Consider the following 56445-nt stretch of genomic DNA (forward strand, 5'->3'; position numbering starts at 1 on the left):
ATGAAAGTCCGCCGCAATGGCAGCAGCTGGATCTGCAGGCTGCGACCGAGCAGGCCATCGCGGACCGTCGTCCTGCAGCAGAAGCGCGCGGCGTGCTGTTGCCGCCGCTGGAGACCGACGGCGCGCCGGGATCCACCTATCTGATCGATGGCGACATGCTGCGCCTGGTGCCCCTGCTGCGCCATCTCCTCGTGCACTGCATCTGGCGTGCGCGGTCCGGCGGCTCGGTGGGGGTGCATCTGAGCAACGAGCCGGATCGCGTCAAGCTGCGCATTACCGAGAGCCCGCCGCTCGATCGCGAACGCAGCGCCACGCGGCAGACCACCTTGGCCGATTTCTTTGGGCGGCGTGTGCCGGGGCAGGGTTCGCAGACGTCACGGCCGAGCGCCGCGCTGCTGCTGACGCGCCGCATGTTGGAACTGCTTGGCGCGATCCCCAGCACCGAAAGCCTTGCCGGCGAGAGCGACAAAGTCTTCGTGTGCATCTCCGTGAAGTTTCCCCGCCACGCCGTACTGGCGTACGGCTCTCCTGCGTGAAAGAAAAGGGCCTTCGCCGGATTGCGGGGAGGGTGGATCGAAGAGCGCGACGAGCAGGAGCTGCGCCAGCTGATCAGGTTCTGTCGCCAGCTGGCGCGCTGCGTTCACAAACGGTCCTGCGCCGCTATATCCGGCCCAGTACCACGAGCAGTACCACGATCAGGACGATCAGCCCCAGGCCACCGCTCGGCCAGTAACCCCATCCTGTGCTGTACGGCCACGCCGGCAGCGCGCCGACCAGCAGCAGGATGAGAACGATCAGGAGTATTGTGCCGATTCCCATATTCGTGCTCCTTGGACGTTGGCGGAAAGCCGCGTTGCTTCCGGTTTGAAGCACAAGGCCTGCCACTCGCTTTTCAGCGTAGGCCACGGAGACTGGGAGTCCCTCCGGAAGGGGACTGATAGCGGTGTAGGAATGTGACGACGCATCGGTGTAGGAGTGGGCCGACGCAGGCGCGCCATGCGGCGCGTTTGCGGAGCGGTCAGACAGAACCAACTGCCGAATAGCGGAGGGCAGCCGGAAGACGGACGATGGAAGCGGGGGCGGTCGCTTGCTCCGGCCGCTCCAGGTGCGCAGGCGCCCTCCCTAGCTCTCGCGTAGGTCTATTCCTACAACGGAAGCAGCAAGTTCCGAGAACACATTGCGGCTCCGCCCACTCATGACATGGTCCTTCCCGCACTACGCTGGAATCATGGCGGTTGAAGTGGAGTACAGCCTTGTATCAATTGTATGAACTGCATAGAGCTGCATGCGCGCCGTTCCTTCCCTGGCTGCAGGCAAGTGCCAGCTTCCTGGGAGCCTTCGAGAACGCGCCGTCAGCCATCCCTGCCCGCCATCTCGCTGCCGGGTGTCAACTGCTGGTGCGGCTATGGAAGCGCTATCCCAAACCAGAATTCGGCCTGGCCGAAACGCTGGTCAATGGCCACCGCGTTGCAGTCTCCGAAACGGTGGTGTTGGACAAGGCGTTTTGCCGCTTGCTCCACTTTGAGCGCGCGACGCGTCATAGCCAGCCGGTCGTCCTGCTCGTCGCGCCGCTCTCTGGCCACCACGCCACACTGCTGCGCGACACGGTGCGGGCCATGCTGCCAGACTTCGACGTCTATCTCACCGACTGGCGCGATGGCCGCCAAGTCCCACTCGCCGCGGGCGCCTTTCATCTCGACGACTATGTCGCCTACGTGCGCGAGTTCATCGGCTACCTGGGACCGGACCTCCATATCGTCTCGATATGCCAATCGACCGTGCCGGTGCTCGCCGCGGTTTCCCTGATGGCGAGCCGTGGCGAGCCAACACCGAAGAGCCTCACCCTGATCGGCGGCCCGGTCGACGCGCAGCGCGAGCCCACGACGGTCGACGAGCTAGCCGTCAACAAATCGCTCGACTGGTTCGAGCGGGAAATGATAGATACGGTGCCGGCGCACTACCCTGGCGCGGGCCGCAGGGTCTGTCCGGGCTTTCGCCAGCACATGGCCTTCATGGCGATGAAAGCGGATCACCACCTGAGATCGCACCTGAACTATTACTTCGACGTGGCCGCAGGCAACACAGAGGCGGCTCAGATGCATCGATGCTTCTATGACGAATACAATGCCGTGCTCGACATGGCTGCCGAATACTACCTGGACACGGTGCGAGTGGTCTTTCAGGAATGCCGGCTGGCACGCGGCACCTGGCGCGTGCGTGGCGAGCATGTGCGCCCGGGCGACATCCGGGCCAGTGCGCTGATCACGGTGGAAGGCGAGCACGACGACATCTGCGGCCCCGGCCAGACCCGAGCCGCGCACGATCTCTGTACCGGCATCGAAGCCTCCCGCAAGCATCACCTGACGGCCAGCGGCTGTGGCCACTACGGCATCTTCTCCGGTACCAGATGGCGCACCGAAGTCTATCCGCGCATTCGCTCTCTCATCTATGGGTACGCGCCTGTGCCAGCCGGCCACAAGGCTGTCCGGAATCGCGAAGACGGCTGATACTCCAGGTGGGCCAAAAACTGATCATCGCCCATTCGGCCGCCTTGGCGCTCACCGCGCCTGTCCAAAAAACTAAAATGGTAAGGCTGTACCTGACCGCTGCATTTACGCCATCGGATAAAGCTGTTGCCGATCCGGTTGTAAACGACTTGGGCGTTGGTCTTGGTGCAAGCCTGGAACGGCATTTGCTTCGGACTTTCCAAGGCCGCCTGCAGAAGCCTGCAGACGGGGCCCCTATATCAACGCCGCGGACAAGCAACGGCCGATTGCCGGATGAAGCGGACAGCCATAGGAGACGACCATGCCAAGGACATCAAGCATAGCGCACGCCAGGGCAGACAAGCGGGCGGGCAAGGCACCGACCACCCAGGCCGGCCATTTTGTTCGCGACGAGATCGAAGCCGTACGCAGCGGTAAGCATGGCGTGCGCTCGGCGAAGCAGGCCATAGCGATCGGTTTGTCAGAGGCGCGCCGCGCCGGCGTCGATTTGCCCCCGAAGAAGGGCGCTACAAAGACGGGGACAAAGTCCGCGGGCACCAAAGCAGGGGCCGCCAAGAGTGGCGACAGCATGCCGCCACCGCGACGCGCTAGTTCGGAAAGCAAGGCTACGCGCGCCCGCGCTGCACTCAACGCACTCAAGCGCGAGGGCACAGCCGGTGCTTCGCATCAGGCGCTATCCACCCAGGCAAAGCGCGCATCAAGCACACGAACTGCGGCCGATCGTTCAGCTTCCGCCAAGAAGGCCGCAAGCACCAAGGGCGCGACCGGCCGCTCCGAAGCGGCCCGAAAGGCGGCGCGTACGCGCGCAACGAGAAAGGAGGCAGGCCACTAGCACTGGTCAGAGTCGGCTGGCACAGGAATATGTGAGCTTGGATTTGATTCGGAGGCTTCGGTGTGCATCTCGACAGCAGCGGTGGGGAGACTGCGAACCTGGCTTCCTCATTCGGACGTCCGTCCGAGATCACTGGAGTCGTCGATGAAAACGGAAGACTTCAGGAGAGCCGTTCGAGAGAGGCTGCTTGTCGTTCCCTTTAGTGAGAGGCGCGGGTGGCTCCCTACGGATCTTTTAGAGTGGTGGGGCAGGGTAAGCGTTGAGACCCCATATCTGAGGCAAGACGGATACGGTGAGGACCATTGGCAACTGGTGCATACATATTGCTCCGATATGATCGGGCCGGGCGCTACCTCCTAACCTCTGTGGAAACCGCTCCGTCGGCACTTTTTAATCGGTAACCTGGACCGGGAACCTGCAAGGTTGCAAAGATATCCGTATCAGGTTTCTGGAGCCGCATCCCATTTTGGCCTCATTTCCTTGCCCCATTTCGTCGGATCTTCGTTGTGCATTTTTTCCATCATTTTTGCTACGTCCGGGTGCTTCTCCAAGACGTGCTTTGTCATGACCTTGACCATCTCGTCCCAAGAACTGGCCGATAACTTTTCGTCGCATTTCCCGCCGAGTTCCCTGCACGTCATCGTTTTCATAGGGTCCGCTCCAAAAGAAAAGAAAGGCAAAGATCCAGTTTGATAACCCACAGAAGTACACGAAAAGGTCCGAATTTCCATGGGAAATAATAGGACATTCGCGGGGCAGCGGCGTTTATGGTAACCCGGGTCGCACTGGTAGTGCGGCCGATTTTGGACCGAGCCGGCTTGCGAAAATCTGCGCAAGCGACACGGCGTCCACTTGGCCAACGGCCGGCGTAGATTCGCCAGCCCGCGCCACCCTTGCTGAATTGACAGGAAATTTATGCCGGCAATGTAGAAATGCCGCGCTGTGCCGAGGAACTTGCGAGTTCGCCCGAACCGCGGAGAACGGATTCCTGCCCGGGCGACCGGTGGACGGGCAATGGTATGGGTCTTGCGTCCGGCGCAAGTGTGGCGCCCGTGCTGTGCGCCTCATTGCGGAGGCCACAGATGGAGCCCTGCCTGATCGCGGTGCCTACCGCACCGACGAACGCAAGAAGTCCACAAGCTGTCGCGCTTCGGTTACACACCATCGTCTTTTTTCCGCACAATGTGCTAGCGACGAGGCCATACCATGGAACGTGAACTCAAGCTGGAACTGCAGGAAGGCCAGATCGACCGCCTGCGCGACTTACCTGCGCTGTCGTCACTGCGCATAGGCCCGCCGCACGATGAACTGCACGTCAACACCTACTTCGATACGGCTGATTTCGAGTTGCATCGCCACCAGTTGTCCTTGCGCGTCAGCAGGAACGGCGACCGCATCGTTCAAACGCTGAAGACGCAGGGGCGCAGGCGGGCAGGGCTCTTCGAACGCGAAGAATACGAAGCGGCGATTGCCGGCGAGACGCCCGAACTGGATGCGCTGCGCGGCATGGTGCCAAAGCAGTCCAAAGCTGCCAAGTGGATCGGCAACGACGGGCTAGCGGCACGTCTCAAGCCCATCTTTGCCACCCATGTGCGACGTACAGTTTCACGGTTACGGCTGCCGCATGGCGAGGAAGTGGAGCTTGCGCTGGACCGGGGAGAGCTCCTTGCCGGCAATATGAGGGCGCCGATCCACGAAGTCGAGCTGGAGATCAAGAACGGTGGGCCGGATCGGCTCTATGGGATCGCCATCGAAATGTTGGCAGCGGCACCGCTGCGGATCAGCCGCCTGAGCAAAGGCGAGCGTGGCTATGCGTTGATCGGGGGCGATGAGCCCGAAGCGGTGCATGCACAACCCTTGAAGCTTGATGAGCGCGATACCGTAGGAGAGGCGTTCCACTGCATTACGCAAAACTGCCTTGCTCAGGTTTACGGAAATGAACGCGGCGTCGTGGCGAACGGCACTAATGCGTCCGCGTGTGTGCACCAGATGCGCGTGGGTCTGCGCCGCCTGCGCTCAGCGCTGGATATGTTCGAGCCCCTGATCGTGTGCCCGGCCGCTCTGCAAGAAGAGATCAAATGGGTCGCCGGCGACTTGGGCGCTGCGCGCGACTGGGATGTGCTGGCGCACGCTACGTTGCCCGAAGCGCTGGCCGATGCGCCGGAGAATACCCATGCAGGCGTATTGCGGGAAACGGCGAGCGAAAGGGCTAGCGAGAATCGGCGCCGTGCGGCGCAAGCGGTGAATTCGGCGCGGTACACGCGGCTCGTCATCGAACTCAACCACTGGTTTGACAACGTTGGCAAGGGGGCCGGCCTCGAGCCTGAGATGCGCAGGGCGCTGGGAGCGTCCGCGCTAAAGTTCGCGCGCAAGACATTGCGGGCGCGGCATCGCAAACTGATAAAGCGCGGACGCCGGCTGCCCAAGCTCGATGCGCAACGGCGCCACCGGGCGCGGATCGCCGCCAAGAAGCTTCGCTATGCAACCGAGTTCTTCGCGTCCCTCTGTCCCCGGCAACGCTTGAAACGATATCGCGCTGTGCTTTCCAGGCTGCAGGACGATTTGGGCTGGCGCAATGACGTCGCGGTGGCGGACGGGCTGTTGGCCGCTCTGCAGGCGGAGCGCCCAAAAACCGCCATCGGCGCGGGTTTCGCGCGGGGTTACCTGGTTGCCCGCGTGGCAGCCGATCAGAACGCGCTGCGGCGGCTCTGGAAGAGTTTCAGGAGCGCCTGCCCACTTGCGTAAGCCGGCTCGTCCGGCGGAGGAGACAAGCCGGCTATTTCTCAGGTGGCAGAACAGCAGCGCGATCAATGGCTCGCCGGTCCCAACTTGTGGCGAGATCGCGGAAATCGAGCACATGGCCTCCGGTGAATGCGGCGGGCCGAAACGAGGGTCAGGCGCGCGCGCCGCATGGGGCAAGGCAGGGCGGCAGCGTGGAAAACCGCTATTGCATATAGTAGCCCCCGGCCTCAGCGCGCCGCCCCGGGCGCTCAGCGTTGCGCCATCAGTATGTAGTCCACCGTCAGATTGGACAGCGCGCGCACGCCGTTGATCAGCGCCGGCTCATCCACATAGAACTCCGGCGAGTGGTTGGAGGGCGCCTTGGTCACATCCTGCCCCTTGGGCGTCACGCCCAGGTAGAAGAACAGCCCCGGCACCTTCTCCTGGTAGAACGAGAAGTCCTCCGCTTCGCTCGCCTTGGGCGCGATCATCCAGTTGCCTTCGCCGGCCACCCGCTGCAGTGTGGGCGCCATCTTCTCGGTGAGCGCAGGCTGGTTGATGGTGGCGTTGTAAAGCTCCACTACGCGGAAGCTGGCCTCGGCGCCGGCGCTGGCGGCCATGGCCTCGGTGGTGCGCTTCATGCGGGCATGGATGTCGTTCTTCATACCTTCATCATAGGTGCGTATGGTGCCCATCATCTCGACCTTCTCGGGCACGATGTTCATGCGGTTGCCGCCATGGATCGTGCCCACGGAGATCACCGACGGCTCCAGCATCGCATTGACCTGCCGGCTCTGGATGGTCTGCAGGCCCATCACGATCTGCGACGCCACCACGATCGGGTCGATCCCGCCCCACGGGCGCCCACCGTGTGTCTGGCGGCCCTTGACGTCGATCCAGAACTGGTCGACCGCCGCCATCGACGCGCCGCTGCGCCAGCCGAGCTGGCCGGACTCGATTCTGCTGGTGACATGCAGGCCGAAGATCGCGTCGACCTTCGGGTTGTCCAGCACGCCTTCGGACACCATCTGCTTGGCGCCCCACATATTGGAGCCGTTGGGCTCGAAGTCTGCCGGGGTTTCCTCGGCCGGCTGGAAGATGAATTTGACCGTGCCCGGGAGCTGGTCCTTCATGCCGGCGAGCACCTCGGCTGTCGCCATCAATATCGCCACGTGGGTGTCATGGCCGCAGGCGTGCATCACGTCGACCTCCTTGCCCAGGTACTGGCCCTTGGCCTTCGACGCGAACGGCACGTCCACGCGCTCCTTCACCGGCAGGGCGTCCATGTCGGCGCGCAGTGCCACCACCGGGCCGGGCTTGCCGCCCCTGAGCACGCCGACCACGCCGGTCCTGGCCACGCCCGTCTTAACCTCCATGCCGAGCCGGCGCAGGTGGTCGGCCACCAGTTTCGCGGTGCGGATCTCGTAGTTGCCCAGTTCCGGGTGCTGGTGGATGTCGCGGCGCCAGGCGATCAGCTGGCTTTCTACCGCCTTGGCACGCGTTTCGATCTGGGCGTGCAGGGCGTCGGCGCTGGCGGGAGCCGGCGTGGTCTGCGCCTGCGCGGCGTTGCAGAGCAGGCCGGCGGCGAGTGCGACACTGGCGAGCGAAGTGCGGATGGCGGAACGGGATCCGGTGTGGCAGGCAGACATGCTGGATATCCTTCGTTTTTGTTGGTTTGATGCTGGCAGGGTTGCAGCATGCACGTGCATGCCGCCGCAAGAAAAGCCGGTGGCTTTTTCTCCTCTTTGCTGTGGTTTCATGCGACTTTCCTCCATATCGTTCTCCGAGCCTTTCCTGTCGTTTGCCATCCCTTGTCCTTCGCATCCTTGCGGGCGTATGCAAATGGAATTATGATCGTCATATCATAAGGCAAACGATCGCAGCGGCGGCCGCCCTTTTCCGACCTTCACTACTGGCGGTTTGCAAAAATCCATGTTTCCGCCGTCCACATCCCGGACAGGGAGCTCGAAGCGAATGCTAAAGCTATCGGTTGGCTTGCCACAAGAACCATAGGCCGTACCCATCAATGGGCTTACCGCATTGTCGACATCACCACAGCGAAGTTCTTTGCGCCGCCCAGAGCTTGCATACGCTTCCCATGAGAGCAACTCTTGGGCGGGTTCTGTTTGCCCATTCTTGGGTATAGCGTCAGCCTTTGGAATGATTAAAGGTCAATCTTCACTTAGCACTTTATGAAAGTAATCCGCGATCCTAAGTCAGGTGCTCCGATGGGCCAGTTGAGCGACATGGACTTGCGTCTGCTGAAGGTCTTCAAGACGGTCGTTGACTGTGGTGGCATGACGGCAGCTGAACGCGAGCTAAACATTGGTGGATCGACCGTAAGTCGGCATATCAAGGATCTGGAGACACGTCTTGGTCTGCTGCTATGTCGGCGTGGTCGATCTGGGTTCGCCCTGACTACGGAAGGTCAACGGGTCTACGATGAGGTGTTACGGCTGTTAGCGTCAGTCGATTCGTTTCGTAGCAGCATTGACGACATCCACCTCAGGATGGGCGGAAGCCTCGAGATCGCCATGTTTGACAAGATAGCGACCAATCCAAATGCTCACGTTGGCGCTGCAATTGCGCGTTTTTCGGAGCTTGCACCGGACGTGACGCTTAGTATTCATGTCGCCTCGACCAATCCAATCGAGCGAGGAATACTCGACGGAACCTTTCAAGTTGGCATCGTCCCGAGCTACCGTAGCTCCAAGGCCCTGAAATATGTAGAACTGTTTGGCGAGACAATGCTTCTGTACTGCGGTGCGAATCACCCACTCTATGGCGCGGATCACGGCGGGCTAACCTGGCGAAAGCTGCAGTCCTATGCGTTTTCTGCACTAGGCTTCGTGTCTCCCAATATGGAGATCAGTCACAGAGCCGGGCTATCGCGAAAGGCAACGGCCTTCGATCAGGAAGCTATCGCACTCCTGGTCTTGTCGGGGCGTTTTCTGGGCTTCCTGCCGGACCACTATGCGGGCGAGTTCGTAGCCAGCGGCGCAATGCAGCCCGTTGTCCCGAAGAGATTTCGCTATGCGTGTAGATACTCGAGTGTGCTACGCTTTTCGCCACAGCCATCCCGGGCCGCACTGCTTTTCCAGGAGTGCCTGGTATCGGCGCACGCCTCGAAACCCACCGACTCCTGACTTGAGGCGAAGAGGAAATGAAGCCTCGAACGCCCTTCCGCGGGCTTGATTGCATTCTTGGCGCTAAAGTTCCAGCTTCCTCAATGGCGTAAGCCACCTCTACTGCTGCATGAGGGTAACCGCGAAATTAAGCGCATCTGGCTTTTGCGGCCGAGAGTGGGCAGGCTTGCGTCCGCAACCACGATTTGCGGACGCAACCATGTTCGACAGCTACAACAACACACCGGTCGAGGTGCGCGCCGCATTCCTGGAACGCATTGCCGACGGACTCAATGCCATCGCGCCAGAACTTGGCACGGCGAGCAGCGCTGGAAACCGGCTTGCCGGCGGCTCAGCTCGAAGGCGAAACCGCCACGGACATTTTTTGCCATAATAACGACCGTTTCTGAGCAGTTCCGGCAAGCGGCCGGTCAATCGCCTGTCGGTCGTAAGGCACTTTTTGTGAATGGCTCATGGAAGAACAAATCACCGTCTACGCTTTCCCGGTATTCCTGCTATTGATGCTGGCGGAGCTGGGCTATGGCCTGATCGTCGGTCGCAATACCTATCGCCTGAACGATGCCCTCAGCAGCCTGAGTCAGGGCTTGCTAAGCCAGCTGGTGGCCAGTGTCAGCCAGCTCTTCCAGATCGGCCTGTATATCTTGACGTGGCGCCGGGTGGCACTGTTTCCCCACGCCGGCCTGTGGGGCAGTGTCTGGGGCTGGCTGCTGGCGATCGTGATGTTCGATTTCTGCGACTACTGGCTACATCGGGTCGGGCATGAAAGTGCGGTGTTCTGGGCCGCCCATGCCGTGCATCACCAGAGCCAGGATTTCAATCTGTCCACCGCGCTGCGGCAGGAGAGTACCGTGGCCTTCCTGGGATGGCCGTTTTACTTGCCGATGGCGCTGGCCGGGGTTGCCCCGCAGCAGTTTGCGCTGGCCGGCCTCATCGTGCTGCTATACCAGTTCTGGATCCACACCGAGCACATCGGCAAGCTGGGCTGGTTTGACCGGGTGTTTTCCTCGCCGTCCAACCATCGCGTGCATCATGCGGTCAACGACCAGTACCTGGACAAGAACTACGGCGGAATGCTGATCATCTGGGACCGGCTGTTCGGCACTTTTGCCGAGGAGGAGGAGAAGCCGGTGTATGGTACCCGCAGCCCGCTCAACAGCTGGAGTCCGCTATGGGCGGTGGCTTCCGGCTATGTGCCGCTGTGGCAGATGGCGCGCCGTGCGCCACGCTGGCAGGACAAGCTCAAGGTGTGGTTCAAGGCGCCGGGCTGGCTGCCGCCCGGCGTGAGCGATGATAGTGCGCCCTTTGACTTGCAGCGCGCACGCCAGCGCTTCGATCCACCGCTGGTGGCCGGTGCCGTGCCATTGGCCCTGCTGCAGTTCGCTCTGCTGATGGCGGCAGGTGCCGGCTATCTGTGGCAAAGCGAGGCGCTGGGGAGCGGCCTGCTGTGGGGGCTGGCACTGTTGCTGATCGCCGGTCTGGCTGGTCTGGGCGGCCTGCTGCAGGGAAGGATGCGACCACGCAGCCTGCTGGGGCTGGATGTGCTGCTGTTGCTGCTGGCCGGATTGCTGTTGCGCTGACTGGCACCCAGTCGCCAACTGGCAAAACGGCTGGGCAGGCCATGGTCGATATCCTGACCTCGATCCAATGCGCGCACGCCTCTCGTCGTTCTATTCCAGCTTCTGCGCAAGCTGCGCCAGCATCTCGTCGCCAACCGGAGAACGCCCGCGTGACCTGAGCGCTTCGGCAGCCCCTTGAATATCCCTTGCTTCCCTGTTCTGGCCGAGTTTGTACTTCCCCACAAGCCGCGTGATATCAATCTGCACGCCCACGATCGCCTTGAGCATGGTATCCATGTAATCCTTGGGCGCGTCTCCCATCTTCCATGGCTTCGGTTGCGATGCCTCGTGCGTGCGCGTCAGACGGCCGACCACACCACGCACGTAGCGCTCATCGTCGAGAATCGTGACGCGTCCGTGCGCGTGGATAACCATGTAATTCCAGGTCGGTACCCCCTTGTGAGACGCATGCTTGCTCGGATACCAGTTTGGCGAGATATAGGCGTCTCCCGCCTGGAAGACCACAAGCACCTCATCACCGTTCGCAACGGCCTGCCACACCGGATTGGTCCGCGCAACATGCGCATGCAGCACCCCCAACTCGCCTTCCCTTGCTGCAAGCTCGAACGGAATATGGTTGGCGTCGAGTCCGCTGTTGCCATGCGTGATCAGCGTGCCAAACGGATGCTGGGCGATGCCGGCGTGTAGCACTTCCTTGCGTGTCTCGGCGAAATGGGCGGGAACGTACATGTGGATTTCTCCAGAGTGGGAGGACAGAATGACTGGCTTCGGACTGCGAGCGTTCCCAGTTTGCTCGAAAAGTGGTTTATTCTTAAGATCCAGTTTGATAGATTTTTGATGAACCAGAATCATGGCAAGAACTGCACAGGTCGCGGAGATACCGTCGTTTGGCGTGCTCGACCGGACGGCGGGCAATCTGAGCCGCCAAGTGGCGGAGGCGTTACGAGAAGCGGTGCGCAAAGGCGATATCAGGGCGGGCGATGCGTTGCCTTCCACGCGCTTGCTCGCGGCGTCGCTTCAGGTTGCGCGGGGCACAGTGATCGAGGCCTACGAGCAGTTAATCGCCGAGGGCTTTCTCGAATCGAAAGCTGGCGCGGGGACGAGCGTCGCGCAGGGGGTGGCCGAGCCGCAACCTGCCCGCGAAGCAAGCGTGGTTCCCGGCCGCACGGTCGAACCGGATCTGCCTGCCCGCGTGCGAGCATTCGAGCAGATTGCGCAGGAGTTCCGGCCGCTTGCACCGGTTCCGTTCGCTATCTCGGTGCCGATCGGTTTGACCGCGCCCGCCGACATCTGGCGCCGCCTTGGGAACCGGGTGCGCGCCAAAGGCCCGGGTGCGCCCACCGGATATGCCGATCCTCTTGGTGCGCTACCACTACGCGAAGCGATCGCCGGCTACGTCCGCAAGTCACGCTCGGTGCGCTGCGAAGCGGACCAGGTCATCGTGACGAGCGGAACCCAGCAGGGACTTTTCCTCGCAAGCCAGGTCCTGCTGGGTCCGCGTGACCAGGCCTGGGTGGAGAACCCCGCATACCGAGGCGTCACTGCAATATTCGAGAGCATGGGCCGTCGTGAAGACATGGTCCGGGTGCCGCTTGACGCTGAAGGTCTCGATGTTGAAGCTGGCATGCGCATGGCGCCGGGCGCACGCGTGGCATTTGTCACGCCTTCGCATCAGTACCCGCTTGGTATGCCCCTGAGCATGGCCCGGCGCACCGCGTTGCTGGCGTGGGCAAGCTCCGCCAACGCCTGGGTGATTGAGGACGACTACGATAGCGAACTACGATATCAAGGTTATCCATTCCCGGCACTTCAGGGATTGGACCCAGACCGCGTGGTCTATCTCGGCACCTTCAGCAAGATTCTGTTTCCATCATTGCGGTTGGGCTACGCGATCGTCCCGCGCAGTCTGGTCGACGCCTTCTGCGGTGCGCGGGTGCTCATGGACCGTCACCCACCGACCGCGGATCAGCATGTGCTGGCCGCCTTCATGGCGGAGGGCCATCTGGAGCGTCACATTCGAAAGGTCCGCAACGTGTATTCAGCGTATCGACTCGGGTTAATGGAGACACTCGACACGCTACTCCCCCGTGATCTCGCGTGGATTGAACCCGGCGATCAAGGAATGCACCTGGTACTTTGGCTCGCGGAAGGCCTGGACGACCGCAAGGTAGCGCAACGGGCCGCTCAGGAGGGTGTCGCCGTCCGCGCGGTGTCGCCCATGTTCGCAGCGGGGACCGAGCGCCCAGGACTGATCCTTGGCTTTGGCGGTTTCAGTAGTTCGCAGATGAAAGCAGCCGCCCAATGCCTGGCTGCGGTGATTGCCGAAATGGCGAAATTGCGTTGTGAGGAGTCGAGAGTATGTCCGCACAACAATCACCGCGCATGAAGATTGCCAAAAAATACGGTCGCCAGGGTGTCTGCTTCGCGCCTTTAAGCGCGCATGGCTTCCAATCCTGGACCGGCTGAGTAATTCCTCCCGGCCTGGTCCGCCGGTCGGTTTTTTCCTCATCGACATAGGTCGGCAGGCGAAGGCGGCACGGCTTGGCTCAAATCAAAGTCGGCTTCCCGCAAACCGCCCGGCGTCAGTGAGACCCAGTGCAGTACCGACGGGGACCGCACCAGCCCGAGGCTGCCCTGATAGGTCCATGGGATCGGCGATGGCTGGCTGCCGCGCAATGCAATCGCATCGGCGGACAGTTTGAGGTGAAGCAGGCGGCCATCCTGTCCGGGCGTGTATGCCATGTCGCCGGCCACCGTGATGCCGGCCTCGCGCACGCTAGCCGGCATGCAAGGCAATGAGGCCGTGACTTTGCCCTCGGTATTCAGCAAATGCGCGAAACCCTTGCCCCCATCGCTGGTGCCGACCACCAGGAAGCTGTTCAGCGCCGGCACATAGGCCGCACCGTAGGTGTAGTACTTCAGGTTCTCGTTCAGCACCTGCGTGCCGATCAATGCCCCGTCGGCGGGCCGATAGATTGCCGTCTTCAGCCGGGCATGCTTCTCGCCGGGCATGAACGCCTGCCAGGCGAGCAAGGCCATTTCCTTCGAGCCGGCGATCAAGGGCCACCACTCCCGCCTATCCCGCGCTACATCGGTGCTGCGCAGCAACTGCCCGTTGACGTCATAAGTCTTGAGGTAGACGCCGTTTCCGGTGCCCAGGTTGTCCACGCCGCCCCCGTCGATCCAGTCGTCCGAGTAGAACACCACAAACGTATCCCCCACTGCCGCGACGTGGCCGGAGTGCCCGCCGGACCAGACATCGATTGGATTCGCCTGCTGCGGCCGCAGGTCCGCACCGTACACGCGATAGCGCTGGCTGACCGTGTTGGCCGTATTCCAGCCGTCCTCGAAGGTCAGCATGATGCGACCGCCGGCACTCTGCGCCACCGAGACCGGCTCCTGGGCTTCCTTCTCCGCGATCAGCAGCCGGGCCTTGCCGAGATTGGCCTGGCCCGGCTTCCATTCGGCAACGTAGATGTCATGCGACCAGTTGCGATTGCGGTCCGGTCCACGCGGCGGCAAGCCCGAACTGCTGAAGAAGACGTAGGTGATCCCCCCGGGGCCGGCCGCCGCGCCAATGCCGTGCATATAAGCGCGCTGATCGATGTCCGGGCGGGCCTTGGCGGGCGCCCCCCGGGCATCAGTGCGGCCATTGCTCCGGCCTTCGTTGCGCGCGCCTGCCGGCGCGCACAGCAGCACACCGGCAAGCAGCAGCATGGCACCACGCATCATGGCGAACGGTCGCATCGTTACTCCACCGTGACCGACTTGGCGAGATTGCGGGGCTTATCCACATCGGTACCGCGCGCGCACGCGGTGTGATAAGCCAGCAACTGCAGAGGCACCACATGCAGGATCGGCGACAGCATCCCGTAGTGCTCGGGCATGCGAATGACGTGCAGGCCAGGCGCACTGCTGATCTTGCTATCCGCATCGGAAAAGACGTAGAGTTCCCCGCCGCGTGCCCGCACTTCCTGCAAGTTGGACTTCAGCTTTTCCAGCAGTGCGTCGTTGGGCGCGACCACTACCACCGGCATTTGGTCCGTAACCAACGCCAGTGGCCCGTGCTTGAGCTCGCCCGCGGCATAGGCTTCGGCGTGGATATATGAGATCTCCTTCAGCTTCAGCGCCCCTTCGAGCGCGATCGGATAGTGAATGCCACGCCCGAGAAAAAGCGCGTTCTCCTTGCGCGACAGCGATTCCGCCCAGGCAATGATCTGCGGCTCCAGCGCCAGCACGCCGTTCAGCGCTGCCGGGAGATGGCGCAACTGCTCGAGCATCAGTGCCTCCTGCAGAGCAGGCAGCAGGCCGCGCTGCCGGGCCAGCGTCGCCGCCAGCACGAACAGCGCCACCAACTGGGTGGTGAAGGCCTTGGTGGAGGCAACCCCGATCTCGGCGCCGGCCCGGGTCAGGAAGTGCAGGTTCGCCTGGCGCATGATGGCGCTGCCAGGCACATTGCATATCGCCAGCGCATGGCGATGACCAAGCTCTTGCGCGTGCTTGAGGGCAGCCAGCGTGTCCGCCGTCTCGCCCGACTGCGAGATCACCAGCACCAGCGTGTCGGGATTCGGCACGCTGTCGCGATAGCGGTATTCGCTCGCGATCTCCACGCTGGTTGGCATCCGCGCGATCGATTCCAGCCAGTACTTGGCCGTCAGGCCCGAGTGGTAGCTGGTGCCGCAGGCGAGGATCAGCACCGAATCGATGCCGGCGAACACACTATCGGCGTGCGCGCCGAACAAGGCTGGCGCGAAACCTTCCAGATGCTCGGTGGAGTCGGCGATCGCGGCCGGCTGCTCGAAGATCTCCTTTTGCATGTAGTGCTGATACGGACCGAGGTCGACCGCGGCAGCGCTTGCGTCCAGCTCGCGTATCTCGCGGCGGGCCGGCTTGCCGTTACTGTCGATGATCGAGACCCCATCGCGTGCCAGCGATACCAGGTCCCCCTCTTCGAGGTAGATGAAACGCTGCGCGTGGCCGGCCAGTGCCATGGTGTCCGAGGCAAGGTAAGTGCCATCGCTTCCCAGGCCGACCACCAGCGGCGATCCGGAGCGCGCGCCAACCACGAGATCCGGCTGCTGCCGCGTGAACACAGCAATGGCATAGGCACCGTGCAACTGCTGCAGCGCTAGTTGCACGGCCTTGCACAGGTCCCCGCCGCCGTCGTGGTGATAGCAGTGGTGCACCAGATGCGCGATGACCTCGGTGTCGGTCTGCGATTCGAAATCGTAGCCACGTTCCCTCAGTTGCTCGCGCAGGGCTTCGTGATTCTCGATGATGCCGTTGTGCACCAGCGCGAGATCGCCGCTGGAGAAGATCGGATGCGCATTGTGCGTGAGCGGCGCGCCGTGCGTTGCCCAGCGCGTGTGTGCGATGCCGACGGTACCCTCCAGCTGCGTTTGTTCCACCTGTTCAGCAAGGTTCGCCACGCGCGCCACGCTGCGCGCCCGTCGCGGCTCGCCATCCTGCACCACGGCAATGCCGCAGGAATCGTAGCCGCGATATTCCAGACGCCGCAATCCTTCCAGCAGGACCGGTGTCACATTACGTTGAGCAACTGCGCCGACAATGCCACACATGATGATCTTCCGCAAAAAAACAAAGCTGTTTCATAAAAGCCTCACGCGACGGCCGGCAGGCCGCCGGCGCGAGGGATGCTCCGCTGCTGGTCAAGCCAGTTCGTGCTGCAGTGGTGCAACGTGCGAAATCAGGCCATCTTCGTCGTGATAGGCCACCAGGCGGCGTCCGGTGCCCACCGAGAGCACCACATCCCTGGCCAGGTCGAGCGTCGAGATCGGCGCTGTCCGGGAAGGTTGTTTCGCACCCGACGCACTCTTGCCGAGGCGGCGCACCAGCGTCCACACCGTGAGCGTCAGGGCCATGCCGAGTATGGCCAAGGCATCGGGCATGACCTCCTTGAGCGAGAACTCGGTACTTCCCGCCGTGGCTACGCACCAGTAGATGTAGAGCGCCGCCGTGGCCCAGATAGCCGCCACCAGCAGGGGCCGCGCCGCCCGGTACCAGATATAGCGGCGAACCGCCTTGCCTCGCGCGTGGTGCTGCAGATGCTGCTGCAACGTGGCGCTGGACGCATCAATGATTGGCTCTTTCATGTCTCACTCCTCCTCAAATACGCTCTTCAAGCTGACCGGCATAGGACGATACCGGCACGGGTGACCTTGGTGGCGTGGACACGGGAGCGTCCTCGCGGATGCCGCGGTCGGGGCTGACCCACCTTGCCCGGGTGCGGCGCTGGTGCAACAGCACGCTGGGCAGGGCGATCACCGAGGCGACCATGCTGATGGTCCAGAACGCGACCGGGTACCAGATCGTGTCAAGGAAGTAGCGCAGCAGCCTGGTGTCGTAGCAGCGATCGATGACGCAGCCGACCAGGATCTGCACGCAGCAGGTCAGAAAGAGAAAGACGCCTGCTCCGCGCGGCATGCCGGCGAAACGCCAGGCTTCGGGCAGGTCGAACAGCGCGGTCGCGGCCGTCATCACCAGGGTGAACAGCATGCAATAGGCCCAGATCACGCTAATCGAATACTCGAGAAAGATCGGCCACATCATCGGCTTGTTCTTGGTGACGATTGGCGCCGCATACTTCTGCAACACCTGGATGCCACCACGGGCCCAGCGCAGGCGCTGTTTGAACAGCCCCTTGAGCGTCTCCGGCATCAGGATCCAGCTGAGCGCGCGCGGCTCGAAATGCAGGCGCCATCCATTGACTTGCAGCTTCCAGCTGATATCGATGTCTTCGGTCAGCATGTCGGAGCTCCAGTAGCCCACGCTGCGCAGTGCACTTTTGCGGAACATGCAGATCACGCCGGAAACAGTGAGCAGGCGGCCGTACATCTCCTGGGTCCGCTTGATCAGGCCCACGATGGACGAGAACTCCCCGACCTGCATGCGGCCCAGCAGCGAGGTACGCGTGCGGATGCGGGGGTTGCCAGTGACGGCGCCAACCCCCGCGTCGCGCAGGAAGTGGCGCAGCATCCAGCCAATCACCTCATGGTCGAGTAGCGAGTCACCGTCAATGCACAGCAGGTACTCGGCATCGGTCAGCAAGGCCGCGGTGGTCAGGCCAATGGCCTTGCCCTCGTTGTTGTTCTGGTGGATCACCAGCAATTGCGGGTACTGATCGATCAGTTCGTTGAGGATGTCGCCGGTAGCATCGCGGCTGCCGTCATTGACGGCGATGATGTTGTAGTTCGGATAGCGCAGCTTGGCCAGGTTCGCGATCACCTCGCGCACATTGTCTTCCTCGTTGAAGCAGGGCACGATCACCGAGACCTTGGGGCAATCGAGCAGCACGTCGGCCCGCGATTTTTTGCGCTCCTTTCTCTCGATGAGGAAATAGTGAAGCAGGCCACCGGTCATCCATAAATAGGACATGAGCAGTGGATAGTAGAAGACGAAATTTGAGATCAGACCCGCCGTGTTTTTCATGATGCCCCCTCACCTGATTGCTATCGGTTCTTGACCTAGACCTTCATGCCGTTGCGCGGCCGCACCAGGTTCTGCATGGACATGATGTCCCGCAGCACCGCCAGGTCTGGCTGGTTCACCATGAACTGGTCGGGGCGGTAGCCGAGGTGTTTCACGCCAGCCATGCGCAGGCGCTGCATCTGCTCGCGCAACGCGGTACTGGCGATCGGCGCCTGGTTACGGCCGTCGAGTGTCTGCAGGGCGAAGATGGTCTTCGGCAGCGCTCCCGGATGCGCGCTCACGGCACGTGCCAGGCTCTCCAGCCATGCCGTGGAAGGCGGGCCGCCGTCGGCATCGGCATAGGCCATCAGGTTGACGAAGTCGTAGTGCGCGGAGAACGCCTCGATGTCCTGGGCTAGCCGCATGCTCGCGTCGGGACGCAACACCGCGTTGGCAGGCAGGCTGCGCACCGTCAGGACATTGCCTCCGCCCTGGTAGTCCTTGACCACGTCCCCGAGCTGGTGTGTGAAATCGATCAGGTACTGGAGCTTGGCGCCCGACCAGCGCTGCAGCAGATCGGGGTTGGCGCGGATCGTTGCGAGATCGCGCGGCAGGCCCCAGTCGGCATAGGCGGCAAGCGCTGCTTCGCTGGCATCCTCGACATCGCTCAGGCTCGCATCCGCGCCAAACACGATGCCGTTCAGACTGGTGTACCTGCCCAGGTCATAGTAGATATCGCGGATCACGCCACGAGCGAGCGGGTCGAAGGGGCTGAGCCGTTGCCGCTGGCGCGGATCGAAGGGGGTGGGCGGCGCGCCCGCCAGCGCCGCGACCAGCCGGGACGAAGCCGGATGGCCCGTGGGCAGCTTGTAGGCAAGCACAGGCAGCGCCGCGTAGACCTGTACGCCGGCGCGGGTGATCAGTTGCCACGCTGCGCGCGAGAACAGGTCGGCCCGGACCGGCATGTGGCGGTTGGGGAAGTACAGCGCCTGGGCGGTGCCGCTGCCGTCGGGATCGTAATAGGCTTGCAGATAGACCGATTTCGGCTCGAGATCCTTGATCCGGTCGATCAGCCGCGACAGCCTGGCTTCCTGGCGGTCTGGATTGGGATCGTACACGTCGTCGAGCGCGACATTGACTACGCGTTCGACCGGCTGGTTGTCCCCGCGATAGGCCGATTGCTGACGGAACTGGCTCATCATGACGCCCGCATCCCAATCGTAGGACACCAGCAGGCGCCTGATCTTGGTCAACGGCACCTCCGGGGTATTGGGGCCGTCGTCCAGCGTGAAGTGGACGTTCATGCCGAGCTTGTGCGATGCGCCGATCAGCGCCGCGTTGTACATGCCATAGGGCCAGACCATCGAGCGCACCTTGATGCCGGTGTTGGCCTGGATCATGCCGGAGCACGTCTTCAGGTCGCTACCGACCCGGTCTTCGTATTCCTGGTCGGTTTCGTAGCGCTTCAGGTCGGCAAAGTACAGGTGCGCGCTGGCCGCGGGTAGTTCATTGCCCTGAGGATTGGCTACCGCGCCGTGGTGCAGATCGTGAGTGTGCGAAGCGATTTCCACCAGCCCGGACTCGGCCATCTCGCGCAGGTTGGCCCAACTCATGAAGTAGCCTGGCGCCATCACCGACTTATGGCTGATGCGCACCGGATCGTCTTGCGGCGTATCGGTCCAGCGCGACACCACGGCCACCAGGGCGGGATAGTTGTACTGCTGCAGCAAGGGAAAGGCCTTGGTGTACTGGCTCTTGTAGGCATCGTCGAAGGTCAGCAACACGGCGCGCGGCGGCAGGCGCGCGCCGCCGTTGCGCGATGCGATGATCTGGTCGACGCTGACCGGGTGGAAGTCGTTGCCCTTGAGCCAGGCGAAGATATTGTTGAGCGTAGCGGTACTGATGGCGCAGGTGTCCGCCACTGTTCCCACATCGGCACGCAGGTCGTCGCGGATATCGTGGAACGCGAGGACGCGGAAAGTCAGGCCGTCGTCGCGGTCCTGCGGCGGCAGCAAGGACAGGCCGTAGCGGGCGTGCACGCTATGGGTCACCGACAGCGCGCCGGCGAGCCCGATGAATTTTCGGCGATTGAGCTTGTTCATGATGACCTATAGGGGAACGTTTAGATTGAGGTAGATCAGCTTGGTCGTTTCGCGATTCGAGTCGTAGCGCCTGCTGCCGACGCCGATTCCGTAGGTGAGCGAAGCCTTGCGGCCAAGTTGCCAGAACTGTTCGAGGCGAGCCTCCCACAACATGCTGTCGCCGATGCCGTCCTGCCGATAGCCGCCCGCGGTGACGTACACGCGCTGGCTGAACGACCTCTCCGCATAGCGCCAAGGCGTCCACTGGTACATCGAGCGCAGTTGCGCGGTGTAGTCGCGCCGCGGATTGAAGTAAGCGGTGCCATTCAGCGTGTTGCTGCTGGAGCCCACGTCGAGYCAGATCGAGACCTGGTGGCGCGGCTGGTTCAGCAGCCGCTCGTACCAGGTGCCCAGCCACTGCTGGTGAAAATTGGTATCGCTGTAGCGCGACGCGCCATAGGCCACATTGAAGTAGCGGGCATCGTCCTGTGAATAGCGCCCCGACGCCGTGGCGGTGCGGCCAGTGACGCCAGCCTGGTAGGCCTTCCAAGGCAGCGTGTTATCGTCGGAATCGACGCCGGCGCCGAAGCGCCAGTGATCGGTGGGCTGGAAGGCAAGCGTGCCGGAGCCGCCGGTCTTGGCCTGGCCACCGGTGGACTGATGCAGCTCGGCGGCGGCTTCCCATCCGTCGCGCCGGAAATCAGCGCCCAGGCCATTGCGTATGCGGCTGATGCTCTGGCCATCGCCGGTGTCGCCATGTCCCGAGTACTGGTGCGCAAAGACACGCCAGTAATCGGCCATCGGCGACGAGTAGAGGCGTGTGTCAACGCTCCAGGCATGATCCGCCAGGACCGCGTTGCCGCGCTCGCCAATGGCGTCGATGATCAGCTGCGGGCGCTCGTAGACGCGGTACTCGCGCTGGAAGTTCTTGACGCTGTTGTTGTCGGGAAAGTAGCCGTCAAATACTGCCGCGACCGCCTTGGCCTGGTCGTACTGATGCAGTTGCAGCGCGGTCTTGCCAATCCCCACCAGGCTTTCGATATCGCCGGGGTGGTCGGCCTGCGCCTGGCGGTAGATGCTCTGCGAGGCGTAGGGGCGCGCCAGCACCAGGGAGCCGTCCGCGCGGGCGGTCAGGAGGGAAGGATCGAAGGGGGCATCCTTGCGAAGGGCATCCAGCGCCTGGAGGCCCTCTTTTACTTGATTGGTGTAGAGCAGGTATTGGGCCTGCAGCTTCTTGACGCGGCCGTATTCCGGATTGGTCTTGTCGGCGTCTTCGGACAGCTCGTTATGCGCCGGCGTGTTGCGTGCCATCATTGCCACCAGCTCCCGCGCCGCTTCGTAGTGCCCCTGGTCCAGGTAGGCAAAGAACAGGCTCTCCTGCACATCCGGCAGCGAAAGTGCATAGGGCTCGGTGGTCTCTTTCAGGGGCTCGACCGCCGTCTGCAAGGACTGTTCGTAGGCGCGCGCGGCGAGGTCGGGCTTGTCGAGATAGGCGTAGGCATCGCCCGCGGCGACATAGGCAGAGGCAGGCAGCGCCTCCGGTGCCTGCGAAAGCTGCTCGTACAGCGCCGTTGCCTCCTTCATGCGGCCACGCACGGACAGCGCCGTGAGGCGGTCGGCCTGGGCCGCGCGCCTCACCCCGTTGTATTCGTCCTCGGCGGGAATCCGCGCCAGCAGCGCGTCAGCCGCAGCCAGGGCGCCGTCGGCCGGGACCAGCCGATCCGGGTCATTGGAAGCACTGGCTTGCTGTCGGGCCCAACGGATTTGCTGCGCAACGACAAGGTGCTCCAGCAGCAGCAGGTCGCGGGGCGCAAATACGTCCGGGCGCGTGGCGGCCTGTTCCAGCGCCAGCTTCGGAGAACCGCCTTCGGCCAGGGCGAAGATGCGCTCCCTGAGGCGGTCTTTCTCGTTTGCCGGCGCCGGCTGTTCCACCCTGGGCGCCGGTTGGGCTCGCCGCGCTGGCGGCCTGGCGGTTTCCGCGGCGCAATGTTCGCGAGCGAACAGAGCCAACAGGACTGCTGTGGTCTTGAGCGCGGTCCGCAATCGCTGGCGGCGCTTTTGAGATGCGTTCACGTGTGAATCTCCCCCGGATTACTGCTGCTGCGAGCGAAACATCCCCCTTGGGAGGCGGCATATCCTTGCCGGCATCCGTGCAATGAAACGAGAGGGATGGCCATCAACCGGCTTTCCGAATGGCTTCGTCGCAACGCAACGAAATCACCTAGTCCGCCGGAACATGTCCGTGCTGAAATCGACCAGATATCAAGGCGCCGCCGGATCGTCACCAGCTACACCTTGTGCTTCCCGTTCAAGGCCGTCGCGCCTGCAACCCGTGGCGCTGCGGCGGCGTGAACCGCTTTCATGCGTATATTTGTTCGTCTATGCGCTCTATCTCGCGACCGCCGCTCAGGCGACCGGTCCTTTCCCGTGCATGTCAGAGCTCGCTTCTTCACGCGTTCTTGCGTGCCGTGTCGTCGTCCTTGTGCAGTGCATTATTTGGCAATCAAGCACTAAGGCGACAGTCGCCAGAAGCACTAGGGCGCACCCGGCCAGAAGTGGGAGACGATCTAGTCCCATTGCCCCGCGCGCTGTCATGGAGAGGAAACAATTGCATGCCAAAGGGGTGTACGGCAGGGATGAGTACCCTTGAAGCGTGCGCTCAGGTGTGATGGCCTGGGCTGGGGCAAAGGTGGGGGTATTCGTACTTTTGGTGCCGCGAGAGCAGCCGAAGCGACAGGTCACTGGACGGATGCCGAACGAGAGTGGGCTGTTGCGTTCGCCCAGGTCGGGGGCGGAGTGCCGAAGGCGCCAGCCGATTTGAAATCGAGCGCGCGGAAGCGATCACCTGGACCCGCATCCAGATGGCCGAGCAAGGGCTGAGCCTGGGCGACTCGCAGGCGGCGGACGATCCAGGTGGAACATTTCCCGGTGCCCATCGCGAGGGTCACGGGGCGCGTGCGAAGGGGCGTTCCGATTTGAAATCAGACTGTTAGCGAATGATGCGGCGGTTTTTCACGATTAGGCACAGTTGCCGGTTTGCGCCTCAGTCGTTCGCGCCGTTGGCTGCGGCCTTCTGTGCCAGGCGATGCTCAAGATAGTGAATATTGGTGCCACCTTCAACAAAATTGGCGTCCAACATCAGCTCCCGGTGCAATGGCACATTGGTCTTGATACCGTCCACCACCATTTCCGACAATGCGATGCGCATGCGCGAGATGGCCTGCTCGCGTGTAGCGCCGTGAGTGATGACCTTGCAAATCATCGAATCATAGTTGGGCGGCACGAAATAGCCGGAGTAGGCGTGCGAGTCGATCCGCACGCCGGGGCCGCCTGGCATATGCCAGGAAGTAATGCGGCCCGGCGACGGTGTGAACTTGAACGGATCTTCGGCGTTGATGCGACACTCGATAGCATGACCATCCGACTGCACGTCCTTCTGTCGCCAGCGCAGTTTCTCGCCAGCGGCGATATGGATCTGTTCCTGGACGATATCGATTCCGGTAACCATCTCTGTGAGGGTGTGCTCCACTTGCACTCGGGTATTCATCTCCATGAAGTAAAACTCATTGTTCTCATAGAGGAACTCGAAGGTGCCCGCGTTGCGATAGCCGATCTTCCTGCAGGCTTCTGCACAGCGCTCACCGATACGCTCGATCAAGCGGCGCGGAATGTGTGGTGCTGGCGCCTCCTCGATCACTTTTTGATGGCGCCGTTGCATCGAACAGTCGCGCTCTCCCAGCCAGATGGCTTGCTTGTACTGATCGGCCAGGATCTGGATCTCGACGTGCCGGGGGTTCTCCAGGAATTTCTCCATGTAGACCTCCCGGTTGCTGAAGGCCCGACCGGCTTCCTCGCGCGTCATGGTGACGGCGTTGATCAGCGCGGCCTCGGTGTGCACCACGCGCATGCCGCGGCCGCCGCCACCGCCGGACGCCTTGATGATGACCGGGTAGCCTACCTGGCGCGCGATCGCGATGATTTCTTTGGGGTCGTCAGGTAGCGCGCCTTCCGAACCCGGCACGCAGGGCACGCCGGCCTTGATCATGGCTTGCTTGGCCGCCACCTTGTCGCCCATCATGCGGATGCATTCGGAGGTCGGGCCGATGAAGACAAAGCCGGATTGCTCCACGCGCTCGGCGAAGTCGGCATTCTCCGCGAGAAAGCCATAGCCGGGGTGGATGGCCTGCGAGTCGGTGACCTCGGCAGCCGAAATGATGGCCGGCATGTTCAGGTACGACTGAGGCGACGGCGCGGGACCGATGCAGACGGCTTCGTCGGCCAACTTGACGTATTTGGCGTCCCTGTCGGCTTCCGAATACACCACGACAGTTTTGATGCCGAGCGCACGGCAGGCGCGCTGAATGCGAAGGGCGATTTCACCGCGGTTCGCGATTAGGATTTTTTCAAACATAGTCACTCTTTGCGAGAAATCAGCCGATAAGGATAAGGGGTTGGCCAAATTCCACTACCTGTCCATTTTCGACCAGGATTTCTTTTACGACACCGGCTCTGTCGGATTCGATTTCGTTGAGCAGCTTCATCGCCTCGATGATGCAGATCGTTTGTCCTTCCTTGATTACGTCCCCCACATTGACGAACGGTGCCGCGCCCGGTGACGAGGCCCGGTAGAGCGTACCAACCATGGGTGAGGTTACCGCGTGGCCATCCGGCAAGCGCGGTGCAGCTGGCTCCACCGGGGCCACGCCGGCAACGGGGGCTGCAGGGGGCGCTGCCTGCGCAACGGCGACAGCCGGCTGCGATGGCAGACTCATCGGTGCGGCTATGATCTGAGGCGCTGCTTTGACGATACGCACAGTGCCGTCGCTCTCGCTGACTTCGAGCTCGGAGATGCCGGACTCGGCCACCAGGTCGATGAGCGTTTTCAACTTGCGCAGGTCCATCTTTTATCCTCCTGAATCGGGTTGTTCGGACGTCGCCGCAGTGACGGCCTCGTCCGGTAGAAAGCTTTGTAGCCGGCAGATATTCCCGCCTTCGGTGCACGCGCCTTGAGGGAAAATGGCGCACAGCGTGCGCCATATGCTGGTAACAATAGATGCTAGGCCGCGGATCCGCGGCAACAATTGCGTCTATCAGGAGCAAATCCAGCGACGATAGCCAACTATGACGCCGGATCCCACGGACTTCCCGAGAAGGCAATGTCAGTTCGGCAGGCGAACCTCAACCAGCTGCGGCGCAGACTGATGCTGCGAGAGCATTGCGTGTAATTCGCTGGTGTCGGCAAGGACATCACTCTGCGAATGCGCAGCAGAGTGCAAATCGGCTTCCACACCTTGGCAACAGAATAGGGCTACTACTGCCTAATCTGCGGAAATAGCCGGCGAGTATCGTGAAGGGCTGGCTTCTTGCTCGCGATCCAGAGCCTTCCCCAAGCTTGGCACTCTTCGATTGCAGGCGAAGAATTGTGACGAGTGCGTCGGTCGCATGGCGCGACCACCGCCCAACGAGCAGGCGGGGAAATTATCATAGATCAAACGTATTTGTCTAGAGAAAAAATAAGATGTGAAGCATTCCAGATTTTCCAGGGGTTGGATTCGACGCTTCGATATTAACAAGGTCGCAATGGAAACTTGCGCCGACGATGCGGCAAGCCTACAGAACAGCAGCTGATATGTGATTGATTCGACGATTTTAAAAAAGACGGGGTACCGCAACGGTACAAGTCTTTTGGCTGGACCGCAGTGAGTTTTTTCCTGCCACCCTTGCCAATCCAGCCAAAGCGAATCCCAAGCCGCGACGGTTTGGGATCTATCATAGACAGGTGGCCCGATGTGTTTGTCGGATATCCCGGCAACTCGGCATCCTGCAACAAACCTTGCGGTTTGACTTTGGTGCCAAACCGTGTTTTTGCCTGATAGGCCATGCTTGATCAATAGACTCCGAAATGATCCGAAAAAATCCGCGCGGCGATCTTCCTGTTATCCACGAGCGTGCGTTCGTCGACCCGACAGCCATCATTTGTGGCCGCGTCATCGTGCAAGAGAATGTTTTCATCGGTCCCTACGCCGTGATTCGTGCCGATGAGGTGGATGCCAACGGGGATATGGAGCCGATCATTATTGGCGCCAACTCCAATATTCAGGACGGCGTTGTCATTCATTCCAAATCCGGCGCCGCAGTGACCATTGGTGACCACACGTCGATTGCACACCGCGCAATCGTGCATGGACCGTGCAAGGTAGGTAGCCGAGTCTTTATCGGCTTCAACAGCGTGCTGTTCAACTGCACCGTCGGCGACGGTTGTGTCGTTCGGCACAACGCCGTGGTCGACGGCTGCGTGTTGCCTGGTGGCTTCTACGTCCCGTCAACCGAGCGCATCGGTCCAACAACAGACCTTGCCAAGATTCCCAAGGTCACGGTACAGGCATCCGAGTTCTCGGAAGATGTAGCGCGAACCAACAATGAGCTGGTCCAGGGCTACAAACGATTGCAAAATGAGTTTTGATTATCCGTTTCAGCGCAGAGGGGGCGGGATCGTTGGTGAGCGTCTTCGCCAAAAAAGTACGGTCCTCGTTCCGGAATTGCGGATTGGCCGTATCTCCATTAGCGCATTGGAAGTGCTGCCAGTTGTCTCTTGGTTGGATCAATAAGAACGCGAATTATGGATTTCCGGAGTCCAGATCCAATGTCTATCCCAAGACGGCGGTCTGGAGATAGATGCGAAAGCAGGGCGTAGAACCAAAAGCCGATCCGATGTTGTTTCCGCGTTGATGCATCCTCTAAATTCCCCACTGAACCTCGCCATTCGATCTGACTGGGAGGCCCGCCTACGGCTGCGTTTTGCCGAGCGCGGAGAGCGTACTGCCCTGGTCGAACGGCGCCATTTCGGCCCACTGCTGGTACAGAAGCCGCTGTACCCGGAAGGAGGGATATGTCACGTCGCGATGTTGCATCCGCCATCCGGCATCGCCGGCGGTGACGTGTTGGCGATCGACGTTGAATTCGAGCCGGGTGCACATGCGGTGTTGACTACGCCGGGAGCAACCATTCGCATGATGTGCACCTGACTGGATCGTGTCCACGATCCCGCCGAAGTCCTCTGGTGGGCAAGGCCCGCAACCGGCCACGCAACGTGGCGGCCGGCGACGCTAGGCGAAGCGCTTGCGCTGAATCTCGTCGGCGGCGCGGTGATACCCGGCCTCCAGCGTGGCAATGATAGCCGCCACGCTCTCGCTCGCGTCGATGGACCCGCATCCGTGGCCGGCTCCGCGAATATCGCGCCATACCTTCACGTTGCCGTCCCCCGTGCTGCGGTATTTGCTGGTTTCCTCGCTGAACGGCGGCAGGTTGTCGGGGTCCAGGTTTGCCTTGAGCAGGCTTGCCCTGAGGTAGTTGCCGTACACCCCGGTAAAGGTGTTGCAGTACACGATGTCGGCGGCCGCGCTCTGGATGATCTCTTCCTTGTACACATCGCTCACGCACGATTCCTGCGCGGCGAGGAAACGTGTGCCCATGTACGCGAAATCCGCGCCCATGGCCTGCGCGGCCAGCACGTCGCCGCCGGTGGAGATGGCGCCGCCGAGCACGATGATGCCATCGAAGAAACGTCGCACTTCGTTGATCAGGGCGAACGGGCTGCGGTCCCCGCCCTGGCCGCCGGCGCCCGCGGCCACCAGGATCAGGCCATCCACGCCCATCGACGCGGCCTTCCTGGCATGCCGCACGTTGGTCACGTCATGCAGCACCAGTCCGCCGTAGGCATGGACTTCCTGGATGACTTCCATTGGCGGGGCCTTCAGGCTGGTGATGATGATGGGCACCTGGTGCTGCACGATGGTGACCAGGTCTTTTTCCCAGCGCGTGTTGAGCTTGCTCATGACCTGGTTCACGGCGAAGGGCGCGACCTTGCGCTCCGGGCCCGTCCGCTGCGCGGCGCAGAGGCGCTCGCGAATTTCGGCGATCCAGTCCGCAAGCTGCTCCTGCGGGCGCGCATTGAGCGCCGGGAAGGCCCCCACGATGCCGTTGATGCATTGCTGGACCACCAGTTCGATGCCCGAGCTGATAAACATCGGGGACCCGATGATTGGCAGGCGAAGCGCGTTGTTCAGCGCAGACGGAATGGTCATGGAATCTCCTTGGGGGGATAGAGAGGCAGAGAGAACGGGTCGAAAAACTATACGAGCGGTGCGCGGGCCGCGTCCAATGCGCGTTCACGCTTTAATGATGCGAACCTCGCATGAATGCGCCATGAGGCCTGCCCGCCCACAACCTCATCGTTCGCGCATTGATTCCACTCTCACATCAATAAAGCCGGAACCGTCATTGGACGCTCCCGGATCGATATGAAATAGTTTGCGCCGGGACATCTCGCCGCAAGCGGGGCGCCCACGGACCACAACAATAACGATGGCAGGAGGAGATTTCGAGTATGAAGCAATCGCTTTTGGCGTTGGCTGCTTTCAGCTTGTTTTCTGGTGCGGCGCAGGCCGATTCCAGTGTGACCTTGTACGGCGTGGTGGATACCAATATCGAGTACGTGACCAATTTTTCCAGCGTCACGCCGTCGGCGGCCAATGGTTTTGCCGCCGGCCCGGCCAGCAACGTGGCACGGATGACGGCTGGCGGGCTGTCCGGATCGCGCTGGGGCCTGCGCGGCGTGGAGGAACTCGGCGGCGGCGTGAAAGCCTTGTTCGCGCTGGAAAGCGGCTTTGGCTCCGACGACGGCAAGATGCAGCAGGGCAGCCGCCTGTTCGGGCGGCAGGCCTACGTGGGCCTGGAGAGCGCTGCCTTGGGCCGCGTCACGTTCGGGCGGCAGTACACCACGCTGTTCAGCATGCTCGCCGACTTTTCCCCGACGGGCTACGCGAGCCAGTACGAGCCATTCGTGGCGCTGCTCGGCCTGAACGTCAGGTCGGACAACACGATCAAGTACAACGGCGTGTTCGGGCCCGTAACCGCCATCGCGCACTGGAGCTTCGGCAATGGCGTTGCCGGTGGCGGGGAGGTGCCGGGGCAGTTCCACCGCGATACCGGCTTTGGTGCCGGCGTGTCCTACGCAGCTGGCCCGTTCGGCGCGAGCATCGCGTATGATCAGTTCAGCCCGACCCTGAACGCAGCCGGCGGCACCGGCTCGTTCAAGAAGGTGGCTGCGGCTGCCAGCTACACCGTGGGCGCCGCCAAGCTCATGGGCGGCTACCGCTGGGGCAAGAACACCGACGCGACCGGCGCCTCGATCCTGCGCGACGACTACTACTGGATCGGCGCAAACTACCAGGTCACGTCGGCGCTGGGCCTCACGCTGGCCTACTACTACGACGACGTAAAGAACCTGGGCGGCGCCAACGTCAAGAACCCGTGGCAAGTCACCTTCATGGCGGACTACAACCTGTCCAAGCGCACGGACGTCTACCTGACCACCGCGTATGCCAGGAACGCCGGCCTGGATTTCGATACCTCGGCGATCAGCTTCGCCAATGGCTATTTCCTGGGTGCGGGCAAGAACAGCATGCTGGGCGCCGCTGTCGGCATCCGGCACAAATTCTGATGCCGCGCGCATCTCAAGAGGAGGATATGAACATGATCTCGACCAGCCTGTCTCCGGCTTTGTCCTTGACACGCCGCGCGTGGCTTGCGGCATCGCCTGCCATCCTGCTGGCACTGGCGGCTCTGGCCCCCGATGTGTCGGCGCAGCAGTCGGATGCGTTCCCGTCGCGGCCCGTGCGCGTCATCACGCCGTTCCCCGCGGGTGGATCGACCGACAACTTTCTCCGCCCGCTGTCCATCCGCGTGGCCAGGATCCTGGGCCAGCCCGTCGTGATCGAGCCCCGGCCGGGCGGCAACACGATCATTGCGACCAGCGCGGTGGCAAAAAGCCCCGCCGACGGCTACACCTTGCTGATTGCCGTCAACACGCTGCTCACCAATTCCGCGCTCTACCACAAGCTGCCCTACAACACGGCAACCGATCTGGTTCCCGTCGCCTACCTGGGCGAAGACGGCTTCGCGGTGGCCGTCACCGGCACGCTGCCCGTGACCAGCCTCGCGGGCTTCATCGCCCTGGCCAGGACCAAACCCGGCGGCCTCACGTACGGGACCTCGACGGTGGGCGGCACGACGCACCTGGGCCCGGTGCTGCTCGAACAGATGGCGGGGATCAAGCTGACGCAGGTCTCCTATAAAGGCGGCCCGACCCTGCTGAACGACCTGGGTTCGGGCGTCATCGACATGACGTTCGATGGCTATACGGGGGTGGCGCCGCTGTTGCCAACCGGCAGGGTCAAGGTGCTCGCGCAGACGGGCCCGCGGCGCAGCGCCTCCATGCCGGACATAGCGCTGGCCTCGGAGACGCCGGGCATGGAGAAGTTTTCCGTGAAGTTCCACGTTGGCCTGTACGCGCCGGCGGGCACGCCGGTGCCAGTCCTGAAGAAGCTGAACCAGGCCTTCCGCGAAGCGGTCGACGAGGAGGTCAAGTCGAAATCGCTGGCTTACAACCTCCAGCCGCTCAATCTCAATGTGGATGAGTCCGCCCGGTACTTCCAGACGGAACTGAAATTCTGGGGTGACGCGGTTCGCCGTTCCGGCATCTCGATCGAAGAATAGACGGCTTACCAACTGAATCATGCATCCATCCATGTTTGGAAAGTCCTCGCCGGACGACGTGTGCGCCATTTTTGCGGACGACGGCTCTTCGCTGACGTATGGCGAGCTGGAACGGCGGGCGAATCGCGGCGCGCGGTTGCTGACAAGCCAGGGCCTTCGCCCGAGAGATACGCTGGTCTTCTGCCTGGAGAACGACGCGTCGTTCCTGGTGGTCTGCCTTGCCGCGCAACGTATCGGCGTCTACTTCACGCCGGTCTCGACACGGGCGACGGCGCAAGAGCTCGCCTATATCGTGTCGGATAGCGGCGCCAGCGTGCTTGCCATCGCGGCCAGCAAGGCGGCAGCCATGCCAGGCCTGCATGGCCTGCATGGCCTGCTCGATCCCGCCGTACGCCGGCTTGCGTGCGCGGGCGAGGTGGCCGGTTACCTGGACTGGGACAAGGCAGCGGCGGGATTCGACGATGGCGAGCTTGCCGAGCCGGCTTGCGGGGAGGTACTGCTGTATTCGTCCGGCACCACGGGCAAACCCAAAGGCATCAAGCGCCCGGCGATGAGCCGCCCGTATGACAGCGCGGACCCCCGGTTGGCCTCGCTCATGAAGACCTGCTCCCGCGATACCGTCTTCCTCTCCACGTCGCCCCTGTATCACAGCGCGCCGTTCCGGTACGCGTGCGCCGTGCTGGCCACGGGTGGCAAGCTGATCGTGATGAAGCGTTTCGAGCCGGAGCAGGCGCTGGCCTTGATCGAGCGTTTCCGGTGCACGGCCAGCTTGTGGGTGCCGACCATGTTCTCCCGCATGCTGCGCCTGCCGGACGAAGTGAAAGGGCGCTACCAGCTCGCGTCGATGGCCCTGGCGGTGCACGGCGCCGCACCTTGCCCCGTCTACGTGAAGGAAGCCATGATCGCGTGGTGGGGGCCGGTGCTCTACGAGGTGTACGCGGGCACCGAAGGCGTCGGCACCTGCGCCATCACGTCCGCGGAGTGGCTGCTGCACAAGGGATCGGTCGGGCGCTCCACGCAGGCACCCATCCGCATCCTGGACGAGGACTGGCAGGAGTTGCCGGCAGGGCAGGTCGGCATGATCTTCTTCGAGGGCACCGGCAATTTCGCCTACCACGGCGATGCCGCCAAGACCGAGCAGGTAACGAGCCCACAAGGCTGGCGCACCTACGGCGACCTGGGCTACGTCGATGCCGAAGGTTACCTGTATCTCACTGGCCGCAAGTCATTCACGATCATCACGGGTGGGGTCAACGTCTATCCGCAGGAAGTGGAGGATGTACTCGGCGCCCATCCTGCGGTTGCGGACTGCGCGGTGTTCGGCATTCCCGACGACGACCTCGGCGAGCAGGTCAAGGCCGTGGTGCAGACCGTCGCGCCGCACGACGCGGGCCCTGAGCTCGGCCAGGAACTGATTGCGTGGTGCCGCGGCAAGCTCTCGGCAATCAAATGCCCAAGGACGATCGACTTTGACCCCGCGCTGCCCCGCGAGCCCAACGGCAAGCTCTACAAGCTGCCGCTGCAACAGCGCTACATGCGCCGCTAGTTTTACCGGTTCAACCAATCGCAAGGAAACCCATGTCAGATCAGGTCGTGTTGTATGAAGAGCGGGATCGGGTCGCGATCATCACGCTGAACCGTCCGGGCAAGAACCTGTTCAGCGACGAGGTGGTGCAGAGGCTGCACGACGCGCTTTGCCGGCTCAACGAGGGCAGCGCGCTGGCGGGCGTCATTTGCGCCAACGGCGAAAACTTCACGATGGGCGCCGATCTCCGCGGCTTTCCCAAGGATATCGCCCGCAGCATCCCCGGCGCGGGCGCGCCGTCGGGCAAGCCGCTGGTCGCCGCCGTCAACGGCTGGTGCCTGGGCGCGGCCATGACCCTGGTCCAGATGTGCGACCTGTGCGTGGCCACGGAGACGACCCGCTTCATGTATCCGGAGGCCAGGCTGGGTGTGTCGATGGGCATGATCGCGGGACTGGCCGCGAGGATTCCGCACAAGGTGGCGATGGAAGTGATGTTGCTCGGCGGCGTGCTGCCGGCCCGGCGCGCCTACGAGGTCGGGCTGGTCAACCGGCTGGTGCCGGAAGGCGAACAGCTGGGCGCGGCGCTCGAGTACGCCAGGGCGTTGGCAGACAACTCGCCGCTGGTCATCGCGCGCCTGCGGCGGCTGGTCAATGCCGTGGTGCCGGACAGCCCCGCGGTGGAGGCCTATCGCATGCAGAAGGAGCTGTCCTTCATGCTGGAAAGCGATGACCTGAAGGAGGGCATGGGCAGCATCACCGGGAAACGCAAGGCGAATTTCGTCGGACGATAGTGCGCGTGAGCGTGCCGGCCGATCGCCGGCACGCTCACGCCTTTGCGGCAGGCCCCTCGCAGTACCGCGTCAACATGCTGACCATGCTGCGGACCAGCGGCGACGTGGTGGATTTGCGCCACACGAACATATTGTCCAGGCACAGCGCCAGGTCATCGATCTCGCGCAACGTCACGCCCCTGGGCAGCAGGTAGTTCTCGGCCAGCGGGTGGATGCCGAGGTGGCCGTTGTCGATGATGTCCCGCAGGACCAGGTCGATGAAATTGGACTCGTACGCGACCGCACCGAGCAATTCGCGCTGCGCCAGCAAGGCATCCAGGCTATCTCGCACCCGCGGCCAGGACTTGGCGCTCACCAGGCTCAGCGCCTCGCCCTTCAGGTCTGCCATGGACAGCGATGCGCACTGCGCCAGCGGATGCGCGTCAGGCAGGAGCGCACGGTAGCGGATCTGTTCGATCTGGATGATGCCCAGGCTGTCGTCCGCGATCGGGCCGCCGCAAAAGCCGACGTCCAGGTCGCCGTTGCGCACATAGAACACCACGTCTTGCGAAGGCATCGACTCGATGCGGCCATTCACGCTGGGAAAGGTTTGGAAGAACAGGTCGCTGAACTTCTGCCACTCGCCAAACCGGGAGGTGGCACTGACGCCGATCAACAGCGAGCCGGCCAGGTCGGCATCCGTCGCGCCAATCTCCGCAAGCCCCGCTTGATAGCTGGCCAGTGCCTCGCGCCAGTGGCGCGCCAGCACCATCGCGGCGCGGGTAGGGCGGACAAAGCGGGTGGTGCGCTCGAAGAGCCGTTGGTTGACCCGTTCCTCGATGGCGCTGATCTTGCGCGACAGGCCCGACTGGGTCAGGTGCAGTTTCTCCGCGGCGGCATTGAAGTTGCGCTGCTCCACCAGCTCGAGAAATGCGTAAATGTGATTTATATTTATCATGTTGAGCGGGCGGTATTGGTTGACTGGCCACCTGACAGGCCGAACGCGCACGTTCGCGGCCATTGTGCCATGCCGCACGCAATTGGCCTCTTGGGGAAAACCGTCAGGCGTCGGCCCTTGACGTTTCATTGTCCATTCGCGCACCGCTCTCCATTTTTGCTGCATCAAGGAGACCGAGGCGACAGCTGGCCTGACACGGCGGGGTCGAAAAAAACGGCCCGCCATCCTTGCGACTTTCTATAGTAGTGAGGCGTGCCTGGCCGAAGCTCGTTCTCGAATTCGCCAGTGTCCGTGCCCGCCCGTTAGCCGGTGTGGGGCGGTTGGTTGCTGCTGTCAACTTTCTCATCATGGAGAGCCTGGCATGACCTGCGCCGTCTCGGTCCGCTGGGATTCGAACAGGGAGACTGAGATGAAGCTCTATATCGTGTCGTTCGGAGCGGGGATCCTCGTCGGCATCATCTACGCCCTGCTGCAAGTGCGTTCGCCCGCGCCACCGGCAATTGCGCTGCTCGGCCTGCTTGGCATGCTGATCGGCGAACAGGTCGTGCCGACGGTCAAACGCATGATAGCGGGTGAGCCGGTCACCGTGGCCTGGTTCCGCAAGGAATGCGTGCCCAAGATTTCGGGCGCGCCGCCCGAAGTTGTCGCAAAAGCCGGAGGCGGCCGGAGCGATGGCACTGTCGAACGGGATGACGTCTCGCGTTGATGGAAAACCGTGGCGCAGGCGCGAGCAGAGACAAGCCGATGAAGGATGTCGGTAACCCATCATTGCCGGAGAACCACGGGCACATCAACAGCAGTGTGCATGGCTGCGTGCTGTCATTTGTTGCGGGCTTTGTGGACGTGGTCGGCTTCATTTCCCTCTTTGGGCTCTTCACCGCCCATGTGACCGGCAACTTCATCATGATCGGGGTGGAACTGACTGGAAGCTCCGAAGGGCTGGCGACCAAGCTCCTTGCGCTGCCAGCTTTTGTGGGCGCGGTTGCGACAACGCGCCTGCTGGAGTCGCGGCTCGCGCAGCGCCAGCTTCCGGCGGTGGCCTTGCTGCTTGCCGTCGAATGCGTATTCCTGCTGCTTTTTGTGGGCGCGGGATTGTGGGTGAGGGGCGGGGTGGGCCTCAGTGCCGGCTCCTGGTGGGCAACGCTGGCCGGCATGCTGGCCGTCGTGGCAATGGGCATTCAGAACGCATTGTCCCGTACCGCGCTGGCCGACCTGGGGCCCACCACGATCATGACCGGCAACACTACCCAGATCGTGATCGACCTGGTCGATTTGTCGTCCGCCGGGCCCGAGCAGGCAGGCGCGATCCACGTGCGCTTGCGCAAAATGTTGCCGGCTGTGGTGGGCTTTGCCGCCGGAGCCGTGCTGGGCGCCCTGGCGTTCGCTGCCATTAGCTTCTGGTGTGTCTTGCTGCCGGTACTCCTGCTGGCGGCGCTATGTCGCCAGCGGTGGCAGGCCAGGCCGGTGCTGGCCTGAAAACCTGCGCGGAGGGGACAGCCTGCTAGAACTTGTGACGGATGCCAAGCACCGCACCGAACTGATTATCCGAGCCGGCAACCGTGCCGAAGCCGCTGCCCTGGATGGAGCCGGCGCCGCCTGAGGTCAGGCCCAAATTCGAACCATCCTTGTTCCTGGTGTAACCGAGGTTCAAGTAAGCATCGGTACGCTTGGACAGGGCGTAGTCAGCCGATGCCACGAAGCTCCACGGATCCGCATTGGTGCCCCGGAAGTCCTGGAAGTAAGCAACGCCTGTCAGGGACAATGCCGGGATCAACTGATAGCGCAGACCCAGCCAGTACAGATTCGAGACGTTGTTAGGGCCGAGGTTGCCCGGGAGCGTGGCGCCACTGAGCGCCTTGGCCCAACGATATCCAGCGTACGCCTTGACGGGGCCGATGGCGTACGAACCGGCCAGGCCAGCGCGGCGGATTTCGGCATCCGTCAGGGCACCGGTCGTGGCCAGACCGGGGTTGGTTGCGTCGTAGATGGCGCCGACAGCGAACGGGCCGGCAGCGTAGGTCAGGCTGGCACTGTACTCGCGCCCAATCCTCGGGCTGCCAGGGACTTCACCAGAGGCGCCGGCGCCGGTGTTCGCGCCAAAGCTGTACAGGGCCCTGGCGGACAGGCCATGGAAGGTGCCGACGTACTTGACCGAGTTATCGGCACGGCTGCCGAAAGCGGCGTCCTGCCCCATGATCGAGTAGTTGGTGCTGACGGCCATCGGGTCGAAGTCAACGTTGAAATCATGGAACGGGGTCTGATGCCGGCCCAGGGTCAGGGCGTTCCAATTGTTCTGCAGGCCAACATAGGCCTGGCGACCAAACAGACGGCCTGAGAAGGATGACTTGCCGTCGTCCACCGTGAAACCGTTCTCCAGCACGAAGACACCCTTCAGGCCACCTCCCAGGTCTTCCACGCCGCGCAGGCCCCAACGGCTGCCTGCCAGGTTGCCGGAGGTTAGGCGCGTCACGTCATGGTTGCCGCCGGGTTGGTGGTTTTGGTATTCGATGCCAACGTCGATCAGGCCATACAGTGTCACGCTAGACTGGGCATACGCGTTACCCGTGGCCATGACGGCGACGGTGGCTGCAAAGTGTCTCATTTTCATGTCGCCGCTTTCCTTGTCCGCTTATTGGGAAACCTGACTTCAATACTTGTCCCGGCCAAAACAATGCGCGCAATGCCCCGGAATCATAACCCGTTCCCGGCCGAAGTTGTCGTCGGACGCCGATCCCGCAACGTCGGCGCCCTGGACGTCATCGTCACGGCGTCAGCCGTTGCAGCCGCCGGCGAGCGCACCACCATTCCATCAATGTCGGCACCGGGAACGAGGCGAGGTGGATTGTGCGGATATCGCGCGCGCCATGGGCTGGCACGCGCGGGAGGGCGCGGAGACTTGCGGCTGTAGATCCTCCAGCCGCGCTGTGCGCCGCATCTACTCATGGACGCCGATCTCAGCGGGCGAGTCAGGCTGCATCAGGTGCTCCCGCCCATTTTTTCGGCAGGCCCGGAGAGGCAGATCGGTGCGCCGGGCGCATCGCGCTGCCTCCGCAGCTGTCAGAACGCAGGACGTTCCCCAGTACCCGCCGCCGCGATGCGTTTCTCTTCACGCGCTATCTCGAGTGGACAGCCCGGGCACAACCAGTTGCGGCCCGGCCTGGAGTCCCGCGTTCGCGCTGATAAGGGCGAAGAAATTGATAGAACGACTTGCGGCCAAACCGAAGGCCAGTATCCCTGCGGCGTGCGATAGCTGGAGCGAGACGTGCGCGGCCTACCGTTTTTTACGCAATACGGATGTGGCTTGGGATGCCATACTGGAACCGCATTGGGCGAGCACGCAGGAGCGCATGCGCAGCCAGTCGGTCGTGCTGTGCATCCAGGACACGACCGAACTGTAACGCGGTGCACCGCGTTACAGTTCAAATGCGGTGTGAATTTTAATGCTTTAGTGAGCGCCAACCGCAGGCGTGAATCCTGAGCCTGGTCAGCAGGCTCAGGAATAGCGTCGGATGGACTTTGCTACTTACTCGGCCATGACATGCGCAACCTTGATGGCCTGCGCATAGCGAGCCGCCTCGTCGGCAATGACCTTCGCGTAGTCCGCGCTGGATCCTCCAACGGGTTCGATACCGGCAACGTGGAACTGCGAGACCACCTCGGGCATTTGGACTGCCTCGGAAACCGCGTTGGCCATTTTCTTAACCACGGCGTCCGGCGTTCCCTTTGCGGCAAGCAACCCGACCGTCACAGCGAAGTCGTATCCTGGCACCACCTCGGAGATCGCCGGAATCTTCGGCGCAAGAGCGGAGCGCTGCAGGGAGTTGGTACCGAGAATCTTGACTTGGCCCGATTTGACGAAGCCCGACAGCGACGGCAAGGCAGCAAACACCACCTGGACCTGGTCCCCGATCAAAGCCGGAACGGACTGGCCGGAGCCACGAAACGGTACGTGCTTGATATCCAGCGTGAGGGCGGTTTTCAGTGCTTCCATCGACAGGTGATGGGTGCTGCCTATGCCGGAAGATCCATAGTTCAGCGTGCCCGATTTGGATTTCGCCAGCGCGACAAAGTCGTTGAGTGAGTTGGCTGGAACGCGCGCATTGACGGCGAGGAAGAGCGGAGACCTGGCGGCAAGCGAGACGGGTACGAAATCGCGCTTGGGTTCGTACGACAGGTTCTTGTAAATCGCCGGATTGATGGACATCATCGAGCCGTCGGTCACCAGGAACGTGTAGCCGTCGGCAGGGCTCGTCATGAGCGCCTGGGCGGCGACTACGCCATTGGCGCCGGGCCGGTTGTCAACGACGACCGGCTTGCCCAAGCGTTGGGTGAGTTGCTGGGACAAAACGCGCGCAACGGTGTCAGGCAAGCCTCCGGGCGCGTAGGGAACGATAAAGCGGATGGGCTTGGTGGGCCAAGCATCGGTGCTGGCCCTGGCCAATGCGGGAACGAATGCTGCGGTGAGGCCGAGGCCCAGGCTGAGGCAAAGCCTGCGTCGTGCAAGCCGGATTTGGGGGCGGTTCATGCGTTGTCTCCACTTTACGATCGTAGTGCATGCGGCGGCCCTTGGCGATGCCGTTCTGACGACGGCATTCGTGGGCTCGCTGCGCGGGGGTTATCCGGATGGTAGTCTTGGGCGAGCCCAAGGACCGCGCGAGCGCTGCTCACCATGCACAAGAGCAATCACACGGCCAAAAGGCTCTGATTTCTATGTGGATTTCGTGCGCCATTCAGTCAAGCGTGCGGCGCAACACGATGGGCTTTCCGCCCATGTTCAGTTTGGTCATCCACGCTGCCAGCGCGGAATCCAGGTAGTCGGCATGACCTGGGAACCAGTCAAAGAGGGCCAGCCCGATGGTTCGAACCAGTTCGGCGCCGGCCTTCCCCTGTGCGACGGCTTGCTTAACTTCACCGATCGACTTCAGCACTGCCGCATGCTCGTCGACGTGGCAGTCCCGCGGGGGGAAATTGGTGGAGCGCATCCATTCGTCCTCTTGACCGAAATGGCTGATCGCGTGCTGTTCGAATTGTTCGATCGCTTCCGCGGCGCTCGCATCCGAGCAGGTCACCAGTTTTAGTGCAAGCGCGTAGAACTCCTCATGCACGTCGTCCATGGGAGCGAACCCGAGCAGACGCGCATCGGACCAGGCGAGACTGCTGTCGCTAGTCGGCGTCGGCGCACTGGCATCCCGGGTGGATGGGGCGCGGGAGGAAGTCTGGTCGTTCATGTTCAAAGTCTCGTGTCGTGCCCGCATGTCGCACTGGGGATGCGATGCAGGAACCGCAGCGCTGACGTGGCGGCAGATTCGCACGTCGCGGATGTATCAATGGATACTGCTCCCACCTTACTGGCTGCCAGAAGGCGGTTGGCTCAATACGATGTACCTGGTAGGCAACGGCCGAGCAGGGGCGCTGCCATGGATGCGGGCTCAGAGGTCCAGTACCAGTTCGCCAGATTTTGCGCGCGAAACACAGACCATGATCTGCGTTACTTTCTCGTCGTCGCGCAGCACTAGATCTCGATGATCCACCTCTCCCGAGCACAGCCCGGTACGGCAGGAACCGCAAGTACCGCTTTCGCATGAGCTTGCAACGTGCACGTTTGCGGCGCGCAGCACGTCAAGGATCGAGCGATCAGCCGGGATGTCCAGCGACGTGCCGGTGCGCTTGAGCTGAATCAAGAACGGCGTGTTCACCTGCGCGTTCGCGTTGTTTGCGCCGAAGCTCTCAAAGTGAACCGTGCCAGACGGCCAGTGACCCGTCATGTCGCGTACCGTGTCCATCAGCACCTGCGGGCCGCAGCAGTAGATGTGCGCTGCCTTGGGCCGCTCGAACAGAGTCCAGAAGTCGAATGATTTGGCGGGGTCGCCGAAATCGTGGTGAATCCTCACCGTCGATCGCCACTCGTCGCTGCTGAGTTCGTCCAGGAACGCCGTACCTTCCGGGTCGCGGGCCAGGTAGTACAGCTTGAAATCCCGCAAGCCTTCCGCCTTCAGTTGGCGCGCCATCGAGAGCATCGGCGTGATACCAATGCCGCCCGCGACAAGAATGAACGACTTCGCACGCTCGTCGAGCGGGAATTCGTTTCGCGGCAGGGACACGTCAATCAGATCACCTGCGCACGTGTTGTCGATCAGGCTCATGGATCCGCCGCGACCGTTGCTGTCGCGCTTGACCGCGATGACGTAGCGGTGACTTTCCTGCGAATCGTTGCAGAGGGAATAGCTGCGGCGCATGCCATTGGGCACCACGACGGTCAAATTCGATCCGGCTTCGAACGGCGGAAGAGGCGTGCCCTGCGGATCGGCCAGCTCAAAGCGCCAGATGTCGCGTGCAATCTTTTCCTTCTCCGCAATCTTCAGCCGCAAGCCGCTTTCCTGGGTAGTCATGTCTGTCTCCCTCTATTCAATTCATTTCACTTCAGTGGGTGTATGATATAACTAGAGATCTAATTACGCAAGCGACGTAATCGACGGGTGGAATTCTGGGTTAGGTATAAACCCTCACTTGTCACGGACACCAAGGCCTCGTAGTCTAATAACTAGACATCTAATTAAATGGTTGACAACGAGAGATCGCCACCGTCCAGCGCGGAGGTCCGACCGATCGAGTCGACAAAACGCCCCCAAGAGACAACGAAATGAAAGATTCCACGTTGAGCTACGCGGATGCGCCCCCGCATCTGAGCACCGATTCCGTAGCCGTCGAGGCGACCTATCGCAAGATCACACTCAGGCTGATGAGCTTCTTGTTCCTCTGTTGGGTACTGAACTATCTCGATCGCGTCAATATCAGCTTCGCGCAGTTGCAGTTGAAGCAGGACCTGGGGCTGAGCGATGCCGCATACGGGCTCGGCGTGAGCCTGTTCTTCATTGGCTACATCCTGCTCGAAGTGCCGAGCACGTTGCTGCTCAGGCGCATCGGCGCACGCAAGACCGTGACGCGGATCATGCTGTTGTGGGGCGCCATTTCCACCGCCATGGCTTTCATGAACGCGCCCTGGCAGTTCTACCTCGGCCGGACGCTGCTCGGTGCGGCGGAGGCGGGCTTCTGGCCGGGGATCATTCTCTATCTCTCGTTCTGGTATCCCGCGAAGCGTCGCGCCCGTATCACGTCGCGATTCCTGCTGGCGATTGCCGTGGCCGGCATCATCGGCGGCCCGCTTTCGGGCCTGATTCTCCAGAATTTCACGGATGTCTGGGGCTTCCGCAACTGGCAGTGGCTGCTGTTCCTTGAGGGCCTGCCGGCTGTTCTTGCAGGTGTGTTTGCCTGGTTCTACCTGGTCGACAAACCGCAGGATGCGGCGTGGCTGACTGCCGCGCAAAAGCGCATCGTCGTGGCCGCCCTGGAGGAAGAACACCGCCAGAAACCGGACAGCGCGCCGAGCCGCCTGATGGTTGCGCTGCGCGACCCGCGCGTGTATGTGATTGCAGCAGGCTGGGCCACGGTACCCATTTGCGGCACGATCCTGAACTATTGGACGCCAACCATCATCAAGCAGACGGGCATCTCCAACATGCTGGAGATCGGCTTCCTGTCGGCATTGCCGTACATCGTTGGCGCCGTTGCCATGCTGCTGATCGCACGCAGCTCCGATACGCGGCTTGAGCGTCGCTGGCACTTCTTTCTGTCTACGACAGCGGGTGCCGCGGGCGCAACGCTGTTGACGATGCTGACCCACAACCCGGCCGCTGCGATTGTGTGCCTGAGCCTCGTTTCGGTGAGCTATTTCGCCGCCGCAGCCATCATCTGGACCATTCCGCCGAACTACCTAAAGGGCGAGGCGGCCGCGGGCGGAATCGGCGTCATCAGCAGTCTCGGCCAGGTTGGCGCCTTCTTCGCCCCGATTGTGCTCGGCTGGGTGAAGACCGTAACGGGCAGTTTCTCGGCGGGCATCTTGCTGGTTGCCGTGCTGGTCTTCGCTGGCGGTATTGCGGTCCTCTTCGGCGTGCCACGCCAGCAACAGGCGCCGAAATCCGTTGCGTGAGAGCGCACGCAACGGATCGATTTCGATTGTTAGAAAGGAACATAAATGAGCAAGCTTCAACTCTCCATCGCCGTGGGCAACTATGACCGGATGCGTCCGCTGATCGACGGCGACGTCCGGATCGACGGCGTCGATCCCGTGTTCATGTTGCAGGATCCGGAAGAAATCTTCTTCCGTGCTTTCCGCCACGCAGACTACGACGTTTGCGAGCTTTCGCTCAGCAGCTATTCGGTCAAGACGGCCGCAGGTACCTCGCCGTACATCGCCGTGCCGGTGTTCCCGTCGCGCGCATTCCGGCACAGCTCGATCTACGTGCGTGCCGATCGCGGCATTAACCGGCCGGAAGACCTGAAGGGCAAGCGGATCGGCGTGCCCGAATACCAACTCACGGCCAACGTGTGGGTCCGCATGTTCCTCGCAGAGGAGTATGGCGTGAAGGCATCGGACATCCGCTGGGTGCGCGGCGGTTATGAAGACCCGACGCGCGTGGAGAAGATCTCGCTGAAGCTGCCGGAAGGCGTCATGCTTGAAAACGCACCGGGAGGGAAGACGATTTCGAATCTGCTGGCCGAGGGGGAGATCGACGGCGTGATCGGACCGCGTGCACCGTCGTGTTTCGACCGTGGGCACCCGCAGGTCAAGTACCTTTTCGACGACCCGCAAAAGAGCGCCGCGGAATGGTACGAGCGCCGCAAGCTGTTCCCGATCATGCACACGCTTGGCATCCGAAAGACACTGGCCGAGCAGCATCCGTGGCTGCCTGGCGCCATCGTGAAGGCCTTCGAGCATTCGAAGGAAGTGGCGCTCGCGCGTTTGAGCGATACGTCGGCCACCAAGGTCACGCTTCCATTCATCGAAGACCAACTGCGCAACGCGCGACGCCTGATGGGTCACGATTTCTGGTCGTACGGATTCGCCAACAATGAACACGTGATCGACCGCTTCCTTGCGCAGCACCACGCCGAGGGGCTGTCGAGCCGTCGTCTTCAACCGGCTGAGTTGTTCCACCCAGCCAGCCTGGAAAGCTTCAAGATCTGATTCCCGCAGCGGGCGTTGATGCCGTCGCGCATCTGGCAGGAGGCAGATGCGCGGCGAATACCAGGGGGCGGGACAGCGGTCGGTATTCGTCATCTCTTCTGAATTTGCAGGGCATCGGTGCGCGGCCAGCAGGCGGCACGCGCACCGATGAACGCGCTATGATGTGAACCATATTGGCTACAGTCACGGCGAGGAAAGCATGGTTGCAACACGTTCTTCTGGCAAGGAAAAGGCTTCCAGAGAGGATCCCATCCTGCGGCATTGGCGCGAGGCCGTGCCGGACGATCGTCTTGCCCACTTGGTCAAGGATGCAGCCCGCGCGATGGTGCGTGGGCTGCAGATGCGCCTGGCGCAGCATGAGGTCTCATTTGGCCACTGGGCGTTCCTGCGCATCCTGTGGGTCACCGACGGGCTGACGCAGAAAGAACTCAGCGACGAGGCCGGCACCACCACACCGACCACTTTCAGCGCGGTGTCCGCGATGGAAAAGCTCGGATACGTCGAGCGTCACTATGCCCCGGGCAATCGCAAGAACACGCACGTGTATCTCACGCCCCGCGGCCGTAGCCTGAAGAACAAGCTCGTTCCCCTGGCTGAAGAAGTCAACGAGATCAGTGTCAAGGGCCTGAAGACCACGGAGATCAACATTGCGCGCAAGGTGCTCCTGACGATCATCGAAAACATGGCGCGCGACGAAGCCGAGGCGGATGATCCGGCGCTGCGGATCCCGTCCACGCGGGAAATGGGCAGTCTGATCGCCGCGCGTGGCGAGGAGTAGGAAGGTACCTGATGCGTGCGGCGGCTCGCATCGGTCGTCGCCAGGTGTCCCTTCTTCACATATTCAATGGATTGGCGGCGGCGCATCGGTGCGGCCGCCGTCGATCTCATGCAGTTTTTCCGCTCAATATACGGACCCTTCAAATGGATGTAGCAACCCGCGCGGCAATGACGCGCAATGTCTGCGAAGCGCTCGCGGAAGATGTTGGCAATATCGACTGGACGTCCCAACTCGTCGACCCTGCCGCCTCGGCCGAGGCCGTCCTCACGGTGCGCGAAGCTGCGCTGCTGTGCGGCAGGCCATGGTTTGAAGAAACCCTGCGGCAGAGCGAGCCGGCCATCACGATCAAATGGTTCGTTGGCGAAGGCGAATGGATGCGCGAAGGGCAGGCGGTATGCCAGATCAGCGGGCCGGCGCGCGGCATTCTGACTGCGGAGCGCACGGCGCTCAATTTCATCCAACTACTGTCGGGCGTGGCCACGGCGACGCACGCCTTGGTGGAGATCGTCAAGGGCACAAGGGCGCGGATTCTCGACACCAGAAAGACCCTGCCCGGACTGCGCTTGGCGCAAAAATATGCGGTGCGCATCGGTGGTGGCGAGAACCATCGCCGAGGACTGTATGACGGGATCCTGATCAAGGAGAACCACGTCGCAGCGGGTGGTGGGATTGCGCCGACGGTGCGCGCTGCACAGGTACTTGGTGCGGGCGTGCCGGTGCAGGTCGAGGTCGAGACGCTGGATGAACTGGCGCAAGCGCTCTCTGCAGACGCCGGGGCAATCCTGCTCGATAATTTCTCGCTGGAACAAATGCGGGAGGCGGTGCGCATCAACAACGGGCGCGCGAGCCTGGAGGTGTCGGGCGGCGTGACGAAGGAAACGCTGCGTGCCATTGCGGAAACGGGCGTGGACCGCATCTCCGTTGGCGGGCTCACAAAGCACGTCACGGCGGTGGATTTCTCGCTTCGGGTTGAGGCGCTAGGCGCGTAGTGTTGGCCGGGGCAGTCCTCTTCGGCTGCCCGCCGAGCCGCACAAAGAACGAAGCCCTCGCTGTGCGAGGGCTTTTGTTTTCTGGCGAGGCTCAGAGCGATACGTCTTTGCCGGTTTCGCTTGATTCCAGTATGGCGATGCACATCTCCAGCGTGCCCTTTGCCCACTTACCGTCATGAAGAGGCGCCTGCCCCGCGATGACGGCCTCGTAGAGTTCGTCGATCACTTCACCGCGCGGCACGGTGGGGCGGGAAAGCGGCAGCGTCTCCCGTTGCTGGTCGCCGTACACGATGATGGAATCGGGCAGGGGGCGCAGGTCGGCGTGTTCGCACGCGACGATCACCGGGCCGAAATGCTGATGACAGCGTGTCGGCTCGTCTGCCGCGATGGAGGGCGGCTTGTATGCGGCGCCGCCATACGTGCCGGCGGCCTTGAGCTGCGCTTCATCATTCCAGGAGGAGAGGGTCGCCAGCCGCCTCCGAGCGCCACCGTAGGCATCGGGATTTGCGTGGTCACCCATCTCGCCGATCCAGCCCATCCACTCGTCGCTGTTGAAGTGGCCATACCCACTGTACGAGAGGGAGGCATAGGCGCCATTCTCGAACCAGATCAGCGCCGAGTACGCGCCTTCGGTCGGACGCTTCGAGTCCCACCGGCCGACACTTGCGCGCAGGCGCGTCGCGCGCGAGCCCGCGAGCATCCGCACGATATCGACCTGGTGTGCGGCCTGGCTGAATACGGCACCGCCACCTTCAGCCGTCATGAGTTCCTCCGGGCGGCGCGGCCGGTATAGATAGTCGGTGTAGTTGAAGGCCTGGATCATCTTCACCGCACCGAAATCGCCCGAACGGATCAGTTCGCGCGTACGCAGGTACGGCGTATCGAAGCTGTGGCAGTGTCCGACGATCAGATGCACGTTTGCAGCCCGGCACGCGGCGATCATGCGATCGCAGTCGGCCGCGTTGAGCGCCATCGGCTTCTCGACCAGCACGTGCTTGCCGTTGGCTGCGGCAATTTCGGTGTGCTGCGCGTGAAACTGATGGGGGCTGGCCACGTAGATGACTTCCACATCGGGGTCGCCGGCCAGGTCCAGCACGTCTGCGTAGGTCCGTGCGCCGAAATCGGCGGCGAACTGCTGCCGTGCTTCCTCGCGCGGGTCGCACGCGGCGACGAGTTGAACCCTCGGGTCCTGCAGGAAGGTGGGCAACATCAGCGAAAACGCTCGCCCCAGTCCTGCCACCCCGATGCGCAAACGGCGCTGTTCCATGGCCGGCTTCATCGCTTATTGCCTGACCTGATAGTCGGTGGCGATCGCTGCGGGCTCGTCATCCGGCAGGGCATGTTTCGCGCTGACATAACGGGCGGCGTACGCACGCCAGTCCGTTTCCTTCGGCACCACTGCCTGATACGAACAGACCGTCTGCGGGATCGCCTTTGCGCCGGTACCGATGGCTTCGGCGTCCTGCTCGAATTCTGCGATGGCATCGAGCATGCGGCGACGGAATTCGACAATGGCGAGATCGCTCGCGCCCAGACGCTCGTCCGAACGATTGGCGATCGGACCCATCGTGACCCACATGGCGATGTCCTGGTTCGGGAAGCCGGTGATGCCGGTGAAATTGCCGGCCTTCATGGCTTGGCGGTCTTGCCAGAAGCGGTTCTCGTGGTTGCGCAGCGGACGGTAGCGCTCGTCCAGATCGGGGCCGATCTGTTGACGGAGGAACTGGCGCCAGGTTTCGGTTTCCGGCGTCGTCGCGGGATCGCCCCATGCGATGAAGTAGAACGCCGTATTCGTGTCGTCCATGGGCACGTTGATGTTGGCGACGTTATACAAGTTGTTGGGCGGGATCAGCACGGTGCCGGGTGCAACGAACACCGTCGAGCGCACGTAGTCGTGCGTGTTGGCGTTGAAGATCGGGCGGCGCAGCGCAGCGTAGCGGAAACCATATTCGGTGCGCTCGACCTGCAGGCGCGGTGCCTTGTCGGTGGACGGACGCAGCCAGTTCTTCGACGTTGCCTCGGCGCCGCCGACGCGTGCCGGCACGAAGTCGGACGAGTGCAGGCTTGAGCTGTGTGCGGAATCAATCGCGCCCTCAAGGATCTGTGCCCAGTTGCATGGCAGCAGCGCCTTCGCGATGCTTACGCGGGTGTCAGCGGTCGGTGCCCAGGCGGGTGCGACGAATTCGGGAATGGCGTCCTGCGGACCCATGTACGCCCAGACCATGCCGCCCCATTCCTTCGAAGGATAGGCCTTGTGCTTGACCTTCTCGGTCATGCCGCTGGCGGCCGGCTCGGACACCATTTCCAGCACATTGCCCAGCACGTCGAACTTCCAGCCGTGGTACAGACAGCGCAGGCCACCGTCTTCGTTACGGCCGTACACCAGCGATACGCGGCGGTGCGGGCAATACTCGTCCATCACACCGACGCGGCCTTCGTTGTCGCGGAACACGACCAGGTCTTCGCCGAAGACGCGAGCCTTGACCGGCGCGCCGTCCGGTTCGCTGACTTCTTCAATCACGCAAACAGGGGTCCAGTGCTGGCGCATCAGCTTGCCCATCGGGGCATCGCCTTCTACGCGGCACAACAGTTCATTCTCTTCATGGGTCAGCATATTTGTCTCCAGGCGGTCATAGCCTTCTTCAACTGGTGTTGGTCAATTCTATTAGATATCTAGTTAAACTGGCAAGAAAATTTGATCGGGGGTCAACCCGGGGCCTTGTCGCGACCCGTCTCGCGGCCGATGACCGGCAGCACCAGCGGGCGTGTCTCCCGCGCCGAGGCGTGGATGGCAGTCCGTGGGCGCGGCGGTAGCGTGCCAGTTCGGCGATCAGCTCGTCGGTGGCCGGTACCAGCCGGGTCTGGTTGCCGAGCCAGGCGGTGCCGGTGGCAGGTCGTCGGCCGCGCCAATCCGCGTGGCCATGGCTGGGGCGCGGTTGCTGCCGGCGGCGCCAGACAAGGGGTAGTTTTGATTTCGGTGCAATATGCGACGGTTCGCAAGCCCAGCAGCGACGCGGGTGCTCATGCCTAAGTTATTGATTTCTTGAGGTTTACTGTTCGCTTCTGCTTGGCGTATCGTGTTTTGGCGCTTGCCGCTTGCGGCCCGAATAACCCTCGGCGCGAGTGGGGATCAGGTGGACGGAGAACTCGGGGGTGATCGGGTCGAAGTAGCCAACTCTAGCCCAAGACTAAGTCGGCCAGCGAGGCGGCCACTACGTCGCGCTCCGGCTGCGCCAGAGCTCCAACGACCTCACGAATGGCGGCCTTCGGGCTCCCGAACCTCGACGCCGAACGCGCCGGCGGCATGAGAGGGAAGGCGCGAAGCGCGCTATGCTCACTCGATCCGAAGCCGCCAGCGGTGCGCCGCCTGTGGGGAAAATGATAGAAAGCCGCGCCATTAGGCGCGAAGGAGTAGCGTATGAGCAACATTACCACCGCCTCACCCGAACTGTTCGCCCATTCCGGGGACGTCGAGCGGGCCATCGCCGCGCAAGGTGACGAGGCCGCGCGCCGGCACTTGGCGGCAGGCCGCCCTGTCTACCACGGGGACCCGTGCCACCCCGGCATGCTTCGGCCGCGCATCTTGCCGCCTATGCCGGTCTCGCCCCGGTCACCCGCCGCTCAGGCTCGGCAATTCGCGGCGAACATCCGACCAGAGCGAACCCCTCGGGCCGCCTCTCGCGAAAGGCCACTTCCTTGCCGACCACCAGCACGTTCGTCTACTCATCGAGCACGCAAAGCAAGGTGGGGCTTGCCGCCGTAGCCGGCAATGCTCACTGCAAATTGCCCTCGCTCGGCGCCTCTGCCATTTGCCTGGTGCCCGCGTGCCTACGACAGCAGGCTTTCGTAGGGGATGCGCAGGCCATCGTGCAAGCGCTTGACCATGCCCAAGCTGAGCTTGCGCTTGCGGTTCAGTACCTCAGACACGCGGCCACTGGAGCCAATGAATGGCTCAAGATCGCGTGTGGTGAGGCCCTGCTGATCCAACCGAAACTTGATGGCCTCGACCGGATCGGATGGCGGAATAGGGTCATGCTCTTCCTCGTAGCGTTCCACGAGGATCGACAAGACTTCCAGCTCATCGCCATCGGGCGAGCCGACCGGCGCGCCCCATAGCTGGCCGATGCGCTCCATGGCGGTGTCATAGTCTTGTTCGGTACGAATGGGCTTGATATCCATTACACGCTCTCCGCGTCAACTTTGTCGTATTGGGCATGGGTGCCAACGAAACGGACCCACCCGATCTGGCGTTCATAGTCGATGGCCAGGATCACGCGATACTTGTTCCCGGCGATATTGAACACCGCGCGACCACCCTTGAGGATGCTGGCTGTCCGTAGTTCGGCCTTCACATCCTGGGGTGTCTCATATGTCACTTTTTCCATGTGGCGATACCACTCCGTGAGGGGTGATATCGCATCTGCATACGCGGGGTCGCTCTCCCAAAACTCTCGCAGCGTCCGCCGCGCAATGATCCGCATCCTTTGGCTCTCCCGTTTTGGGAGGATTTTACTCCCATTTTGGGAGGTTCGCGTATGCAGCGCATGAAAGATGCGTATTTGACCAGGCTGCGCAAGACATTCGATGCTAGTTACGAGGGCGACGGCACGGTGGTTAGTTCCGCGAAGCCGGAAGGCGAGACACCCAGAAAGGGGTCGTGGTGATTTTGTTATACACCGTAACGATGTAACATAATAACGATTATGTGATTTATGAGGCACATTGACACGTGTGCAGTCGAAGAACACTCCCAGGTGTAGCCAGTCAAGATTGTCTTAGGGCACCGGGAACGGTACAGTTGGACTACCGGCTAGCAATGGTCAGCAACAGTAAGTTGGGAGCGAAAGCATGACATCGAGGGACGACGAGCGCAACGTTTTGGCCCGGTGCGCGGCCGCGTCGCGTGGTGACGTCACGCTAGCTGCCGATCAGCGAGAAGCCAACGTCTTCCGTCTTGCCGCGATGGTGCTGCAGTCGCGTTTGCCAGTGGAATCAGTTCGCTTGATGCATGCGAGCGACCAATACTTCCGTCTGTATCCGACAGATATGGTGTCCAGTGCTGACGTGGTTCGGAAAGGCTGGGTATCGGGCTTGCCTCGGCTGCGCGATATGCTGACGATGCAGTTGCGGCCTCGCTGAAATGGCCCACAACGTTTCCTTTCACACGCGCACGGCACTTGCCGAAGGCCTTCGTGAGCTATTCAAGCAGCTTGAGCAGCGCCTTTCCCTTCGGCAACCACTGACGGTCTACCTGGCTGGTGGGATGGCGGTGCACCTCTACACGGCAAGCCGAGTCACGACGGACGTTGACGCTGAGTTCGCTGGGCGGGTGCTGTTGCCTCAGGACGTGCTTGTGGATGTGGTCTTGGAGGATGGGACGCCTCAGGTCATCTACCTGGACACAAACTACAATCCAACGTTCGCGCTGATGCATGAGGACTATCAGGAAGACTCCATACCGGTTGACCTGGGCCTGGATCTGATACAGGTGCGCGTGCTCTCCCCCGTGGATCTCGCTGTCAGCAAAATCGCGCGACTCGCTGATAACGATCGCGAAGACATTCGCGCACTCGTTGCGGCTGGACTGACGTCGGCAGATGAGATAGAGGAACGTGCAACAAGCGCCCTCGGCGGTTACGTAGGCGGACTCGAGATGCTACGACTCAACCTTAGCGACACACTCGAGATAGCCCGTGAAGAGGGGCGCATCGCCGCTTTGGTGGCGGGTACGAGAGAACGTCCTACGTCCTGACAGTGGCGGAGGCAGCGCAACGCCCCCGGCGCCTCACCTCTCCAGGCCTGCCGCCGCCCTACTACTCCACGGCTGCCCTTCCCTGCCACTGCTTGCCACGTCGCCATCGTCGAGTGGTCGAGTCTCCCTAGCCGGCCGGGTCCCCAATCTTTTGCCAGCCTGCCTCGCCTGCGTTGGCTCTCAGCGTCCTCACCTACGGGGACGAGCCTGTGGGTTGACCCAAGCGCCGTCTTGCAGGATTCGATCTCGACGGAGTTTGAGCGCTTCTTCAGTGCCGCTGGGGCGGCCTGGTGATTCACTACGATACGGTTCAACTGGGGATGGACCGCTTGTGCCACGCAACCGTCGGCATAAGCGCGCTACGCGAGACCGCACGACACAAGATACACGTGCCAATCCCCGAGTTGGCGATGCGCGGCGAGGCCTCGCTTGTAGGCGCACGCAACGCCAAGCGCGCCGGGCGGGACATTTGACGGGCCGCGACGAGCCGGCCTTGACTTCATGCCTGCCCCGGTAGATTGGATGCATGTACATCACCAAGGCGCTTCCGATGCTGGCCCGCCCCACCCAACTTAACCTCTTTGACGAGCTCGCTCGCGCATCCGCCGCACGATCACCGGCTCGCCCATTGGTGCTGATGGCCTGCTCCGCCACGAAGCTCGATCGCCCTGCCCCCGCCATGGACCTGTATCGCGGCGTCATGTATGAGACGTTTCGCGCCCACGTGCGAGCCGACGCGCGGCCCCAGGTCATCATTCTCTCCGCGCAGCTTGGCTTTATCCAGCCGGACGTGGAGATTGCCCCCTACGATGCCCGTGTGACCACGGATCGTGCGGAGACCATGCTCTCGGACCTGGCGACGGCGATGGCCGGCGCGGCGTGGTACCCAGTGGCCTGACAGTCGAAGCCGATGTCGAGGAGGGGACGGGAAACCGCGCGCGAATCGTTTCCCGTTGGATCGCCCTAAGGAATCTCCAGCCGAACCAATGACTATCACCATCACACTGCAGTTGGAAGTCAAGGCCCTGGCTGCCAACCTCGATGGCACTCCCAACGCCCTGCTTGCCCTCACCCATGCTGGCTACCGCCACTGGACCAAAGCCAGGCGCCTGCATTTCCCACCGCCGCGGCGCGAGGAATTGCTGTTAGAGATCATGCGTTCCTGTGCAGACACAAACCTGCTGGAGTGCCCCCCGACCCTGAGGACGGAGACCGCCAGCAGGTGATAGAAGCGAATCTTGGCATGACCCCGTCTAATCCCGCGGCGCATGAGGCTCCCCGCGAGACAAAGCGAACGCCCGTGCCGACATTTGAATTTGGCTGGCCGTGCGACATTTCAGAACGTCCTGGACAAACGGCGAGAGACAGACAGCAGCCGCACCAAGACATAGGGATAGGGGCCATTGCTCAAGTACCTGCCGCCAGGATGTCCGCAACCAGCCCGGTGTGCAGATGCCCGTCGCGCCATGGCTGGTGAGCCAACGTCTTTGCCAGGAAGGGAAGATTGGTTTTCACACCGGCAATCTGCGTGGCTTGCACGGCCTCTTGCGCCAGTGCGATCGCGCCGGGGCGATCTGCAGCATGGACGATGATCTTGGCGATCAGCGGATCGTAATACGGGCTGACCGTATTGGCTTGGCCATAGCCCGTCTCGACCCGGATGCCGGGCCCGGCCGGTAGCTGGAATACCTCGAGCCTGCCCGGCGATGGCATGAAACGCACCGGGTCTTCCGCGTAGACGCGCAACTCGATCGCGTGGCCACAGGCTGAGACATCGCGCGGTACAACGGCGTCCAGGCTCTCCCCAGCGGCGAGCCTGACCTGCGCCTCCACCAGGTCAAGGCCGGTAATGGCCTCGGTCACCGCGTGCTCCACCTGCAAACGCGTGTTCATCTCCAGGAAGTTGTAGCTGCCATCTTCGCCGCGCAGCATCTCCACAGTGCCAATCACGTCGTAGCCCAGCTTTGCCAGCAGCCGCGCGATCCGCTCGGCCATTTCGTCAGCCTCGCCAGGATACAGGCGGGGCGCACAGGCCTCTTCGATGACCTTCTGGTGACGGCGCTGTACCGAACAATCGCGCTCGAATAGGTGACGCACCTTGCCGTGGCGGTCCGCCAGGATCTGGAATTCGATATGCCGGGGCCGCTCGAACAGCTGCTCCAGATACACCTCGCCACTGCCGAAGCTGCGCGCCGAAAGCGAACGTGCGCGCTCCACGGCTTTCACGACCGAATCCAAATCGGTGGCCGCCACCATGCCGATGCCGCCCCCGCCGCCGGCGGGCTTGACCAGCACGGGAAAGCCCACGGCCTGGGCCGCCGCGCGGATGGCCGCTTCCGAGTCTGGCAGGATGCCGGACGAGCGGCACATTGGCATGCCCTGCGCGGCCATCAACTCGCGCGCCCGCGTCTTGTGCCCCATCGCGTCGATCCAGCGCGGGCTCGGGCCGATGAAGGTGAGTCCCCTTGCCTGCACGCTGGCGGCGAACTGCGCGTTTTCCGAAAGAAAGCCGTAGCCGGGGTGAACCGCATCCGCACCGCTTCGGTCGATGGCCTCGAACAGCGCAGCCTGATTCAGGTAGCTTTGCACGGCCGGCGCCGGACCTATGCAATAGGCCTCGTCTGCCTCGGCCACATACGGCAACTCGCGGTCGGCCTCGGAATAGACCACCACGGCGCGCAGTCCCATTTTGCGCAGCGTGCGGATGATCCTTGCTGAGACGGCGCCTCGATTTGCTATGAGAACTTTTCGCATGATCCCGTGCCCTCAGTAGCTGGTAGGCCAGGTGCGCATCAGATGCTGGCCAACACCGTTGCTGAGCCGCAGCCGGTGCACCTCCAGCAGGCGCCTAAGTGTCTGCCGCGTGTCCACGGGATTGATCACCAAGTGGGCCGAGTAGGCGCCGGCCATGTCCCATGCCGAAGTGTCGCGCTCCATGCCTTTGAGCAGTTCGGCATAGCGCTCGGGATCCTCCTGTTGCTTGACGCCATGGACGATGGTGACGCCGGAACGCGGATCCATGAAGTTGACTTCGGCCGATACCCAGGCGATGACCTCATCGGCATTGCCGGCGCCGCCCATATTCAACACCGCCTGGCCATAAGTCTTGCGCATGATGATGGAGATCTTGGGCACCGTGACCAGCGAGAGTGCGTTCATCCAGTTCATGACTCTTCCTATCGCGCCCCGACGCTCGCCTTCGACGCCGATCAGGAAGCCGGGCTGGTCGGTCATGAGGACGAGCGGGATATTGAAGGAATCGCACAGCACCATGAAGCTGGTGGCCTTATTGCACGCGTCGACATCGATCGCACCGCCTTTGGACATCGGGTTGTTGGCAATGATGCCGACCGTGTGGCCATCGATTCGGGCCAGCGCGGTGACGATGGATTTGCCGAAGCGGGCCTTCAACTCGAACATGCTGTCCGCGTCCACGATCAATGGGATCACCTTGCGCACGTCATAGACCTTGGTGCGCGACTCCGGAACGATCTCCAGGATGCGATGGGCCTGTTGGCCCGATCCGGCCGGCACCGGATGGACCGGCGGCGCCTCGTTGTGATGGCTGGGCAGATAGGAGAGAAAGCGCTTGATCGCAACCAGCGCCTCTTCGTCCGAATCGACAGCCATATCGACCAGCCCGGACACGCCGGTGAGCACTTCCCAGCCGCCCAGCGCCTCCGGATCCACGGCTTCCCCGATCGCCATCGAGGTGAGCTTCACACTGGAGACCGCCATGATCGCACTCTTGCGCATTACGGAGAAATCCGCCAGCGCCGCGTACCAACTCGAGGAACCGTAGCAATGGCCCAGCACCGCCGACACCCAGGGCGTCTCGCGGGTACGCATATACTGGGTGGGCTTGTCGCCGCTGCCGATGCCGCGCGCTCCCATGGTGTCCGGCATGCGCGCGCCGGTGGATTCGCCCAGGAATACCATCGGCAAGCCGCGCTTGGTAGCGACCGTCTTCATATGCCCGACCTTGCTGGCATTCACATTGCTGCTCGACGCCCCCATCACCGTGAAGTCGTTGGAGACCACCGCGACTTCGCGGCCGTCCACCTTCGCATAACCGACGATTTTGCCGTCCGCCGGCGACCGCTCGCGATCCTCCGGGCGATATGACGTTGCCAGCAGGCCGGATTCCAGGAAGCTGCCGGCATCGACCAGGTAGTCGATGCGCTCGCGCGCATTCAGCACGCCTTCCGCCCTGCGCCCGGCCAGCTTCTCCAGCCCCCCCATCTGGCGGGCGCGATGTTCCCGCTCAGCTAGTTCCGCGATCAATGTCTCAAAGGCCATGTGGAGTGTCTCCGTTCTATCGTTTGAAGATACCGGCGTTCGCCTCGACGAACTTCGTGGCTGAAAGCGCGTCCTTGACCAGCAAGGCAGACAGTTCGGCTGGTGTGGAGGCCTCCAACTGATAGCCTTCGAGGGCGAGGCGGTGGTTTATCTGCGGGTCCTCCACGAACTGCTTCGACAGCACCGCCATTCTGGCGATGATCGGTTCGGGCACCTTGGCCGGGGCAAACAGGCCATACCAGTTCGAGAAAACCGCACTCGACAGACCGCTCTCGCGCAATGTGGGGACCTCCGGAAATGCTTCGCTGCGCTTTTCCGAACTCACTGCGATCGCCCGCAGCTTTCCCCCCTTCACCAGCGGCGCGAGCACGGGCACGTTGGCGATCACCATGTCGACCTGGCCGCCCATGGCATCCGTGGCTGCCTGGGAGCCACCCTTGTAGGGAACGTGATTGAGGCGAATCGCCGAACCTGAGTTCAGCAGGCCCACCTGCAGGGTGAGCGAGGCGCTGGAGATCGAATATTTGTCTGGGTTCTTCCTGGCGATCTGGATCATTTCGGCAGCCGACTGGGCCGGGAAATTGACATTGGCGGCAATCAGGCAGGGGACCCGTGTCAAGAGGCTCACGGGGGCGAGGTCCTTGTGCGGATCGAACGATGGCACCGGACCGGTAGCCTGGTTTGTCGCCAGCCCATCGATGCCAAGCAGGAAGGTATAGCCGTCCGGCTCCGCCTTGGCGACCAGTTCGCTGCCGATATTGGTCGAAGCCCCCGGACGGTTGTCAACCACGATGGGCTGGTTCAGCTTTTTGCGCAGGTATTCGGCGTATTCACGCGCGAGACGGTCCGTGGTGCCGCCGGGGGCATACGGCACTATCAATTTGATCGGCTTGGCCGGCCAGGTTTGCGCTTGCGCGGAAATTGCCGCCAGGCAAGATAGCAGGACCCCCGCGGAGCACCGGAACCACATCCTCATCAACATGTTGTCTCCTCCCAGGCTTACGGCTTCCTTGGTCCAGGAAGGCGTAAATAGCGTGCACCCCGCAAGCCGATCGACGGCTCGCCCTGTTTTGCGACAAGCAACGGGTCAAGGCCGCACCCCCATCTTCAACTTGGGCCCGAGGCTGGTCTTCAGCGAGATCTGGGCGGTGTCGATAAAGCGGCTCAGGTAATAGCGCGTTTCGCGCGGGTCGATGATGTCCTCCACGCCGAAGGCTTCCGCGGTGCGGAAGGGAGAGGCGACCTGGCGCAGACGCGCCTCGATCTCGCGCTCCTTGGCGGCGGGGTCGCCGGCCGCGGCAATTTCACGCCGGAACGCCGCTGCCACCCCGCCTTCGATCGGCAGCGAACCCCACTCCGCCGTCGGCCACGCCAGCTTCAGACCCAGCCCATTCTTGTCGGTAGCGGCCATGCCGGCCATGCCATAGCATTTGCGGACCACTACCGTGGCGATCGGCACGGTGGCCTGCAGGCTCACGAAGACGCTGCGCATGCCCTCCC

The 56445-nt window shown here is 62.4% G+C and carries 50 protein-coding genes and 4 pseudogenes (1 of these 54 only partly in view); 27 read left to right on the forward strand and 27 right to left on the reverse strand.

The window, feature by feature from the left end; all coding sequences use genetic code 11:
- Nucleotides 1–536, forward strand: a 536-nt coding sequence (locus AC1DQ3_RS26250; protein WP_477123085.1) for a sensor histidine kinase, incomplete at its 5' end; no start/stop codon positions are given.
- Between the two features lie 124 nt (nt 537–660).
- Here AC1DQ3_RS26250 and AC1DQ3_RS26255 read toward each other — a convergent pair.
- Nucleotides 661–819: a DUF3309 family protein gene (locus AC1DQ3_RS26255; RefSeq protein ID WP_477123086.1), complete on the reverse strand. Its 159-nt coding sequence runs from the start codon at nt 817–819 to the stop codon at nt 661–663.
- A gap of 434 nt (nt 820–1253) precedes the next feature.
- Here AC1DQ3_RS26255 and AC1DQ3_RS26260 point away from each other — a divergent pair, with 434 nt between their 5' ends.
- Nucleotides 1254–2507 (forward strand): polyhydroxyalkanoate depolymerase, encoded by a 1254-nt coding sequence (locus tag AC1DQ3_RS26260; RefSeq protein WP_477123087.1) that lies wholly within the window; start codon nt 1254–1256, stop codon nt 2505–2507.
- 301 nt (nt 2508–2808) lie between these two features.
- Nucleotides 2809–3339 (forward strand): DUF6496 domain-containing protein, encoded by a 531-nt coding sequence (locus tag AC1DQ3_RS26265; RefSeq protein WP_477123088.1) that lies wholly within the window; start codon nt 2809–2811, stop codon nt 3337–3339.
- A gap of 440 nt (nt 3340–3779) precedes the next feature.
- On the opposite strand, the gene AC1DQ3_RS26270 is transcribed toward AC1DQ3_RS26265, so the two are convergent.
- Entirely contained in the window at nt 3780–3989 is a 210-nt protein-coding gene (locus AC1DQ3_RS26270; protein ID WP_477123089.1) for a DUF1059 domain-containing protein, read from the reverse strand.
- Between the two features lie 556 nt (nt 3990–4545).
- Between AC1DQ3_RS26270 and AC1DQ3_RS26275 the strand changes: the two genes are divergently transcribed.
- On the forward strand, nt 4546–6084 hold the full coding sequence (locus tag AC1DQ3_RS26275; RefSeq protein ID WP_477123090.1) for a CYTH and CHAD domain-containing protein: 1539 nt from the start codon (nt 4546–4548) through the stop codon (nt 6082–6084).
- 245 nt (nt 6085–6329) lie between these two features.
- Here AC1DQ3_RS26275 and AC1DQ3_RS26280 read toward each other — a convergent pair whose 3' ends face one another.
- Nucleotides 6330–7709, reverse strand: a complete 1380-nt coding sequence (locus tag AC1DQ3_RS26280) for an amidohydrolase (protein ID WP_477123091.1) — start codon at nt 7707–7709, stop codon at nt 6330–6332.
- 543 nt (nt 7710–8252) lie between these two features.
- Between AC1DQ3_RS26280 and AC1DQ3_RS26285 the strand changes: the two genes are divergently transcribed.
- The 3 genes from AC1DQ3_RS26285 to AC1DQ3_RS26295 all read left to right on the forward strand — a co-directional run bounded on the left by AC1DQ3_RS26285 (nt 8253) and on the right by AC1DQ3_RS26295 (nt 10783).
- Complete coding sequence (locus AC1DQ3_RS26285) at nt 8253–9206, forward strand: LysR family transcriptional regulator (RefSeq protein WP_477123092.1); 954 nt, start codon at nt 8253–8255, stop codon at nt 9204–9206.
- Between the two features lie 199 nt (nt 9207–9405).
- Nucleotides 9406–9579: a hypothetical protein gene (locus AC1DQ3_RS26290; protein WP_477123093.1), complete on the forward strand. Its 174-nt coding sequence runs from the start codon at nt 9406–9408 to the stop codon at nt 9577–9579.
- 79 nt (nt 9580–9658) lie between these two features.
- A complete protein-coding gene (locus AC1DQ3_RS26295) occupies nt 9659–10783 on the forward strand; it encodes a sterol desaturase family protein (protein WP_477123094.1) in 1125 nt (374 codons plus the stop codon).
- A gap of 90 nt (nt 10784–10873) precedes the next feature.
- On the opposite strand, the gene AC1DQ3_RS26300 is transcribed toward AC1DQ3_RS26295, so the two are convergent.
- Entirely contained in the window at nt 10874–11512 is a 639-nt protein-coding gene (locus AC1DQ3_RS26300; RefSeq protein WP_477123095.1) for an FMN-binding negative transcriptional regulator, read from the reverse strand.
- A gap of 121 nt (nt 11513–11633) precedes the next feature.
- Here AC1DQ3_RS26300 and pdxR point away from each other — a divergent pair, with 121 nt between their 5' ends.
- Nucleotides 11634–13169, forward strand: coding sequence for a MocR-like pyridoxine biosynthesis transcription factor PdxR (gene pdxR, locus AC1DQ3_RS26305; RefSeq protein WP_477123096.1), 1536 nt, complete (start codon nt 11634–11636; stop codon nt 13167–13169).
- A gap of 119 nt (nt 13170–13288) precedes the next feature.
- On the opposite strand, the gene AC1DQ3_RS26310 is transcribed toward pdxR, so the two are convergent.
- The 6 genes from AC1DQ3_RS26310 to pgaA all read right to left on the reverse strand — a co-directional run bounded on the left by AC1DQ3_RS26310 (nt 13289) and on the right by pgaA (nt 22365).
- Entirely contained in the window at nt 13289–14530 is a 1242-nt protein-coding gene (locus AC1DQ3_RS26310) for a hypothetical protein (protein WP_477123097.1), read from the reverse strand.
- A gap of 2 nt (nt 14531–14532) precedes the next feature.
- Nucleotides 14533–16362 (reverse strand): glutamine--fructose-6-phosphate transaminase (isomerizing), encoded by a 1830-nt coding sequence (glmS, locus tag AC1DQ3_RS26315; protein ID WP_477123098.1) that lies wholly within the window; start codon nt 16360–16362, stop codon nt 14533–14535.
- A gap of 90 nt (nt 16363–16452) precedes the next feature.
- Entirely contained in the window at nt 16453–16896 is a 444-nt protein-coding gene (locus tag AC1DQ3_RS26320; protein WP_477123099.1) for a hypothetical protein, read from the reverse strand.
- 13 nt (nt 16897–16909) lie between these two features.
- Nucleotides 16910–18232 (reverse strand): poly-beta-1,6-N-acetyl-D-glucosamine synthase, encoded by a 1323-nt coding sequence (pgaC, locus tag AC1DQ3_RS26325; RefSeq protein ID WP_477123100.1) that lies wholly within the window; start codon nt 18230–18232, stop codon nt 16910–16912.
- Between the two features lie 35 nt (nt 18233–18267).
- Nucleotides 18268–20313, reverse strand: a complete 2046-nt coding sequence (gene pgaB / locus AC1DQ3_RS26330; protein ID WP_477123101.1) for a poly-beta-1,6-N-acetyl-D-glucosamine N-deacetylase PgaB — start codon at nt 20311–20313, stop codon at nt 18268–18270.
- Nucleotides 20314–20319: 6 nt separating this feature from the next.
- A complete protein-coding gene (pgaA, locus tag AC1DQ3_RS26335) occupies nt 20320–22365 on the reverse strand; it encodes a poly-beta-1,6 N-acetyl-D-glucosamine export porin PgaA (RefSeq protein ID WP_477123102.1) in 2046 nt (681 codons plus the stop codon).
- Nucleotides 22366–22461: 96 nt separating this feature from the next.
- Here pgaA and AC1DQ3_RS26340 point away from each other — a divergent pair, with 96 nt between their 5' ends.
- Nucleotides 22462–22644 carry a hypothetical protein gene (locus AC1DQ3_RS26340; protein ID WP_477123103.1) on the forward strand — a complete coding sequence of 61 codons (183 nt, stop codon included), beginning with the start codon at nt 22462–22464 and terminating at the stop codon, nt 22642–22644.
- A gap of 691 nt (nt 22645–23335) precedes the next feature.
- On the opposite strand, the gene accC is transcribed toward AC1DQ3_RS26340, so the two are convergent.
- Together accC and accB are read right to left on the reverse strand one after the other, a co-directional pair.
- On the reverse strand, nt 23336–24703 hold the full coding sequence (accC, locus tag AC1DQ3_RS26345; RefSeq protein ID WP_477123142.1) for an acetyl-CoA carboxylase biotin carboxylase subunit: 1368 nt from the start codon (nt 24701–24703) through the stop codon (nt 23336–23338).
- A gap of 19 nt (nt 24704–24722) precedes the next feature.
- Nucleotides 24723–25193, reverse strand: a complete 471-nt coding sequence (gene accB / locus AC1DQ3_RS26350) for an acetyl-CoA carboxylase biotin carboxyl carrier protein (protein ID WP_477123104.1) — start codon at nt 25191–25193, stop codon at nt 24723–24725.
- Nucleotides 25194–26194: 1001 nt separating this feature from the next.
- On the opposite strand from accB, the gene AC1DQ3_RS26355 reads away from it, so the two are divergent.
- Together AC1DQ3_RS26355 and AC1DQ3_RS26360 are read left to right on the forward strand one after the other, a co-directional pair.
- Nucleotides 26195–26755 (forward strand): gamma carbonic anhydrase family protein, encoded by a 561-nt coding sequence (locus AC1DQ3_RS26355; protein WP_477123105.1) that lies wholly within the window; start codon nt 26195–26197, stop codon nt 26753–26755.
- A 265-nt stretch (nt 26756–27020) separates the two neighbouring features.
- A pseudogene (locus AC1DQ3_RS26360) lies at nt 27021–27296 on the forward strand (urease accessory protein UreD); the annotation flags it as partial.
- A gap of 102 nt (nt 27297–27398) precedes the next feature.
- On the opposite strand, the gene AC1DQ3_RS26365 reads toward AC1DQ3_RS26360, so the two are convergent.
- On the reverse strand, nt 27399–28376 hold the full coding sequence (locus AC1DQ3_RS26365) for an NAD(P)H-dependent flavin oxidoreductase (RefSeq protein WP_477123106.1): 978 nt from the start codon (nt 28374–28376) through the stop codon (nt 27399–27401).
- A gap of 302 nt (nt 28377–28678) precedes the next feature.
- Between AC1DQ3_RS26365 and AC1DQ3_RS26370 the strand changes: the two genes are divergently transcribed.
- Genes AC1DQ3_RS26370 through AC1DQ3_RS26385 form a run of 4 tightly spaced genes read left to right on the forward strand, consistent with a single transcriptional unit; the run spans nt 28679 to nt 33165 of the window.
- Nucleotides 28679–29794 (forward strand): porin, encoded by a 1116-nt coding sequence (locus AC1DQ3_RS26370; RefSeq protein WP_477123107.1) that lies wholly within the window; start codon nt 28679–28681, stop codon nt 29792–29794.
- Between the two features lie 32 nt (nt 29795–29826).
- Nucleotides 29827–30849, forward strand: coding sequence for a Bug family tripartite tricarboxylate transporter substrate binding protein (locus AC1DQ3_RS26375; protein ID WP_477123108.1), 1023 nt, complete (start codon nt 29827–29829; stop codon nt 30847–30849).
- A 31-nt stretch (nt 30850–30880) separates the two neighbouring features.
- Complete coding sequence (locus tag AC1DQ3_RS26380; protein WP_477123109.1) at nt 30881–32395, forward strand: AMP-binding protein; 1515 nt, start codon at nt 30881–30883, stop codon at nt 32393–32395.
- Between the two features lie 32 nt (nt 32396–32427).
- Nucleotides 32428–33165 carry an enoyl-CoA hydratase/isomerase family protein gene (locus AC1DQ3_RS26385; RefSeq protein ID WP_477123110.1) on the forward strand — a complete coding sequence of 246 codons (738 nt, stop codon included), beginning with the start codon at nt 32428–32430 and terminating at the stop codon, nt 33163–33165.
- A gap of 34 nt (nt 33166–33199) precedes the next feature.
- On the opposite strand, the gene AC1DQ3_RS26390 is transcribed toward AC1DQ3_RS26385, so the two are convergent.
- Complete coding sequence (locus AC1DQ3_RS26390) at nt 33200–34102, reverse strand: LysR family transcriptional regulator (protein WP_477123111.1); 903 nt, start codon at nt 34100–34102, stop codon at nt 33200–33202.
- A 409-nt stretch (nt 34103–34511) separates the two neighbouring features.
- Between AC1DQ3_RS26390 and AC1DQ3_RS26395 the strand changes: the two genes are divergently transcribed.
- Nucleotides 34512–34808, forward strand: coding sequence for a XapX domain-containing protein (locus AC1DQ3_RS26395; protein WP_477123112.1), 297 nt, complete (start codon nt 34512–34514; stop codon nt 34806–34808).
- 38 nt (nt 34809–34846) lie between these two features.
- Nucleotides 34847–35578, forward strand: a complete 732-nt coding sequence (locus tag AC1DQ3_RS26400; RefSeq protein ID WP_477123113.1) for a YoaK family protein — start codon at nt 34847–34849, stop codon at nt 35576–35578.
- 25 nt (nt 35579–35603) lie between these two features.
- On the opposite strand, the gene AC1DQ3_RS26405 is transcribed toward AC1DQ3_RS26400, so the two are convergent.
- On the reverse strand, nt 35604–36710 hold the full coding sequence (locus AC1DQ3_RS26405; protein WP_477123114.1) for a porin: 1107 nt from the start codon (nt 36708–36710) through the stop codon (nt 35604–35606).
- Nucleotides 36711–37224: 514 nt separating this feature from the next.
- Here AC1DQ3_RS26405 and AC1DQ3_RS26410 point away from each other — a divergent pair.
- Nucleotides 37225–37497, forward strand: a pseudogene (locus AC1DQ3_RS26410) (IS4/Tn5 family transposase DNA-binding protein); the annotation flags it as partial.
- A 128-nt stretch (nt 37498–37625) separates the two neighbouring features.
- Here AC1DQ3_RS26410 and AC1DQ3_RS26415 read toward each other — a convergent pair.
- The 3 genes from AC1DQ3_RS26415 to AC1DQ3_RS26425 form a co-directional block, all read right to left on the reverse strand.
- A complete protein-coding gene (locus tag AC1DQ3_RS26415) occupies nt 37626–38471 on the reverse strand; it encodes a Bug family tripartite tricarboxylate transporter substrate binding protein (protein ID WP_477123115.1) in 846 nt (281 codons plus the stop codon).
- 361 nt (nt 38472–38832) lie between these two features.
- Nucleotides 38833–39330, reverse strand: coding sequence for a bacteriohemerythrin (locus tag AC1DQ3_RS26420; protein WP_477123116.1), 498 nt, complete (start codon nt 39328–39330; stop codon nt 38833–38835).
- A 201-nt stretch (nt 39331–39531) separates the two neighbouring features.
- On the reverse strand, nt 39532–40491 hold the full coding sequence (locus AC1DQ3_RS26425; protein ID WP_477123117.1) for a PDR/VanB family oxidoreductase: 960 nt from the start codon (nt 40489–40491) through the stop codon (nt 39532–39534).
- 251 nt (nt 40492–40742) lie between these two features.
- On the opposite strand from AC1DQ3_RS26425, the gene AC1DQ3_RS26430 reads away from it, so the two are divergent.
- The 4 genes from AC1DQ3_RS26430 to nadC all read left to right on the forward strand — a co-directional run bounded on the left by AC1DQ3_RS26430 (nt 40743) and on the right by nadC (nt 44894).
- On the forward strand, nt 40743–42089 hold the full coding sequence (locus tag AC1DQ3_RS26430; protein WP_477123118.1) for an MFS transporter: 1347 nt from the start codon (nt 40743–40745) through the stop codon (nt 42087–42089).
- Nucleotides 42090–42134: 45 nt separating this feature from the next.
- Complete coding sequence (locus AC1DQ3_RS26435; RefSeq protein WP_477123119.1) at nt 42135–43127, forward strand: PhnD/SsuA/transferrin family substrate-binding protein; 993 nt, start codon at nt 42135–42137, stop codon at nt 43125–43127.
- Nucleotides 43128–43326: 199 nt separating this feature from the next.
- Nucleotides 43327–43905 (forward strand): MarR family winged helix-turn-helix transcriptional regulator, encoded by a 579-nt coding sequence (locus AC1DQ3_RS26440; protein ID WP_477123143.1) that lies wholly within the window; start codon nt 43327–43329, stop codon nt 43903–43905.
- Nucleotides 43906–44048: 143 nt separating this feature from the next.
- Nucleotides 44049–44894, forward strand: coding sequence for a carboxylating nicotinate-nucleotide diphosphorylase (nadC, locus tag AC1DQ3_RS26445; RefSeq protein WP_477123144.1), 846 nt, complete (start codon nt 44049–44051; stop codon nt 44892–44894).
- A 91-nt stretch (nt 44895–44985) separates the two neighbouring features.
- Here nadC and AC1DQ3_RS26450 read toward each other — a convergent pair whose 3' ends face one another.
- From AC1DQ3_RS26450 to AC1DQ3_RS26460, 3 genes and pseudogenes are all read right to left on the reverse strand, one after another.
- Nucleotides 44986–46161: a Gfo/Idh/MocA family protein gene (locus tag AC1DQ3_RS26450; RefSeq protein WP_477123145.1), complete on the reverse strand. Its 1176-nt coding sequence runs from the start codon at nt 46159–46161 to the stop codon at nt 44986–44988.
- Between the two features lie 15 nt (nt 46162–46176).
- Nucleotides 46177–47508, reverse strand: a complete 1332-nt coding sequence (locus AC1DQ3_RS26455) for a Rieske 2Fe-2S domain-containing protein (protein ID WP_477123120.1) — start codon at nt 47506–47508, stop codon at nt 46177–46179.
- Between the two features lie 119 nt (nt 47509–47627).
- Nucleotides 47628–47794, reverse strand: a pseudogene (locus AC1DQ3_RS26460) (tyrosine-type recombinase/integrase); the annotation flags it as partial.
- A 667-nt stretch (nt 47795–48461) separates the two neighbouring features.
- Here AC1DQ3_RS26460 and AC1DQ3_RS26465 point away from each other — a divergent pair.
- Nucleotides 48462–48551 (forward strand): annotated as a pseudogene (locus tag AC1DQ3_RS26465) (transposase); the annotation flags it as partial.
- Between the two features lie 171 nt (nt 48552–48722).
- On the opposite strand, the gene AC1DQ3_RS26470 reads toward AC1DQ3_RS26465, so the two are convergent.
- On the reverse strand, nt 48723–49073 hold the full coding sequence (locus tag AC1DQ3_RS26470; protein WP_477123121.1) for a helix-turn-helix domain-containing protein: 351 nt from the start codon (nt 49071–49073) through the stop codon (nt 48723–48725).
- Entirely contained in the window at nt 49073–49375 is a 303-nt protein-coding gene (locus tag AC1DQ3_RS26475; protein WP_477123122.1) for a type II toxin-antitoxin system HigB family toxin, read from the reverse strand. Before AC1DQ3_RS26475 ends, AC1DQ3_RS26470 begins: the two co-directional genes overlap by 1 nt.
- A gap of 367 nt (nt 49376–49742) precedes the next feature.
- Here AC1DQ3_RS26475 and AC1DQ3_RS26480 point away from each other — a divergent pair, with 367 nt between their 5' ends.
- The 4 genes from AC1DQ3_RS26480 to AC1DQ3_RS26495 all read left to right on the forward strand — a co-directional run bounded on the left by AC1DQ3_RS26480 (nt 49743) and on the right by AC1DQ3_RS26495 (nt 51872).
- Entirely contained in the window at nt 49743–50033 is a 291-nt protein-coding gene (locus AC1DQ3_RS26480; protein ID WP_477123123.1) for a hypothetical protein, read from the forward strand.
- Nucleotide 50034: 1 nt separating this feature from the next.
- Nucleotides 50035–50646, forward strand: coding sequence for a DUF6036 family nucleotidyltransferase (locus tag AC1DQ3_RS26485; RefSeq protein WP_477123124.1), 612 nt, complete (start codon nt 50035–50037; stop codon nt 50644–50646).
- Nucleotides 50647–51172: 526 nt separating this feature from the next.
- The gene (locus tag AC1DQ3_RS26490) at nt 51173–51544 is read left to right on the forward strand and encodes a DUF6884 domain-containing protein (RefSeq protein ID WP_477123125.1); all 372 of its coding nucleotides are present in this window, start codon (nt 51173–51175) and stop codon (nt 51542–51544) included.
- 88 nt (nt 51545–51632) lie between these two features.
- Nucleotides 51633–51872 carry a hypothetical protein gene (locus AC1DQ3_RS26495; RefSeq protein ID WP_477123126.1) on the forward strand — a complete coding sequence of 80 codons (240 nt, stop codon included), beginning with the start codon at nt 51633–51635 and terminating at the stop codon, nt 51870–51872.
- Nucleotides 51873–52053: 181 nt separating this feature from the next.
- Here the strand turns inward: AC1DQ3_RS26495 and AC1DQ3_RS26500 are convergent, their stop codons facing one another.
- The 4 genes from AC1DQ3_RS26500 to AC1DQ3_RS26515 form a co-directional block, all read right to left on the reverse strand.
- Nucleotides 52054–53400, reverse strand: a complete 1347-nt coding sequence (locus AC1DQ3_RS26500; protein ID WP_477123127.1) for an acetyl-CoA carboxylase biotin carboxylase subunit — start codon at nt 53398–53400, stop codon at nt 52054–52056.
- Nucleotides 53401–53412: 12 nt separating this feature from the next.
- Complete coding sequence (locus AC1DQ3_RS26505) at nt 53413–54945, reverse strand: acyl-CoA carboxylase subunit beta (RefSeq protein ID WP_477123128.1); 1533 nt, start codon at nt 54943–54945, stop codon at nt 53413–53415.
- Between the two features lie 16 nt (nt 54946–54961).
- Entirely contained in the window at nt 54962–55927 is a 966-nt protein-coding gene (locus tag AC1DQ3_RS26510) for a Bug family tripartite tricarboxylate transporter substrate binding protein (RefSeq protein WP_477123129.1), read from the reverse strand.
- A 105-nt stretch (nt 55928–56032) separates the two neighbouring features.
- Nucleotides 56033–56445: the 3' end of an acyl-CoA carboxylase subunit beta gene (locus AC1DQ3_RS26515; RefSeq protein WP_477123130.1), read on the reverse strand. The gene runs 1168 nt beyond the window's last position; the window shows 413 of its 1581 coding nt (coding positions 1169–1581); its start codon lies beyond the right edge, outside the window — the gene reads right to left on this strand; its stop codon occupies nt 56033–56035.

The sequence above is a fragment of the Cupriavidus sp. 01T418 genome, assembly GCF_056398885.1.

Bases quoted from the DNA above. Each gene is read 5' to 3' on its own strand.
- AC1DQ3_RS26255 (WP_477123086.1), bottom strand. From the start codon at position 819: ATGGGAATCGGCACAATACTCCTGATCGTTCTCATCCTGCTGCTGGTC.
- nadC (WP_477123144.1), top strand. From the start codon at position 44,049: ATGGATGTAGCAACCCGCGCGGCAATGACGCGCAATGTCTGCGAAGCG.
- AC1DQ3_RS26405 (WP_477123114.1), bottom strand. From the start codon at position 36,710: ATGAAAATGAGACACTTTGCAGCCACCGTCGCCGTCATGGCCACGGGT.
- AC1DQ3_RS26375 (WP_477123108.1), top strand. From the start codon at position 29,827: ATGATCTCGACCAGCCTGTCTCCGGCTTTGTCCTTGACACGCCGCGCG.
- AC1DQ3_RS26390 (WP_477123111.1), bottom strand. From the start codon at position 34,102: ATGATAAATATAAATCACATTTACGCATTTCTCGAGCTGGTGGAGCAG.
- AC1DQ3_RS26340 (WP_477123103.1), top strand. From the start codon at position 22,462: ATGGCCATCAACCGGCTTTCCGAATGGCTTCGTCGCAACGCAACGAAA.
- accC (WP_477123142.1), bottom strand. From the start codon at position 24,703: ATGTTTGAAAAAATCCTAATCGCGAACCGCGGTGAAATCGCCCTTCGC.
- AC1DQ3_RS26480 (WP_477123123.1), top strand. From the start codon at position 49,743: ATGACATCGAGGGACGACGAGCGCAACGTTTTGGCCCGGTGCGCGGCC.
- AC1DQ3_RS26435 (WP_477123119.1), top strand. From the start codon at position 42,135: ATGAGCAAGCTTCAACTCTCCATCGCCGTGGGCAACTATGACCGGATG.
- AC1DQ3_RS26440 (WP_477123143.1), top strand. From the start codon at position 43,327: ATGGTTGCAACACGTTCTTCTGGCAAGGAAAAGGCTTCCAGAGAGGAT.
- AC1DQ3_RS26365 (WP_477123106.1), bottom strand. From the start codon at position 28,376: ATGACCATTCCGTCTGCGCTGAACAACGCGCTTCGCCTGCCAATCATC.
- AC1DQ3_RS26270 (WP_477123089.1), bottom strand. From the start codon at position 3,989: ATGAAAACGATGACGTGCAGGGAACTCGGCGGGAAATGCGACGAAAAG.
- AC1DQ3_RS26300 (WP_477123095.1), bottom strand. From the start codon at position 11,512: ATGTACGTTCCCGCCCATTTCGCCGAGACACGCAAGGAAGTGCTACAC.
- AC1DQ3_RS26290 (WP_477123093.1), top strand. From the start codon at position 9,406: ATGTTCGACAGCTACAACAACACACCGGTCGAGGTGCGCGCCGCATTC.
- AC1DQ3_RS26295 (WP_477123094.1), top strand. From the start codon at position 9,659: ATGGAAGAACAAATCACCGTCTACGCTTTCCCGGTATTCCTGCTATTG.
- AC1DQ3_RS26450 (WP_477123145.1), bottom strand. From the start codon at position 46,161: ATGGAACAGCGCCGTTTGCGCATCGGGGTGGCAGGACTGGGGCGAGCG.
- pgaB (WP_477123101.1), bottom strand. From the start codon at position 20,313: ATGAACAAGCTCAATCGCCGAAAATTCATCGGGCTCGCCGGCGCGCTG.
- AC1DQ3_RS26285 (WP_477123092.1), top strand. From the start codon at position 8,253: ATGAAAGTAATCCGCGATCCTAAGTCAGGTGCTCCGATGGGCCAGTTG.
- AC1DQ3_RS26400 (WP_477123113.1), top strand. From the start codon at position 34,847: ATGAAGGATGTCGGTAACCCATCATTGCCGGAGAACCACGGGCACATC.
- AC1DQ3_RS26320 (WP_477123099.1), bottom strand. From the start codon at position 16,896: ATGAAAGAGCCAATCATTGATGCGTCCAGCGCCACGTTGCAGCAGCAT.
- AC1DQ3_RS26505 (WP_477123128.1), bottom strand. From the start codon at position 54,945: ATGGCCTTTGAGACATTGATCGCGGAACTAGCTGAGCGGGAACATCGC.
- AC1DQ3_RS26455 (WP_477123120.1), bottom strand. From the start codon at position 47,508: ATGCTGACCCATGAAGAGAATGAACTGTTGTGCCGCGTAGAAGGCGAT.
- AC1DQ3_RS26490 (WP_477123125.1), top strand. From the start codon at position 51,173: ATGTACATCACCAAGGCGCTTCCGATGCTGGCCCGCCCCACCCAACTT.
- glmS (WP_477123098.1), bottom strand. From the start codon at position 16,362: ATGTGTGGCATTGTCGGCGCAGTTGCTCAACGTAATGTGACACCGGTC.
- AC1DQ3_RS26370 (WP_477123107.1), top strand. From the start codon at position 28,679: ATGAAGCAATCGCTTTTGGCGTTGGCTGCTTTCAGCTTGTTTTCTGGT.
- AC1DQ3_RS26385 (WP_477123110.1), top strand. From the start codon at position 32,428: ATGTCAGATCAGGTCGTGTTGTATGAAGAGCGGGATCGGGTCGCGATC.
- AC1DQ3_RS26265 (WP_477123088.1), top strand. From the start codon at position 2,809: ATGCCAAGGACATCAAGCATAGCGCACGCCAGGGCAGACAAGCGGGCG.
- AC1DQ3_RS26425 (WP_477123117.1), bottom strand. From the start codon at position 40,491: ATGACTACCCAGGAAAGCGGCTTGCGGCTGAAGATTGCGGAGAAGGAA.
- AC1DQ3_RS26395 (WP_477123112.1), top strand. From the start codon at position 34,512: ATGAAGCTCTATATCGTGTCGTTCGGAGCGGGGATCCTCGTCGGCATC.
- AC1DQ3_RS26500 (WP_477123127.1), bottom strand. From the start codon at position 53,400: ATGCGAAAAGTTCTCATAGCAAATCGAGGCGCCGTCTCAGCAAGGATC.
- AC1DQ3_RS26275 (WP_477123090.1), top strand. From the start codon at position 4,546: ATGGAACGTGAACTCAAGCTGGAACTGCAGGAAGGCCAGATCGACCGC.
- AC1DQ3_RS26485 (WP_477123124.1), top strand. From the start codon at position 50,035: ATGGCCCACAACGTTTCCTTTCACACGCGCACGGCACTTGCCGAAGGC.
- AC1DQ3_RS26355 (WP_477123105.1), top strand. From the start codon at position 26,195: ATGATCCGAAAAAATCCGCGCGGCGATCTTCCTGTTATCCACGAGCGT.
- pdxR (WP_477123096.1), top strand. From the start codon at position 11,634: ATGGCAAGAACTGCACAGGTCGCGGAGATACCGTCGTTTGGCGTGCTC.
- AC1DQ3_RS26380 (WP_477123109.1), top strand. From the start codon at position 30,881: ATGTTTGGAAAGTCCTCGCCGGACGACGTGTGCGCCATTTTTGCGGAC.
- accB (WP_477123104.1), bottom strand. From the start codon at position 25,193: ATGGACCTGCGCAAGTTGAAAACGCTCATCGACCTGGTGGCCGAGTCC.
- AC1DQ3_RS26495 (WP_477123126.1), top strand. From the start codon at position 51,633: ATGACTATCACCATCACACTGCAGTTGGAAGTCAAGGCCCTGGCTGCC.
- AC1DQ3_RS26280 (WP_477123091.1), bottom strand. From the start codon at position 7,709: ATGTCTGCCTGCCACACCGGATCCCGTTCCGCCATCCGCACTTCGCTC.
- AC1DQ3_RS26420 (WP_477123116.1), bottom strand. From the start codon at position 39,330: ATGAACGACCAGACTTCCTCCCGCGCCCCATCCACCCGGGATGCCAGT.
- AC1DQ3_RS26310 (WP_477123097.1), bottom strand. From the start codon at position 14,530: ATGCGACCGTTCGCCATGATGCGTGGTGCCATGCTGCTGCTTGCCGGT.
- AC1DQ3_RS26470 (WP_477123121.1), bottom strand. From the start codon at position 49,073: ATGGATATCAAGCCCATTCGTACCGAACAAGACTATGACACCGCCATG.
- AC1DQ3_RS26430 (WP_477123118.1), top strand. From the start codon at position 40,743: ATGAAAGATTCCACGTTGAGCTACGCGGATGCGCCCCCGCATCTGAGC.
- AC1DQ3_RS26510 (WP_477123129.1), bottom strand. From the start codon at position 55,927: ATGTTGATGAGGATGTGGTTCCGGTGCTCCGCGGGGGTCCTGCTATCT.
- AC1DQ3_RS26475 (WP_477123122.1), bottom strand. From the start codon at position 49,375: ATGCGGATCATTGCGCGGCGGACGCTGCGAGAGTTTTGGGAGAGCGAC.
- pgaC (WP_477123100.1), bottom strand. From the start codon at position 18,232: ATGAAAAACACGGCGGGTCTGATCTCAAATTTCGTCTTCTACTATCCA.